General features: G+C 66.4%; 52 protein-coding genes, 1 tRNA gene and 1 pseudogene (2 of these 54 cut by a window edge). 25 read left to right on the plus strand and 29 right to left on the minus strand.

Features of this window, described 5'->3' with window-relative positions; genetic code table 11:
- Positions 1-1,609, minus strand: partial view of a hypothetical protein gene (locus ACW18A_RS15925; protein ID WP_492022682.1) — the 5' portion only. It extends 104 nt beyond the left edge of the window; the window shows 1,609 of its 1,713 coding nt (coding positions 1-1,609); its start codon is at positions 1,607-1,609; its stop codon lies off the left edge, out of view.
- A gap of 188 nt (positions 1,610-1,797) precedes the next feature.
- Here ACW18A_RS15925 and chvI point away from each other — a divergent pair, with 188 nt between their 5' ends.
- The 5 genes from chvI (at position 1,798) to ACW18A_RS15950 (ending at position 5,319) form a co-directional block, all read left to right on the plus strand.
- Positions 1,798-2,502 (plus strand): two-component response regulator ChvI, encoded by a 705-nt coding sequence (gene chvI, locus ACW18A_RS15930; protein ID WP_492022683.1) that lies wholly within the window; start codon positions 1,798-1,800, stop codon positions 2,500-2,502.
- Entirely contained in the window at positions 2,471-4,096 is a 1,626-nt protein-coding gene (gene chvG, locus ACW18A_RS15935; RefSeq protein WP_492022684.1) for a two-component sensor histidine kinase ChvG, read from the plus strand. The genes chvI and chvG overlap by 32 nt, the downstream gene beginning before the upstream one ends.
- Positions 4,093-4,515, plus strand: a complete 423-nt coding sequence (locus tag ACW18A_RS15940) for an HPr kinase/phosphorylase (protein WP_492022685.1) — start codon at positions 4,093-4,095, stop codon at positions 4,513-4,515. The genes chvG and ACW18A_RS15940 overlap by 4 nt, the downstream gene beginning before the upstream one ends.
- Positions 4,516-4,624: 109 nt before the next feature.
- The gene (locus ACW18A_RS15945; RefSeq protein WP_492022686.1) at positions 4,625-5,029 is read left to right on the plus strand and encodes a PTS sugar transporter subunit IIA; all 405 of its coding nucleotides are present in this window, start codon (positions 4,625-4,627) and stop codon (positions 5,027-5,029) included.
- A 14-nt stretch (positions 5,030-5,043) separates the two neighbouring features.
- Positions 5,044-5,319 (plus strand): HPr family phosphocarrier protein, encoded by a 276-nt coding sequence (locus ACW18A_RS15950; RefSeq protein WP_492022687.1) that lies wholly within the window; start codon positions 5,044-5,046, stop codon positions 5,317-5,319.
- A gap of 25 nt (positions 5,320-5,344) precedes the next feature.
- Here the strand turns inward: ACW18A_RS15950 and trhO are convergent, their stop codons facing one another.
- The 3 genes from trhO to ACW18A_RS15965 all read right to left on the minus strand — a co-directional run bounded on the left by trhO (position 5,345) and on the right by ACW18A_RS15965 (position 7,102).
- Positions 5,345-6,319: an oxygen-dependent tRNA uridine(34) hydroxylase TrhO gene (trhO, locus tag ACW18A_RS15955; protein ID WP_492022688.1), complete on the minus strand. Its 975-nt coding sequence runs from the start codon at positions 6,317-6,319 to the stop codon at positions 5,345-5,347.
- On the minus strand, positions 6,316-6,558 hold the full coding sequence (locus tag ACW18A_RS15960) for a GIY-YIG nuclease family protein (RefSeq protein ID WP_492022689.1): 243 nt from the start codon (positions 6,556-6,558) through the stop codon (positions 6,316-6,318). The genes trhO and ACW18A_RS15960 overlap by 4 nt, the downstream gene beginning before the upstream one ends.
- 244 nt (positions 6,559-6,802) lie before the next feature.
- Positions 6,803-7,102, minus strand: coding sequence for a hypothetical protein (locus ACW18A_RS15965; RefSeq protein ID WP_492022690.1), 300 nt, complete (start codon positions 7,100-7,102; stop codon positions 6,803-6,805).
- Between the two features lie 506 nt (positions 7,103-7,608).
- Here ACW18A_RS15965 and ACW18A_RS15970 point away from each other — a divergent pair.
- Positions 7,609-7,797 (plus strand): hypothetical protein, encoded by a 189-nt coding sequence (locus ACW18A_RS15970; RefSeq protein WP_492022691.1) that lies wholly within the window; start codon positions 7,609-7,611, stop codon positions 7,795-7,797.
- Between the two features lie 304 nt (positions 7,798-8,101).
- Here the strand turns inward: ACW18A_RS15970 and ACW18A_RS15975 are convergent, their stop codons facing one another.
- From ACW18A_RS15975 to ACW18A_RS16005, 7 genes are all read right to left on the minus strand, one after another.
- Positions 8,102-8,233, minus strand: coding sequence for a hypothetical protein (locus ACW18A_RS15975; protein WP_492022692.1), 132 nt, complete (start codon positions 8,231-8,233; stop codon positions 8,102-8,104).
- A 285-nt stretch (positions 8,234-8,518) separates the two neighbouring features.
- Complete coding sequence (locus ACW18A_RS15980; protein WP_492022693.1) at positions 8,519-10,951, minus strand: ATP-binding protein; 2,433 nt, start codon at positions 10,949-10,951, stop codon at positions 8,519-8,521.
- A gap of 556 nt (positions 10,952-11,507) precedes the next feature.
- On the minus strand, positions 11,508-12,722 hold the full coding sequence (locus ACW18A_RS15985) for an alginate export family protein (RefSeq protein WP_492022694.1): 1,215 nt from the start codon (positions 12,720-12,722) through the stop codon (positions 11,508-11,510).
- 128 nt (positions 12,723-12,850) lie between these two features.
- Entirely contained in the window at positions 12,851-14,779 is a 1,929-nt protein-coding gene (locus ACW18A_RS15990) for a methyl-accepting chemotaxis protein (protein ID WP_492022695.1), read from the minus strand.
- 494 nt (positions 14,780-15,273) lie between these two features.
- A complete protein-coding gene (locus ACW18A_RS15995) occupies positions 15,274-15,456 on the minus strand; it encodes a hypothetical protein (RefSeq protein ID WP_492022696.1) in 183 nt (60 codons plus the stop codon).
- Between the two features lie 263 nt (positions 15,457-15,719).
- The gene (locus tag ACW18A_RS16000) at positions 15,720-16,580 is read right to left on the minus strand and encodes a hypothetical protein (protein WP_492022697.1); all 861 of its coding nucleotides are present in this window, start codon (positions 16,578-16,580) and stop codon (positions 15,720-15,722) included.
- Between the two features lie 330 nt (positions 16,581-16,910).
- Entirely contained in the window at positions 16,911-17,474 is a 564-nt protein-coding gene (locus tag ACW18A_RS16005) for a recombinase family protein (protein ID WP_492022698.1), read from the minus strand.
- 219 nt (positions 17,475-17,693) lie between these two features.
- Between ACW18A_RS16005 and ACW18A_RS16010 the strand changes: the two genes are divergently transcribed.
- Positions 17,694-18,862 (plus strand): IS3 family transposase gene (locus ACW18A_RS16010; protein WP_492021831.1). Its coding sequence is split into 2 segments (ribosomal slippage): positions 17,694-17,946 and positions 17,946-18,862, totalling 1,170 coding nucleotides; the frame shifts between segments, so codons are not numbered across the junction.
- A 137-nt stretch (positions 18,863-18,999) separates the two neighbouring features.
- Here the strand turns inward: ACW18A_RS16010 and ACW18A_RS16015 are convergent.
- Positions 19,000-19,075: transfer RNA gene (locus ACW18A_RS16015), tRNA-Ala, on the minus strand.
- 154 nt (positions 19,076-19,229) lie between these two features.
- Between ACW18A_RS16015 and ACW18A_RS16020 the strand changes: the two genes are divergently transcribed.
- The 5 genes from ACW18A_RS16020 to hisS all read left to right on the plus strand — a co-directional run bounded on the left by ACW18A_RS16020 (position 19,230) and on the right by hisS (position 24,106).
- Complete coding sequence (locus ACW18A_RS16020; RefSeq protein ID WP_492022699.1) at positions 19,230-19,535, plus strand: YggT family protein; 306 nt, start codon at positions 19,230-19,232, stop codon at positions 19,533-19,535.
- A 166-nt stretch (positions 19,536-19,701) separates the two neighbouring features.
- Positions 19,702-20,583 carry a 3-hydroxybutyryl-CoA dehydrogenase gene (locus ACW18A_RS16025; RefSeq protein WP_492022700.1) on the plus strand — a complete coding sequence of 294 codons (882 nt, stop codon included), beginning with the start codon at positions 19,702-19,704 and terminating at the stop codon, positions 20,581-20,583.
- Positions 20,583-21,140, plus strand: a complete 558-nt coding sequence (locus ACW18A_RS16030) for a phthalate transporter (protein WP_492022701.1) — start codon at positions 20,583-20,585, stop codon at positions 21,138-21,140. The genes ACW18A_RS16025 and ACW18A_RS16030 overlap by 1 nt, the downstream gene beginning before the upstream one ends.
- 75 nt (positions 21,141-21,215) lie before the next feature.
- Complete coding sequence (locus ACW18A_RS16035; RefSeq protein ID WP_492022702.1) at positions 21,216-22,460, plus strand: DUF418 domain-containing protein; 1,245 nt, start codon at positions 21,216-21,218, stop codon at positions 22,458-22,460.
- 143 nt (positions 22,461-22,603) lie between these two features.
- A complete protein-coding gene (gene hisS / locus ACW18A_RS16040) occupies positions 22,604-24,106 on the plus strand; it encodes a histidine--tRNA ligase (protein ID WP_492022703.1) in 1,503 nt (500 codons plus the stop codon).
- Between the two features lie 1,101 nt (positions 24,107-25,207).
- On the opposite strand, the gene ACW18A_RS16045 is transcribed toward hisS, so the two are convergent.
- Positions 25,208-27,334, minus strand: a complete 2,127-nt coding sequence (locus tag ACW18A_RS16045; protein ID WP_492022704.1) for a M13 family metallopeptidase — start codon at positions 27,332-27,334, stop codon at positions 25,208-25,210.
- A gap of 166 nt (positions 27,335-27,500) precedes the next feature.
- On the opposite strand from ACW18A_RS16045, the gene ACW18A_RS16050 reads away from it, so the two are divergent.
- From ACW18A_RS16050 to ACW18A_RS16060, 3 genes are all read left to right on the plus strand, one after another.
- Positions 27,501-28,805, plus strand: a complete 1,305-nt coding sequence (locus tag ACW18A_RS16050) for a cation:proton antiporter domain-containing protein (protein ID WP_492022705.1) — start codon at positions 27,501-27,503, stop codon at positions 28,803-28,805.
- Complete coding sequence (locus ACW18A_RS16055; protein ID WP_492024414.1) at positions 28,694-29,329, plus strand: NAD-binding protein; 636 nt, start codon at positions 28,694-28,696, stop codon at positions 29,327-29,329. The genes ACW18A_RS16050 and ACW18A_RS16055 overlap by 112 nt, the downstream gene beginning before the upstream one ends.
- 190 nt (positions 29,330-29,519) lie before the next feature.
- On the plus strand, positions 29,520-30,170 hold the full coding sequence (locus tag ACW18A_RS16060; RefSeq protein WP_492022706.1) for a TetR/AcrR family transcriptional regulator: 651 nt from the start codon (positions 29,520-29,522) through the stop codon (positions 30,168-30,170).
- A 15-nt stretch (positions 30,171-30,185) separates the two neighbouring features.
- On the opposite strand, the gene ACW18A_RS16065 is transcribed toward ACW18A_RS16060, so the two are convergent.
- Positions 30,186-31,301 (minus strand): Rieske 2Fe-2S domain-containing protein, encoded by a 1,116-nt coding sequence (locus ACW18A_RS16065; RefSeq protein WP_492022707.1) that lies wholly within the window; start codon positions 31,299-31,301, stop codon positions 30,186-30,188.
- A gap of 143 nt (positions 31,302-31,444) precedes the next feature.
- Between ACW18A_RS16065 and ACW18A_RS16070 the strand changes: the two genes are divergently transcribed.
- The 3 genes from ACW18A_RS16070 (at position 31,445) to ACW18A_RS16080 (ending at position 35,268) form a co-directional block, all read left to right on the plus strand.
- Positions 31,445-32,398: an alpha/beta fold hydrolase gene (locus tag ACW18A_RS16070; protein WP_492022708.1), complete on the plus strand. Its 954-nt coding sequence runs from the start codon at positions 31,445-31,447 to the stop codon at positions 32,396-32,398.
- Positions 32,395-33,018, plus strand: coding sequence for a class I SAM-dependent methyltransferase (locus ACW18A_RS16075; RefSeq protein WP_492022709.1), 624 nt, complete (start codon positions 32,395-32,397; stop codon positions 33,016-33,018). Before ACW18A_RS16070 ends, ACW18A_RS16075 begins: the two co-directional genes overlap by 4 nt.
- 150 nt (positions 33,019-33,168) lie before the next feature.
- On the plus strand, positions 33,169-35,268 hold the full coding sequence (locus ACW18A_RS16080; protein WP_492022710.1) for a transglycosylase domain-containing protein: 2,100 nt from the start codon (positions 33,169-33,171) through the stop codon (positions 35,266-35,268).
- A gap of 9 nt (positions 35,269-35,277) precedes the next feature.
- Here the strand turns inward: ACW18A_RS16080 and ACW18A_RS16085 are convergent, their stop codons facing one another.
- The 3 genes from ACW18A_RS16085 to ACW18A_RS16095 all read right to left on the minus strand — a co-directional run bounded on the left by ACW18A_RS16085 (position 35,278) and on the right by ACW18A_RS16095 (position 37,970).
- The gene (locus ACW18A_RS16085) at positions 35,278-36,003 is read right to left on the minus strand and encodes a M48 family metallopeptidase (protein ID WP_492022711.1); all 726 of its coding nucleotides are present in this window, start codon (positions 36,001-36,003) and stop codon (positions 35,278-35,280) included.
- Positions 35,957-37,237, minus strand: coding sequence for a polyhydroxyalkanoate depolymerase (locus tag ACW18A_RS16090; RefSeq protein ID WP_492022712.1), 1,281 nt, complete (start codon positions 37,235-37,237; stop codon positions 35,957-35,959). Before ACW18A_RS16090 ends, ACW18A_RS16085 begins: the two co-directional genes overlap by 47 nt.
- 109 nt (positions 37,238-37,346) lie before the next feature.
- On the minus strand, positions 37,347-37,970 hold the full coding sequence (locus ACW18A_RS16095; RefSeq protein ID WP_492022713.1) for an SCO family protein: 624 nt from the start codon (positions 37,968-37,970) through the stop codon (positions 37,347-37,349).
- Between the two features lie 66 nt (positions 37,971-38,036).
- Between ACW18A_RS16095 and ACW18A_RS16100 the strand changes: the two genes are divergently transcribed.
- A complete protein-coding gene (locus ACW18A_RS16100; protein WP_492022714.1) occupies positions 38,037-39,536 on the plus strand; it encodes an ActS/PrrB/RegB family redox-sensitive histidine kinase in 1,500 nt (499 codons plus the stop codon).
- An 82-nt stretch (positions 39,537-39,618) separates the two neighbouring features.
- The gene (locus ACW18A_RS16105) at positions 39,619-40,185 is read left to right on the plus strand and encodes an ActR/PrrA/RegA family redox response regulator transcription factor (protein WP_492022715.1); all 567 of its coding nucleotides are present in this window, start codon (positions 39,619-39,621) and stop codon (positions 40,183-40,185) included.
- Here ACW18A_RS16105 and mmcB read toward each other — a convergent pair.
- The 3 genes from mmcB to thpR are packed head-to-tail and all read right to left on the minus strand — an operon-like array spanning position 40,182 to position 41,753.
- Positions 40,182-40,625 carry a DNA repair putative endonuclease MmcB gene (gene mmcB, locus ACW18A_RS16110; RefSeq protein ID WP_492022716.1) on the minus strand — a complete coding sequence of 148 codons (444 nt, stop codon included), beginning with the start codon at positions 40,623-40,625 and terminating at the stop codon, positions 40,182-40,184. The genes ACW18A_RS16105 and mmcB overlap by 4 nt on opposite strands.
- Positions 40,626-40,656: 31 nt before the next feature.
- Entirely contained in the window at positions 40,657-41,220 is a 564-nt protein-coding gene (locus ACW18A_RS16115) for a GNAT family N-acetyltransferase (protein ID WP_492022717.1), read from the minus strand.
- Positions 41,217-41,753, minus strand: a complete 537-nt coding sequence (gene thpR / locus ACW18A_RS16120) for an RNA 2',3'-cyclic phosphodiesterase (protein WP_492022718.1) — start codon at positions 41,751-41,753, stop codon at positions 41,217-41,219. The genes ACW18A_RS16115 and thpR overlap by 4 nt, the downstream gene beginning before the upstream one ends.
- 149 nt (positions 41,754-41,902) lie before the next feature.
- Here thpR and ACW18A_RS16125 point away from each other — a divergent pair, with 149 nt between their 5' ends.
- Entirely contained in the window at positions 41,903-42,652 is a 750-nt protein-coding gene (locus ACW18A_RS16125; protein ID WP_492022719.1) for a Bax inhibitor-1/YccA family protein, read from the plus strand.
- Between the two features lie 102 nt (positions 42,653-42,754).
- On the opposite strand, the gene ACW18A_RS16130 is transcribed toward ACW18A_RS16125, so the two are convergent.
- The 4 genes from ACW18A_RS16130 to ACW18A_RS16145 form a co-directional block, all read right to left on the minus strand.
- Positions 42,755-43,096 (minus strand): DUF2794 domain-containing protein, encoded by a 342-nt coding sequence (locus tag ACW18A_RS16130; RefSeq protein ID WP_492022720.1) that lies wholly within the window; start codon positions 43,094-43,096, stop codon positions 42,755-42,757.
- A gap of 398 nt (positions 43,097-43,494) precedes the next feature.
- A complete protein-coding gene (locus ACW18A_RS16135) occupies positions 43,495-44,841 on the minus strand; it encodes a trypsin-like peptidase domain-containing protein (protein ID WP_492022721.1) in 1,347 nt (448 codons plus the stop codon).
- Positions 44,842-44,868: 27 nt separating this feature from the next.
- Positions 44,869-46,314: a sensor histidine kinase gene (locus ACW18A_RS16140; RefSeq protein WP_492022722.1), complete on the minus strand. Its 1,446-nt coding sequence runs from the start codon at positions 46,312-46,314 to the stop codon at positions 44,869-44,871.
- A 4-nt stretch (positions 46,315-46,318) separates the two neighbouring features.
- Positions 46,319-47,131, minus strand: coding sequence for a response regulator transcription factor (locus ACW18A_RS16145; protein ID WP_492022723.1), 813 nt, complete (start codon positions 47,129-47,131; stop codon positions 46,319-46,321).
- Positions 47,132-47,324: 193 nt separating this feature from the next.
- On the opposite strand from ACW18A_RS16145, the gene ACW18A_RS16150 reads away from it, so the two are divergent.
- A complete protein-coding gene (locus tag ACW18A_RS16150) occupies positions 47,325-47,786 on the plus strand; it encodes a nuclear transport factor 2 family protein (protein ID WP_492022724.1) in 462 nt (153 codons plus the stop codon).
- Positions 47,787-47,976: 190 nt separating this feature from the next.
- Positions 47,977-48,990, plus strand: coding sequence for a 2OG-Fe(II) oxygenase (locus ACW18A_RS16155; RefSeq protein WP_492022725.1), 1,014 nt, complete (start codon positions 47,977-47,979; stop codon positions 48,988-48,990).
- On the opposite strand, the gene ACW18A_RS16160 is transcribed toward ACW18A_RS16155, so the two are convergent.
- Entirely contained in the window at positions 48,987-50,177 is a 1,191-nt protein-coding gene (locus ACW18A_RS16160; RefSeq protein WP_492022726.1) for an acyl-CoA dehydrogenase, read from the minus strand. The two genes, ACW18A_RS16155 and ACW18A_RS16160, sit on opposite strands and share 4 nt — an antisense overlap.
- Positions 50,178-50,305: 128 nt before the next feature.
- On the opposite strand from ACW18A_RS16160, the gene ACW18A_RS16165 reads away from it, so the two are divergent.
- Entirely contained in the window at positions 50,306-50,572 is a 267-nt protein-coding gene (locus tag ACW18A_RS16165; protein ID WP_492022727.1) for a DUF6356 family protein, read from the plus strand.
- Positions 50,573-50,623: 51 nt separating this feature from the next.
- A complete protein-coding gene (locus tag ACW18A_RS16170; protein ID WP_492022728.1) occupies positions 50,624-51,811 on the plus strand; it encodes a CaiB/BaiF CoA transferase family protein in 1,188 nt (395 codons plus the stop codon).
- Here ACW18A_RS16170 and ACW18A_RS16175 read toward each other — a convergent pair whose 3' ends face one another.
- From ACW18A_RS16175 to ACW18A_RS16190, 4 genes and pseudogenes are all read right to left on the minus strand, one after another.
- Positions 51,812-52,204 carry a VOC family protein gene (locus ACW18A_RS16175; RefSeq protein WP_492022729.1) on the minus strand — a complete coding sequence of 131 codons (393 nt, stop codon included), beginning with the start codon at positions 52,202-52,204 and terminating at the stop codon, positions 51,812-51,814.
- Positions 52,205-52,206: 2 nt separating this feature from the next.
- Entirely contained in the window at positions 52,207-53,397 is a 1,191-nt protein-coding gene (odhB, locus tag ACW18A_RS16180; RefSeq protein WP_492024415.1) for a 2-oxoglutarate dehydrogenase complex dihydrolipoyllysine-residue succinyltransferase, read from the minus strand.
- 231 nt (positions 53,398-53,628) lie between these two features.
- Positions 53,629-53,784 (minus strand): annotated as a pseudogene (locus tag ACW18A_RS16185) (biotin/lipoyl-containing protein); the annotation flags it as partial.
- 114 nt (positions 53,785-53,898) lie between these two features.
- A protein-coding gene (locus tag ACW18A_RS16190; protein ID WP_492022730.1) for a 2-oxoglutarate dehydrogenase E1 component crosses the window boundary here: on the minus strand, positions 53,899-56,543 show its 3' portion. 361 nt of this gene lie beyond the right edge of the window; 2,645 of the gene's 3,006 nt are visible here — the last part of the coding sequence; the start codon falls outside the window, past its right edge — the gene reads right to left on this strand; its stop codon occupies positions 53,899-53,901.

Here is a 56,543-nt window from a genome sequence, read left to right on the forward strand (position 1 = left end):
TCGCCTCCGCCCTGGCCCGATCGGCAGCCGGCCCAAACGGTGCGGTCTCGCCGGCCGCGAGTCGCAGCAGGGCCGAGAGTTTCTGCTGAACGGTGACCGGTGCGCGGGCGAGCTGGGCGGTGAGCCTGGCTTCGGCCTCAACGACGCCGCCGACATGGCCGATGGCGGTCAGAATGTGTTCGGTATCATTTTCCGACAGGGCGGCGGCGGCGACGGACCGGTTCAGCTGGGCCAGGATCTGAAGCTTCCTCGACGCCGTCGGGGCGCTGATGCGCATCTCGCTTTCGAAGCGCAGCGAGGTCACGCAGGCGGCCAGCCAGCGGGCGGCCGAACGCTTGTTCGCCGTTCCGGTGACGTTCTCGCACAGGCGTGTCAGCTGTTCGGCCTCGCACAGGACAGTCTCGCAGGGCACGACATAGGCGTGGACGAAATCGGCGGTGACCAGGCTCTTGGACCGCTCGGTGAAGGCGCTCTGGACCTCTTCCAGCGTCAACAGCCGCCCCGCCGTGGCGGTCAGCGACATGGCGAGCGTGCGCAGGATGTCGATCTCGCCCGGCGCATCGGCGGGCCGCAGGCGGCGCGGCCCCATCAATTCGCGCAGCACCATACGGGCCAGGGAGGCGGCGAGGATCGGATAATCGCCGGCCTCTATCCGCGCGCCCAGCCGGGCCGCCGGACCGTCGACGGACGGCATCAGCAGGGCCATGCGCGGATCGTGGCGGATCAGCATCTCGATCTCGCGTGGTGCCACCATCCGCACCACGGCCGCCAGATTGCCGCCCTGGTCCAGCGCGGGGCCGAGGATTTCCGATAGATTCGTCCGCGCGCCCAGCTGTTCGCACAGGATCTGTTCGATCGCGACCATCACCATGGCGCGCGGCGCGCCCTCGCTTGGCGCCCGGTCGGCCAGGTCCATCAGTCGTTCGAGACGCGGCCGCGCCCCCCGGACATCCGCCAGGGCGCCGGCGATGACACCGCCCATGATGAAAGATCGATCCGGCGCGCCCACCAGCTTCTGGGCCAGATCGGCCAGCGACAGGTTGGCCAGGTCGGGGAAGCTTCCCTTTCGCCCGGCGACGACGACACATTCCATCGCCTGCTCGACGAGCTTCTGATAGTGGCGAATCAGCTCGTGCGAGGCCTGACCCGTCGACTGGCTTTCGGGGATGGCGACCTTCTGGATCGCGTGCTGCAGTTCGACGCCGGAGGCTTCCAGTCGTTCGACCAGGTCCGGCCGGTGCAAAAGCTCGAAGACGGTGATCCCGTTGCGCCCCAGCCAGTCTTCCAGCACCCGCCCGATCAGCTCGCGGGCGTGGGGGGCGTACAGATCCTGGGGGCTGAGGCAGTTCGGACGATCCTCGTCCGCGTTGACCAGCTTCTTCTTCGGCGCTTCCGGCATCCCCCTGGTCAGGACGGTGAGGCTGTTGAACTCCATCGTGACCGGATCCAGAGTCTCCTTGGTGACCCGCACGGCCACGGCGCGCTTGTCCTTCAGGACCTCCTCGGCCGTATCGATGGCGTGTTTGCGCTCTTCCGTCGCCAGCATCAGCGACCACGGCGCGGGCGCGGTCTTGCGGATATAGAGCTCGTAGTGGACGGGTCCGGCCATGAGGTCGCCTTCTGCGGTCTTGGACCCGAGACTAGGCGCGAAGGCTTTAAGCTCCCGTTTCGCGAACGAAATCTGGTCAGGGCCGGACTGTGGCCGTAAAGTCACCGCGATCGCGGGCGAACGGTTACGCTTGCCGTGCGTTCAGACGTTCCCGACTTCTGTCAGGATCAGACGAGGAGACCTTCATTTTGGCCAACATCACCCTGGTGGACGACGACGAGAACATCGTCGCTTCCGTGTCGCTGGCTCTCGAGAGCCATGGTCACACAGTGGTCGCCTATCACGACGGCGCCACCGGCCTTGAAGCGCTGGAGGCCTCGCCGCCTGATCTGGCCATCCTCGACGTCAAGATGCCCCGGATGGACGGCATGGAGGTGCTGCGTCGCCTGCGCCAGACCTCCCAGATCCCGGTCATCATGCTGACCTCCAAGGATGAGGAGATCGACGAGATCCTCGGCTTCAACCTCGGCGCCGACGACTACATCCACAAGCCCTTCTCCCAGCGTCTGCTGATCGAGCGGGTCAAGGCCCTGCTGCGCCGCTCGGGCGGCGACGGCGGCGAGCCCGAGCCCTCGGCCGAGATTTCAGGCAAGGCCATCCGTCGCGGCAAGCTGGTCATGGACCCGGCCCGCCACGAGAGCACCTGGGACGGCAAGGCGGTCAAATTGACCGTCACCGAGTTCCTGCTGCTCCAGGCCCTTGCCCAGCGCCCCGGGTTCGTGAAGAGCCGCGACAACCTGATGGACGCCGCCTACGACGATCAGGTCTATGTCGACGACCGCACCATCGACAGCCACGTCAAGCGCATGCGCAAGAAGTTCCGGGTCGTCGACAACGAGTTCGACGCGATCGAGACCCTGTATGGCGTCGGTTATCGATACCGCGAGAGCTGATCCTCCGGAACCGTCCGAGGACCAGCCGCTGCGCCGCCGTCTGATTCGTTTCGGTGGTTCGCGGCTCGGCGGGCTGATCCTCGTCCTGAACCTGATCAGCCTGCTGATCCTTCTCGGCGGGGCCCTGGCGCTGAATGAATGGCGCACGGGCCTGGTCCAGGCGCGTCAGGAATCCCTGCTGGGCCAGGCCGAGCTCCTGTCCAAGGTGCTGAGCGACGAAGACTACACGCAGGGCGAGCCTGTCCCCGAGCTGAACCGTGACCAGGCGGCCAAGGTCCTGATTGATCGCTTCGTTCCGGAGGGCCAGCGCGCGCGGATCTTCGACCGCGACGGAGTGCTGCTGGTCGACAGTTTCGACGTTTCCGACACCATCGAGGGCGAACCCCTGCCGCCGGCTCGCCCGGCCGGAACTCCCGCGCCGCCGGATGCGGGGGCGGACAAGGCGGCCGCCACGATCGAGACCGCCAACATCGCCCTGGAGGACGAAATTCTCGCCGCCCTCGCCGGCGATCCCCAGACGACGGTCCGGCGTTCGGAGAGCGGCGAGCGGGTCGTCTCCGTCTCCCTGCCCATCCGCCATGTCCGACAGGTCCTCGGCGTCCTGACGCTGGAGGCCAACGACGTCGACCAGATCCTGGACGCCCAGCGGCGCGCCCTGATCCCGTTCGCCCTCGTCGCCCTTGCGGTGAACCTGCTGGCCTCGCTGCTGCTGCATCTGTTCGTCGCCCGGCCGGTCATGCGGCTTTCGGCGGCGGCGGATCAGGTCCGGCTGCAACGCGCCCGCGCCATCTCCCTGCCGGACCTGGAAGACCGCCGCGACGAGATCGGCGACCTCGCCCGGTCGCTGGAATCCATGACCGACACCCTGTCGACCCGGATGGACGCCATCGAACGGTTCGCCGCCGACGTGTCTCACGAGATCAAGAACCCCCTGACCTCGATCCGCTCGGCGCTGGAGACCCTGGACCTGGTCCAGGACCAGGACAAGCGCGACCGGTTGACTGCCGTCCTGCAACAGGACGTGCGCCGCCTGGATCGGCTGATCACCGACATCTCCAACGCCTCGCGCCTCGATGCGGAGTTGTCGCGCGACCGGCCGCGCCCCGTCGATCTGTCCGCCCTCCTGACCGATATCGTCGGGGTCTATGAGACAACCACAAAGCCGGGCGAAGCGCCGGTGACGCTGGACACCGCGCTCGACGCGCCGGCGCGGGTCATGGGCCGCGACGGGCCTCTGGGGCAGGTCTTCCGCAACCTGATCGACAATGCCCGTTCGTTCAGCCCCGCTGGCGCGACGGTCCGCGTCAACGTGATCCGGGACGACATCGACGCCCTGCCGCTGCATGTGCGGGTCGAGGACGACGGCCCCGGTATCCCGGCCGAGAACCTGGAAACGGTGTTCGAGCGCTTCTACACCTCCCGGCCCCGGGGCACGGCCTTCGGGTCCAACTCGGGCCTCGGCCTGTCGATCGTGCGCCAGATCGTCGAGGCGCATGGCGGCCGGGTCACGGCCACGAACCGGCTGGACCCTTCGGGCGCGGTCGAGGGTGCGCGGTTCGAGGTGGCATTGCCCGCCGTCGGCCGCAGGGCTTGAGCCAGCCCGTCCACGCCACGGCCGTCGCCCGGTTCGCTCGGGGCGGCTGGCGCTGCGCCCTTCTGCGCGGCCCGTCCGGATCAGGGAAGAGCGACATGGCGCTGCGCCTGATCGACGCGGGCTGGCGTCTTGTCGCCGACGACTACAGCCACGTATGGGCGTCCGGCGGCGCCCTCTATGCCTGCGCGCCGGACCGGATCGCAGGACGGATCGAGGCGCGTGGACTGGGCATCCTGGACGAGGCGACGCGGCCCGTGGCGCGGGTTTCCCTCCTCGTCGACTGCGTGCATCTGCCCCCCGAAAGGCTGCCCGAACCGGCGTTCGAGACCGTCGCGGACCTGCGCCTGCCGCGTCTGGTTCTGGACGTCCGTCCGGCGTCCGCAGCCCGGACCCTGGCCCTTGCCATCGACCGGCTTTAATCCCGGATCGGTTTGGCCTATCTAGGCCCGCTTGGACCGGGGCGGGGGCTTCCGGGCCACGGCATAGGGGATATTCGGCGTTGCAGACGCTTTCCAGGATCGGCTCGGCATGATCGGCCTCGTGATCGTCACCCACGGGGGTCTCGCGTCCGAATTCCTGTCCGCCATGGAGCATGTGGTCGGCCCGCAGCGCGGGGTCGCGGCCATCTGTATCGGGCCCGAGGACGACATGGAGCGGCGCCGTCGCGACATCGTCGACGCCGCCGCCGCCGTCGACGACGGCTCGGGCGTCATCCTGCTGACCGACATGTTCGGCGGCACCCCCTCGAACCTGGCGATCTCGGTCATGGAACAGGCCCATGCCGAGGTGATCGCGGGCCTCAACCTGCCCATGCTGATCAAACTGGCCAGTGTCCGCGGTCGCGAGTCCCTGGAGACCTGCGTCGCCCACGCCCAGGATGCGGGCCGCAAATACATCTCCGTGGCCTCCTGGGTCCTGGCGGGCGAGAAGTAGCTTTGGGCGAGACGATGCCGACCGCGAAGGCAACCGCGAACATCTGCAACACCCGTGGCCTGCACGCCCGGGCCTCTGCCAAATTCGTAAAGTTGGCGTCCAGTTTCGAGGCCGAGATCCAGGTGACCCGCGACGGCGTCACCGTCGACGCCCGCTCGATCATGGGCCTGCTGATGCTCGGCGCCGGCAACGGCTGCTCGATCGACATCTCGGCCGAGGGCCCGGACGCCCGGGAGGCCATCGACGCCCTCGGCGACCTGGTCGCCCGCAAGTTCGACGAGGACAGCTAAGCCTTGTCGGCGGTTTGAGCCGGTTCTAGCCCGGTTCTTCTGGCTTCAGGCCTTGCCTGGCCCCGATATGGGCGATCCCCAGCCGTTCGGCGATCCGGACCTGACGATCCCGTTCCCGCGCGGCCTGCCGCTGCTCCCCGGTCCGCGTGTCGTGGCACCGCTCGCAGCAGACGCCGTCGACGTAGTCGGGCGAGGTCCGGCCCTCCGGGCTGACCGGCATGCGGCAGCCCCGGCAGAGGGTGTGCGTCCCCTCGGCCAGCCCATGCCCGACCGCGACCCGCTCGTCGAAGACGAAGCATTCGCCTTTCCACAGGCTCCCGGCCTCCGGCACCGTCTCCAGATAGCGCAGGATCCCGCCCTGCAGATGGAAGACGTCCGTCACCCCCTCCGACTTCAGAAATGCGGTCGACTTCTCACAGCGGATACCGCCGGTGCAGTACATGGCCACCTTCGGCGGATTCGGCCCCATCTCCCGTTTCCTGGCGAGCAGGGCCCGCCCCTCGGTCCGGAACCACTCCGGAAAATCCCGAAACGACCGGGTGTTCGGCTGCACCGCCCCGACAAAGGCCCCGACCTCCCCTTCATAGTCGTTGCGCGTATCGATCACGATCGTGTCCGGATCGGCGATCAGGGCGTTCCAGTCCTCGGGCACCACATAGGTCCCGGCGTTCACGGCCGGTTCCAGGTCGGGCAGACCCAGGGTGACGATCTCCGGCTTCACCCGCACCTTCAGCCGATGGAACGGCATCCGTTCGGCGGAGGAATATTTGACGTCCGTGTCCGCGAAGCCCGGCAGGGCCGTCAGGCCCGCGATCACCCGGTCCACCGCGTCGGACGGCCCGGCGATGGTCCCGTTCACGCCTTCGCGCGCCACGAGCAAGGTGCCGCGCACAGCATCGCCGCAGAGCCGTTCCAGGTCCTCGCGCAGACGCGCGGGATCGGTGACGGCGGCGAACCGGTAGAGGGCCGCGACGCGGATGCCGGGATCGTTGGCGGTCACCAGAGACGCTTTCGCGCAAAGGCGTGGCCAGAGCCGACTTTCAAATGACGTTCAAACGCTTGTGCTTTCGCTGGATCGGTGAACGCGAGATAGGTGACCAGCCGCCATGGCTTGAATTTGGACGTATGCCTCGACTGACCCGCGTTGTGGGCGGCCAGGCGAGACTTCAGGTCGTCGGTCAGGCCCACATAGCGTTCATCGGGCCAATCGATGCTTTGCAGCAAATAAACATACCGCATCGGAACCAGCCCTCCTTCGCCAAGGCTTCGGAGGGCATCCTACTTCGCGCCTGAAAGAAAGGGGACCTGTCCTACGAAGCGCGAAGCGCGAAGCAGGATGGTGGAGCCGAGGGGAGGCTAATCCCCCAGAACTTCCCAGCGAATACAAGGACGCTTTGCACCGCCGCGTAGCAGGGACGCCCTGTGAGTAGCAGTTACGAGTAGCAACTGCGAGCGCCCATGACCCTAAGTCCTTTGCTTTCCGTCACCCGTCCAGATGGGCACTGGGTTGCCAGATCAACCGCGATCCACCCGCTTCCTCGACGATGTGCAGGGTTCCGATCGCGTTGGCAGGAGAGTGGGTGGTCAGCTCTTCGATCTTCCGGAAACCATCTTCAACGACGTATCGGATCCCGAGTCCTGTCAACATTGAGGTGTGGTTGCGCGTGCGCTCGGTCACCACCCCATGCACGAAGGCCTTAGCCTCGCCAGCAGACGCGGCGAGGACTGCCTCGTAGCTCAGCATTCGATCGTTGCACCACGTCGTAAGTGCGTAGGTCTGCATGTTCTTCTCCTCGACGCATGATTGCGTCAAGGAGACGTTATCAGTAGTAAGTTCAGTAGGTTGCGGCATTTACGGTGGCGCGTCCGGGAAAGTTCACTCCTCCCCGAACAGCGAGATGACGCGGGTCAGGCCGTTGGTGTTGACCACGCAGGTTCCCGCCGTCTCGAGCCCAGAGGGATCCTCGCGTTTGTCAGTCCACCTGCACCGCAACTGACCCTCGACCACCGGCGGGAAACGCTCCCGCTTCTTCGTCCCCGGAGATGGTGTTTCCCGGCCGTCTAAGGTGGGCTGGAGGAGCAAGTCTGCGGTTCTGCAACACTGGTCAGTCGGACGCCCGAATAGTGCTCCTGAGCGACTTTTTCGCGTGTGGTCACAGCCGTTGATCCGGGACACGCGAACCGATCACCGAACCTGGGGAAGGTTGGAACAAATAGCGAACATGCACTTGCCAGGCGCGGGCCTCCGGATGCATCTGACCCTCGGGTCGGCAACCTCGGAGCTTGAAAATGAACGATCGATCCCTCGCCGCCCTGCTGATCGAACTGGATGGCGAGCTGGCGAAGAAGAATGACCCCGATCAGGCGGCGGCGGACATCCTGAGCCAGGTCGAGGCGCGCGTGCCTGGAGCGATCACTCGATCGGCAGCGACCCTCCAGCTCCGCAGCCTGAGCCCCTCCGCATACCGGGGGCAGTGAAGCCATGCCGGATCCGAACAGCCCGCGTGTGGCGCGGGAGGATGTCGTGCCCAGTCACGGGCGAAGGCTCGTCGTTCGCTGCGATCGCCCCGGCTGCGATCATGCCTCGATCATCGATCCCCGGACTACGTTCGGGGCAACATCAAGCTGGCCTTCAGAGGGTCGCTCTGGTCGGTTCCGGTGTCGCTGCGGAAGCCGCGAGGCCGTGCTGACCTACACGCGCAACAGCAGTCAAAGCGACGGTCCAGTCTCTCCAGCGGCGCTCGCGCTTTGGTTCTGACGTGGGCCGTAAGAACCTTGATCGTTACAGCGTCGCAGACTGGCGGTCGGCTTGTCCGACCGTGGGCGCGATCAGACGTGCCGCCTGGACCGTGACCGCATGCTGCCCGGTCTGTGACTTGGAGATCGAGGCGGACCTGGCAGTGGTCGAGACCATGAAGGGATCCGGCTACAGCCTATGGGGGGGCGACGACCCGATGCCGACGTCGCTGGTGCCAGGGCATGATGGCCTTCTTCGTGAAACCACCGGGAGCGCAGACTGAGTTCCGGATGACGGAGGGGCCTCAGTGATCGAACCAGACCCCTAGAGGCGGTCGAGGAGGGCCGATAACGGGAGGTGGGCTGAATGGCCGCTATCGGGCCTGATGCCAACGTCGTGGTCCGACCCACTGCGGAAGTCGGACGATTTTCCAAATGCTCGTAGGCTAGCGACGAAATATGGTCATGCCGCTTGGTCCTGGGCGTCCGCCCTTCGATCTACGGCTCTCTCGATGCCCGCCAACAGTTCTGCTAGCTGGATGGGCTTGCCGATGTGGCCGTTCATACCTGCCTGACGACACGCCTCAATCTGGTCGGGTTGCACATTGGCGGATAGCGCCAGGATCGGGATCCGGGCCGTCTTGCCACCCATCGAGCGAATCCGGGTCGTTGCATCCAACCCATTCATTACCGGCATCTGCACGTCCATGAGGATCAGATCGTAATCGCCCGAAGCAGCTGCATGAACCGCTTGAGCCCCGTCCTCTACGGCATCCAGGTGAACGCCCCATGCCTCCAGGATGAGCGTCACCAACTCGCGGTTGGGAGCGGCATCGTCTGCGAGCAGGACACGCAGGCCCGGCCTCAAGCCCTCGTGATGGCTATCCTCACTGAAATGCATCTCATCGGCGACCGGCAGCGGAACTTCGAACCAGAAAGTCGAGCCATTGCCTCGATCGCTGGTGGCCCCGATTTCGCCGCCCATCTGCTCGATCAGACGCCGTGAAATCGCCAGACCCAGACCGGTCCCGCCATAGACACGGGTCGTGGACGCGTCGGCCTGGGTAAAGCGCTCGAAAAGGGCGTCAATCTTGTCCGCCGGAATACCGATCCCGCTGTCGGTGACCGCGACTCGCATTCGATCACCCGTCCAGTCGATCGCCAGTTCAATATCGCCAGAGGCGGTGAACTTCACGGCGTTCGAGAGGAAGTTCAGCACGACCTGACGCAGTCGCCCCTCATCACCCATCAAACCGCTCGGCAAGCTTTCCCCTGCCACCAGCGAGAGCACCAAGCCCTTCGCCTCGCATTGCATCTCAACGATCGAAGCGGCTGAACGGCCAAGCTCGACCGGATCAAACGGTTTCGGGTCCAGATCGACTGCGCCTGCCTCGAGCTTGGAATAGTCAAGAATGTCATTGATGACGCCCAGCAGGGCATGGCTGGCCGTTCCGATCCGGTTCGCGAAGAGCCGCTCCTGGTCCGGCAATGCCTGACTGGCCTCGAGTAGATCCGAGAAACCAATCACGCTGGTAAGCGGCGTCCGAAGCTCGTGGGACATGTTGGCCAGAAACTCGGATTTGGCTTTGGCGGCGGCCTCTGCAACGTCGCGGGCTTCGAGCAACTGCTGTTCCAGCGCCTTCCGGGCGGTGACGTCCCGAACACAATCGTGAAACTCGACCAACTGGCCCTTCGTATCGTAGACGGCGCGCGGCGTCGCCTCGAGCCAGATGACTGTGCCATCGGGCTTTAAGGCCCTGTATTCGTATCGGGGGGTTGGAGCGCCCGGGCCCGATGCGACATAGGCTTTCAGGCTGTCGCGAACAACGACGAGATCGTCCTCCGGGATGATGCCGGTGCAGTCCTTGCCCAGCATCGTCTCCGGTTCCCGGCCAAGAACGTTCCAGGCGGAGGGGGACACGTAGAGGAAGCGGCCTTTGGCGTCGAACCGTGCAACCACATCAGTAGCGGTCTCCGCCAGCAGGCGGTAGCGCGCCTCGCTCCGCGCCCGTTCCATCAACACCGCCGAGATGGGCAGGATCGTGAAGACTAGAACGGCGAGGAAGACCTGTTGGATAATCGCGCGCTGATCGAGGCCGCCATCGACCAAGGCCAACGGTCCGAGCCCTACCGCCACGGCAGCCAGGGAAGCTGAGGCCGTGATCAGAAGAGCGACCGCAGCCGCACCCGCCCCACCACGGAAGGCGATCAGAACGAGGACAGGCGGGATCAGGAAGAGCAGCGGAAACTGGGTCTGTAGAAACACCGCCGCCAAAGTGCCAACGAGGACGCCTGCCAATGCTAGGTGCTTGGTCAGAGAAGCCCCTGCGGGCCATGCTCCTCGAGTCGCCATCAGCAGCAGTGGCGGCGCGACGACCAACATACCGAGCGCGTCGGCAACGAACCATCGGACGACATTCAATCCGAAAGGCTCGTGATGCCACACCGCCAGAATCAGGCAGGCGACCGCCGCTGAGATGGCTGGTGCCACCACCCCGCCGATGGCAACGAACCGCGCGACGATCGGCAAACGCACCATGGCCTCGCGCAAGTCCACACCGCGCATTGCCCAAGCGACTATAATGATCTCGAGCGTGTTGGCGAACGACAGGCCGAGCGAGACAGGCAGAGCATCGCCCATTGCCCGGGTCACGACGATATTGCCGATTAGTGCCCCCAAGACTAACCCGCGCCGTTCCAGCAGGGGACGGAGGAGAATGAGGGCGAGCAGAACGCCATTGGCAGGCCAGATCGCAGCAACGCGCCCGGCTTCACGGGCAAAGGTTAGGCTGGCGAGCGCGAGCAGCCCGAAAACAAGGAAGCCGCAAACAAGACTTCGAGCCACGATCAAGCCGTCGGAACTTTTCAAACGGCTGGGCGCGGCGGTTGTGAACAAACGGTCCTAGCCTCTCTGAAAAGCCAATCTAAATCGAGTAACCCTTAATAAGTGTTAGTTGGAAATTACGCAGTTTTACGGGTGTCGGTGTTGCTGGCGTGAGTAGGGTCAGATGCTGTCTTGGCCACGGGCAACATGTAAATTTCGCCGATGGCCCGTCGCCACCATGGGGTATGTCTAGCTTCCCTAAAAGCCCCATCCTCGGGCGCTGGAGCGGCTTTCAACGGCTGCCCAGTGTCCGGTCCCCACCCTCAACAGCCCTTCGACGGGTCCGCTTTGGAGCAGCAACGCCAATGTCTGGTTTGAGGCCGACAGCCAACCGCTGAGTCCGACCCATAGGCGAAGTTGGAAGTGTCCGGTTGTTGGAAGCCGGCACGGACTATGACGTGCTGGTGTGGACGACCTCCGCCTAACCAGCTTTTCTGGAGCAGTCGTCGTCAGGGACGTCACGTCTAGGAGCGGCATCATGCAGACCATCGCTGTCGTCGGGCTCGATCTGGCGAAGATCTGTGTCGGGGATTCGAAACTCGTTCTGCCCATCAAGGGCCAGGCAGCGTCACAACGTCCATTCCAGCTGGAGCCAGACCTTCTGGATATCGGACGAGAATCCGTCGGCCTGATAGTTGGCATACTTGAGCGCTACGTCGAACTTACCGGACTTGAAGCCGACAAGGGCATCCCATTCAGTCCCGTAGTCCAGCCCGCCGACGTCGCTAGAAAAGTTGTGATAGGTCACGGCCGCGTTCAGTCCAGGCAGGCGCGTGACCCCTTCGAACCGCCGTCCCACACTGATATAGGTATCCTGCAATCCAGCAGCCGGCGTAGTCAGAAAGAGATCCGCCCAGCCGTTGAACTTGTGCAGGGTCGCCATTGGGGTCTGGAATGCGCGCCCGTTGTCGGAGCCCAGCAGCTCATGGCCGGCTTTCACCGCGAACCCTGAGACAGTCGTTCCCAGCTCCAGCGCGATGAAGCGGGCCGCATACTCAGCAGGGTTGGAGCCTGTATTCGTCTGGCGCGCATAGCTGGCCGCCACCGTAATCGGCGCATGGGCGGTGGGGATCGCCCCCGTCGCCCGGATGCCGAATGTGTCGCTGGAACTGGCGAACTGGATCGCCTCCTCATAGTCGAGCAGGTATCCGAACGCCTTGAGCGCTACCGGTCCGGCGGTCACTGCGGCACCGATAAATACGAAGTCTCCGTCGAAGCTTTCGCGGGGGCCGGCATCCAAGCCGAAGACAGTGCGCTGGGCACCGCTCCACGTCACGTCCAGCTTTAGTGGCCCGGCGACGCCTTCGGCCCGCACGGCATCGAAGGTCTGTTCGCTCTGGCGCCAGCCGACGCTGCCGACGAACCTCTGGTCGTCCAGGTTAATCCGCTGGCGACCAACCGTGACGGTCAGGGGTGCGGTCCTGTATTGGATTTGAAGCCGGTTAATATCCAGGTTGGCCGGGTCGGCGATGTTGGCGAACGGCTCCATGCCGTTGCCGGCATTGGTGTCATTGTAGTCGTCGCCAAAGGACAGCACGCCTTCGGCCTCGCCCAGTAAAGACCAGACGCCCTGTCTTGCCTCCAGCCCCAATCTGACGCGAGCGGTTACGGCGTCGGCGTCGGTCAGCGGCGCGTCACGCTCCACGCCTTCATAGCGCAGCCGCGCCTCGACGATCGGAATGATGCCGTCACGCGGCGGAGCCGGTATCCCCGTCTGGGCAAGTGCCGGGGTCGCCAGCACGAAGAGCAGAGCGCCGCCAACGGCAAACGAAAACGTCCTCATGGTATCCTCCATTGAAGTGAAACGATCGTCCGCCGTCGACCGGGAGCGGCGAGCCTGCTCTTCTTCATGTCCGCCTCCTGGAGGTTGACCATCTCTCACTCAAACCGAAGGATCAGGAACGGGCCCGATCAGAACTCTTCCCAGCCGTCTTCGGACACGACCGGCTGAGGCTTGCGGGCGGCGCCGCCGGAACCGACGGTGCGCATCTGGGCGACCGGACGGTTGACCGGGCGCGACTGGGGTCGAGGCGCGCTACGAGCCGCCGGGGCGTGAGCGACGGCTCCGAGCTGGAAGCGCGACACCGAGTTCGCCAGGGTCTCGGCCTCCTGCGACAGGGATTGGCTGGCGGCGGTGGATTGCTCGACCATCGCGGCATTTTGCTGGGTCACCTGATCCATCTGGTTGACGGCGGTGTTGACCTCGGCAAGGCCCGTGGCCTGTTCCTGGGCCGAGGCGGCGATCTCCGACACCAGGCCGTCGATCTCGGCGACGCGGCTGACGATGCGCTGCAGGGCCTCTCCGGTCTGGCCGACCAGGGCGACGCCCGCGCTCACCTGCGAGCTCGAGGCCGAGATCAGGGTCTTGATCTCCCTGGCCGCTTCCGCCGAGCGCTGGGCCAGGGCCCGGACCTCGGAGGCGACGACCGCGAAGCCGCGGCCGGCGTCGCCGGCGCGGGCCGCCTCGACGCCCGCGTTCAGGGCCAGAAGATTGGTCTGGAAGGCGATCTCGTCGATCACGCCGATGATCTGGCTGATCTCCTGGGCCGATTTCTCGATCGCGCCCATGGCGCTGACGGCGTCACGGACGACATTGCCCGAGGTCTCGGCGTCGCCCTTGGCGGCCTGGACGGTCTCGGAGGCCTGACGGGCCCCCAGGGCCGTACGGTTCACCGTCGCGGTGATCTGGTCCAGGGCGGCGGCGGTCTCTTCCAGCGAGGCGGCCTGCTGCTCGGTACGGCGCGACAGGTCGTCGGAGGCCTGGGCGATCTCGCCCGAGCCCGAACGGATGGCCGAGACGTTGCCCAGCACGACCGAAATCGTGTCCTTCAGCGTCTCCATTGCGGCGTTGAAGTCTGTCTTCAGACTGGCGTAGTCGCCGGGGAACTCCGCCGCGATCCGGTGGGTGAGGTTCCCGGCGGCCAGGGCGCTCAGGCCCGCCGCCGTTTCACTGACGATCTCGCCTTGCTGGCGTGCCACTTCGGCCTCGACGTCTGCCAGTCTCTGACGCTCCTTCTCGGTCGACAAGCGCGCGTCGCTCAAGGCGATGTTCGTGGCGTCCAACGCGACCGCCTGTTCCTTGAAAATCTGAACTCTGCGGCTCATCGTGCCGATTTCGTCCTCTCGATCGAGGCTCGGAACCTCAACTGAAAGCTTGCCCTCAGCGAGTTGTTTCATCGCCTCAGTCAAAGACACAATTGGCATGCAGACGGCGCGGATCAAAAGCCAGCCAAACAAACCGGCGACCATCGTTGCAATGACCAAGCCAATCCAAATGATTAAACGCGCGTGTTCCCGGGCCGTATTTAGTTTGAGGCTCGCTGCTATTCGCACTTCATCGGATCGAGCTAAAACAGCTTCTATAGCAACCCACGCTGGACGCATCGTCTGAAAAGCAACTCCGTCCGTTGCAACCATCGGGCCAGCCTCTGCCGGATCTCCTCCGGCCGCAATACGCCTTGCGACGGGGTCGACCAGCGAGAACCATGCGGTGGCAGCGTCGCTTGCGGTTTTGAGTTGGGCCTGAACCTCGGCCTGTCCTTCGAAAACAGGGGCCGCGTCGGCGAGGTTGCTTACCACCGCCTGATGATCCGCTTCAAAGGTGCTCAGGTGCCGTGGGTCGCCACTGGCAATGATCCCTCGAAAGCTGCTCAGCTGGCGTTGGATACGGAACCTGGCTTCCCTGATATGCACAGCGGCCGCATTTTGCCTTTCAACATCGACCCGAGCACTTTGGATCGAATTCAGCTCGATCTCTGCAAAAACCCCAATCGCCAGCAGAACAGATATGACGCTTGCAAAGGCAGCAATAATTTTGATGCCTATTTTCAGTCGCGACATTTAGTTCCGCCTAACGTGGATAGGGTTTGCTGCCACCTGAAAGGTGTGATCGCTCAAGCCGGTCACTGTTCTGATCTGGGTCAGGTTCACGAAAACGACGGCCCCAGCTGCAACCGTGACGAGGGTCAGAACACAAAACGTAAGAGCGAGATTCTGCCCAATATTCATGTGTTTCGAAACGCGACTCCAGATTGTTTCCCTTCGTAGAACGTCGCGCATTAAGCGCACATTAAGTACACCCGGGCGTTTCGTCGCAGGTCAGGCGAACGGCTTCTCCATCGCGCTCAGTCTGGCCTGCACCCGGTTTCGGTGGACACCCCTGCTGGCTGTTCCGAGCTGGAGCGCTGGCGTGCACCATTGAAGGAGCGGGGCGTAGGCGCGAGGCGGGCAGTGAAGGCCCGCTTCTGGCTTTGGACTGACATTGGGCTGTGTCAGCGGCCATGTCCGCATCCCACCCGTTTCAGACGTCCAAGGCATCCGCTTTTCGGTGGCTGCTATCCTAGCCAACGCGCCACGCCGAGGCAGACCAGGGCGGCGGCGAGCACCAATAGCCATTTGTCAGCCTTCGCCGCGTCAGGATGAACGGGCTTCCCGAGCTGTCGCCGACGGATGCTCCACAGGGCGAAGCTCATCCCGAGCCCGCCGATGATTATGTCGATGTCCGGCGACCAAAGCATGCGGCGACCCTGAAACAGATAGCGGACCTCGCGCGACTAAGCCGGTTGCTGGCTCGGTCTTGGCTAGGAGGCGAACTTTGTCGCAGCAGTTGTCTTCTGGGGACTGCGCGATGAGACGCCTCAGAAAAATGCGCGGGGAGGGCCTTTTTTGACCCGTAGCGGCATCGCCATCAAACAAGAAGAGTTGCCGCTCTACGGCCCCTCCACGCCCCTAGAAACAGTATCCCTGAGCACCTCCTCATATCTCGCCGCAAAAAGTTTCATCAGGCATGACTAGGCAGTTCAGCATAAAGACTCTCGCGGTCGAAAGAGTAGTCGTCGTCGCTCGGTGCCGTGTCGAGATCTCCAACATCAAATAACAGGAAGGTGACCAGACACGCTTCAAGGACACGAATAACCTCGTTTTTAAGGGTGTCTTTGCTGAAAGTTCCGAACTCGATCGCCTTCGCGATCTCGGCTCGATCCGCTGCTATCAAACCGTCAATAACGCGAACGACCGCTGCACGGGCTCGGTCACTCGGATGGTCCGCCGCTGCATCGCTCCTCGCCTTGGTATACTTATAGCAAGGGCTGATGACTGGATCGTAATCGACTACGGCGACCGTCCATTTCATCTGTCCCTCCCCGAAGACGTATTTTATCGCCTTTCGGAGCAACGCCTCGGATGGGGGCGGAACGGCCAATAGCACCCCTGCGGGAATGTCAGTGTGAGCCGCCGAGGTCGGGGCCGAGAAGGCGTTGCTCAGGTCGTTTCGAACTGTCGCCTGCACCGAAGCCAGAATGCCGGACAACGATGACAAAGGATCGCCGCTCGAAGTGTCTCCGAGGACAGGCTCACGTCCGAACCTCCGACGGAAGCGGGCGTCCGTGTAACGCGCGATACAGTCCTGAATCAGCCGGACGACGAGGAGCTTCGCCTGGTCGGGATATCTGTCGGACGCAATCCCGGCGGCATAGAGTTCGAATGACGGGTCGCCGTAAGCAGCCAGTGTGAGCGGGTCTACGCTCAGGACGGAGAACCTGAGGTTCATGTCGTTGAAGACGAGGCCGAAGGCCTTCCAGACAGCACCATCGGTGAGGCAGGGAGAGATCCCCTGGAAGGGGTCAGGAATGTGGGGGGGCAAGGCAGAGAACCCGGAGAAGGGTTAGGTATACCGTCGCCGAGTGATGACGCCGGGTGAGGCAGGCTTCGTCCCGGGGATCAGCTCTCGAGACGTTGAACATCATAGCTGTCCTCGAGCCACAATACAACTAGAGAAGTTGCCGATCCACCTCCGGAAGCGCCGTAGGCGTGACGGAAGTTGCATCGCAACTTTTCCACTATTAGTTCAAAAGAACAAAAGAAATCCTACTATCCTAAATCTCTTAAGAGTGCGGGCGGGGGCGCGCGCTGCGTGTGTGTGGGCGAGCGCGCGTGCGCTTCTTTCTTCCAAAGTGCAATGCTGCGGCGAGTTTTATTTCGCGGCTGTCATCGTGGCCGCTGACACCCGATAGATGGACGCCCTTCCGACGCCGAGCTTCTTGGCGATCGCCGTTGCACCCAGACCATCCGCCTTCAACCTTGCGATCTCGCCGGCGTCGATCGAAGCGGGTCTTCCGCGATAGCGTCCTTCTGACTTCGCCTTCTGGATGCCTTCCGCCTGACGCTCCTTTCGAAGGTCGGTCTCGAACTCAGCCACTGCCGCGAGCATGTTCAACATGAGCCGGCCGCCGGAGGTGGAGGTGTCGATCGCGCCCTGCTGGATCGCCTTGAACTCCACGCCCTTCGCCTGGAGCCGATCGATGATGTCGCGGAGGTCGGACATGGAGCGGGCGAGGCGGTCGAGGCGGGTGACCACGAACGTGTCGCCATCTCTGACGTAGTCCAGGGCGGCGGCGAGCTGGATCCGGCCATGCTGGGTGGTTCCGGTCACCTTCTCCTCGAACAGCTTCGTGCACCCGGCAGCCCGGAGCTGTTCAGCCTGAACCTCCAGAGATTGCCCAGTTGAACTGACTCTGCCGTAACCGATGGTCGCCATTCGATATTCCTGTCTCGTTTAGGTCTTAGACCATACACCGGGACTGTATCGGAAGTCGGGCCTTAACTTATACGAGACGCATTTCCCGTCTCAGAGCGAAGCCTCGCCAGGGTATAGTCAAACGAGACTAGCGTCCGTAATTAACGACCCAGGTCGTGACCTGCCCCCTTCCTGATCCCTCGGTTTGAGTGAGAGTCCGTCAACCTCAAGGAGACGGACATGAAGAAGAGCAGGTTCACCGAGGCGCAGATCATAGGGGTGCTGCGCGAACAGGAGGCGGGCGGTGCGACGGCGGAGGTCTGCCGGCGGCACGGGATCAGCGAGCAGACCTTCTATCGGTGGAAGGCGAAATACAGCGGGATGAGCGTCTCGGACACCCAGAAGCTGAAGGCGCTGGAGGACGAGAACCGGCGGCTGAAGAAGCTGCTGGCGGAGTCGATGCTGGACGTGTCGGCGTTGAAGGATCTCCTGGGAAAAAACTGACCGGGCCCGCTGTTCGCCGGGAAGCCGCGCTTCGTCTGATGGCGGAGCGCGGCTACTCGCAGCGGCGGGCCTGTGGGCTGGTCGAGGTCGATCCCAAGACGGTGCGCCGCGCGCCTGAACCTGGCGACGCGGAGGTGCGCGAACGCCTGCGGATTCTGGCCGGAGAGCGTCGTCGGTTCGGCTACCGACGGCTGGGCATCCTGCTGGAGCGCGAGGGCGTCAGCCTGAACAAGAAGAAGCTGTTCAGGCTCTATCGGGAAGAGGGCCTGGCGGTGCGACGGCGGCGGGGGCGCAAGCGGGCGACCGGGATGCGGACGCCTATGGCGGTGCCGGACGGTCCGAACCAGCGCTGGAGCCTGGACTTCGTGGCCGACGCCCTGTCGTGGGGCCGACGCTTCCGCATTCTGTGTATCGTAGACGACTTCACGCGCGAGGCCTGGGCGCTGGTGGTGGACACCTCGATCGGCGGCTGCCGCATGGCGCGTGAGCTGGATGCGCTGATCGCCCGGCGAGGCAAGCCGGCGCTGATCGTCAGCGACAACGGCACGGAGATGACGTCGAGAGCCATGCTGGAATGGGCCAACCGGACAGGGGTCGGCTGGCACTACATCGATCCCGGCAAGCCCCAGCAGAACGGCTTCGTCGAAAGCTTCAACGGCAAGTTCCGGGACGAGTGCCTGAACGAGGAGGTGTTCACGACTCTGGCGGAAGCCCGGGCCGTGATCGGCCGGTGGCGGCACGACTACAACCACGTCCGACCGCACTCCGCCCACGGCGGCCTCGCGCCGGAGACCGTGCGGCTGAACCACGCGGCCGGTCGGCTGCGCGACGTGAATAGCTGCGCCGCCCGGCCGCTCCCACCGGAGCCCAAGATCAGCTATGAAGCCTGCGGACTCCCATTATGACCGAGGGACCAGCGGGGGGCAGGTCAGTAGGAACCACCGCGTCGGAAGACGTTGGTGACTAGCGACATAAAACCTCGCGTAGCAGCTAAGAGTAGCAGCGCTACGCGGCGGTGGCCAAGTGCTTGATATTGCAAGCCTGGTGGAGCCGAGGGGAGTCGAACCCCTGACCTCGTCATTGCGAACGACGCGCTCTACCAACTGAGCTACGGCCCCGTTTTCCGGGTGACAGGCGAGGGCGGGACATAGGCGGGGGCGAGGCGCGGTGTCAATCTCTGCGGTATCGGCGCCTGCGACCACGCAAAACCTTGGCCTTCCGCGGTCCGACGGCTAGAACCGGGGTTCCCCCCTTCTTTCAGGAGTTCCCCGCATGGGAATGGCGATCGTCTGGCTCATCAACGCCATCATCAGCCTGATGACCTGGTTCATCATCGGCTCGGCGATCCTCAGCTGGCTGTTCGCCTTCGATGTGATCAACCACCGCAACCGCTTCGTGAACCAGCTTGCCGGATTCCTCGACGCGGTCACGCGGCCCCTGATGGAGCCTTTCCGGCGGATCATCCCGACGCTGGGCGGCATCGACATCTCGCCGATCGTCGTGCTGCTGCTGCTGAATTTCGCGCGGATCGCCTTCAACAATATGGCGGCCGGGCCGATCATCGGCGTCCTCGGCTAGGGTCTGATCCGGAAAAGTGCGCGCGGTTTTCCGGATTGATCAGGCTCCAGCATGACGCCGGGGTCGTGGCCTCGGCGCCGCACTGCGATATTCCAGCCTTGCGCCGCGCCCGGACGCTCTTAAGGTGCGGACGCCCGGGCGAGACGCCGCTTCTGACCACGACTTCATGACCTCCACGATCAAATCAGTCGCCGTGATCGGCGCCGGGCAGATGGGCGTCGGTATCGCCCACGCCGTGGCCCTGGGCGGATATCAGGTGCGGCTTTACGACCTGGCCGCCGACAGGCTGCCCGTGGCGATCGGCTCGATCGGCGCCTCCCTGGCCCGCCAGGTCGAGCGCGGGACCGTCACCCGGGCCCAGGCCGATGCGGCCCTCGCCAACATTTCCGGCGTCGAGACCCTGGCCGAGGCCGGCAAGGCCGATCTGGTCATCGAGGCCGCCGTCGAGGACGAGGCCACCAAGAAGGCTGTGTTCGCCGAACTGGTCCCGCATCTCGGCGCGAACACCCTTCTGGCCTCCAACACCTCCTCCATCTCGATCACCCGGCTGGCGTCCGCGACGGACCGGCCTGACCGGTTCATCGGCCTGCATTTCATGAAGCCGGCGCCGGTGATGAAGCTGGTGGAGATCATCCGCGGCATCGCCACCTCGGCCGCGACCTACGACACCGCCGTCGCCTTCGCCGAGAGCCTGGGCAAGACCACGACCAATGCCGAGGACTTCCCCGCCTTTATCGTCAACCGCATCCTGGTGCCGATGATCAACGAGGCGATCTATGTCCTCTATGAAGGTGTCGGCAACGTCGCCTCGATCGACAAGGCGCTTAAGCTGGGTGCCAACCATCCGATGGGGCCGCTGGAGCTGGCCGACTTCATGGGTCTGGACGTCGTGCTGGCCATCATGAATGTGCTCTATGACGGCCTGGCCGACTCGAAATACCGGCCCTGTCCCCTGCTGGTGAAATACGTCGAGGCCGGCTGGCTGGGGCGCAAGTCCGGGCGCGGCTTCTACGACTATTCCGGCGACGCGCCGGTCCCCACACGCTGATGGCCCGTTTCGACACGCCCGCTGATCTGCCCGGTCAGGCACCGGTCATCTGGCGGCGGACCCGCGCGGCGATCCCGCTCGCGGCCCTGGCCGGCATCATGTGGCCACCGCTGATCCTCACCCTGCTGGTCTGGCCGCCGCAGAACTGGATTCCGGGTCGGGAGATCGACTGGCGGCTGACGGTTCTGGTGATCGGCCTGTTCGCCGTGCCCGTGGGCCTGTGGTCGATCCGGCGCGAGCGCGACCGTCGCGGTCGCCCGGCCTCGCGGCTCGGCGTCGTATGGCGCTTCATGCTCTATGGGGGCTTGCTGGCCGCCGCCGCCCAGACGGTGCTGGCCCTGGCCATGATGGTCTATGGCTGGGTCGAGTCCGGCACTCTCGGCCAGGGCGTGGGCGCAACCGAAACGACCCTCCTCATCTATGGCGTCGCCGGCCTGCCGGTCGCGATCCTGGTCGGGGTCAGTTACGCCCTGTGGGCTGGCCTCTGCGCCGCCTTCATCGCCTTCATCCCCGCGCCGGAGAAGGTGAAGGATCGTCCGGGCGTGCTCGGCGGCTGACCATAGGTCCATCGGGTGGTTTACCCGATCCGGCTTTGCGCTAGAGTCTGCCTATTGTCTGCTTTGGGGAAAGCAATGGCCATGCCCGCAATCGAGGTTCAGCCTCAGACCGCTGCCGGAGGCCTGGAGCCGACCGGGGCGAAGGACCGCATCTTCCAGCTCGATGTCCTGCGCGGATGGGCGATCCTGGGGATCCTCGCCGTCAACGCCATGGCCTTCGCCTGGCCGTTCCAGCTCATGATGGCCGAGGCGCCGCCGCCCGGCGCGACCGGCCAGGCCGACCTGATCGGCCTGTGGGTCACCGACGTCTTCTTCTCGGACAAGTTCCGCACCCTCTTCACCATGCTGTTCGGCGTGTCGATCTTCCTCGTCGGCGGCGAAAAGAATGACGAACGCCGGGGCGCGCTGCTCTGGCGCCGCCTGCTTTGGCTGGGTCTGTTCGGGGTCTTGCACGGGGCTTTGCTCTGGTATGGCGACATCCTGCTCCACTACGCCTACTGCGGCCTGCTGATGATGTTGATGCGCTCGTGGAGCGCCCGGCGGCTGCTGTGGATCGGGGGCGGGGTGACACTCTTGTGGGGCGTGGTCGCCACGCTCGCCTACTGGGGTATGGCCAATCTGCCGCCCGAGATGGCCGCCCAGATGGAGGCGGGAGCCCCGTCGGCCACCCCCGAAGTCATCGCCGAGGCCGTGGCCCTCTACCGTTCCGGCTGGCCCGCCGGCTTCCTGGAGAACCTCAAGACCTGGGCGACCTTCCAGCTGATGGCAAGCCCGTTCCTGATCCCGGTGACTGTGCCGTTGATGATGCTGGGGCTCGGCCTGTTCAAGTCCGGCTACCTGCACGGCCGCGCGCCGCTGTGGACCTATGGCCTGGTCATCCTGGTCGGCGGGGCCAATCTGGCGGCCTTCGCCGTGTTGGGCTGGCAGGACGCCATGGCGGGCGACAGCGACCCGACCCGGGGTCTGGCGGGGGCCGCAGGCGGGGCGGCCTTCCTGATCACCCTCTTCTACGCCAGCGTCCTGATCCTTCTGGTTCGCTTCGGCCTCAGGCCGCTGGTCGGCTGGCTGGCGCCGGTCGGACGGATGGCCTTCACCAACTATCTGACCCAGACCCTGATCATGGTCACCCTCTACTACGCGCCGTGGGGCCCGATGTGGTTCGGCCAGCAGGGCCCGGCCCAGATGTGGATGGTGGTCGGCGCGATCTGGGCCGCCCAGATCATCTGGTCGCCGCTGTGGCTGTCGGTCTTCTCGATGGGGCCGCTGGAGTGGGTCTGGCGCTGCCTGACCTATGGCCGGATGGTGCCGCTGAGGAAGTAGGGCAGTGGCGAGTGAGGAGTGAGGAGTGACGAGTGGCGGGGTCCGCTCCGGACCATCTCCCGTCCCCGGTCACGCCGGGCGGTGGAAGAGCGCCTTGAACTCGCCACTCGCCACTCGCCACTCGCCACTCTAGAACCCCCGGCATGACCGACGCCTCCCCTCCTGCCGAAACGCCAGAACCCATCCGTCCCGAAGCCAGAGGCCCCCGGGGTTTCGCCGACCGGCGCGGGCCCGAGGTCGCGGCCGAGCGCCGGATCGTGCGCCAGGTGTCGGAGGTCTATGAGCGTTGGGGCTTCGAGCCGCTGGAGACCGGCGCCTTTGAATACGCCGACGCGCTCGGCAAATTCCTGCCTGACGCCGATCGTCCGAACGAGGGCGTCTTTGCGCTCCCGGACGACGACGAACAGTGGATGGCCCTGCGTTACGACCTGACCGCCCCGCTCGCCCGGTTCGCGGCCCAGTCGTGGGAGACCCTGCCCAAACCCTATCGCCGCTACGCCTTCGGACCGGTCTGGCGCAACGAGAAGCCCGGTCCCGGCCGCTTCCGCGAGTTCGTCCAGTGCGACGCCGATACCGTCGGTTCCGACCGCCCGGAGGCTGACGCCGAGATCATCGCCATGGCCTGCGAGGGCCTCAAGGCTGCGGGTCTGGCCGAGGGTCAGGCCGTGGTCCGCGTCTCCAACCGCAAGCTTTTCGACGGCCTGTTCGAGGCCGGCGGGGTCACCGATCCGATCCAGCGCCTGACCGCCCTTCGCGCCATCGACAAGTTCGACCGCCTCGGCTGGGAGGGCGTGGCCGCCTTGCTGGGCGAGGGTCGTCTGGACGACAGTGGCGACTACACGAAGGGTGCCAACCTGCCTCTGGGCCTCGCCGCGACCATCGAGGCCTTCCTGGGTTCGGCCTCGGAAGGCACGCGCGCCGAGACCCTCGACGCCATCGCCCGCTCCGGCGGGCTCGGCGCGGCGGGCGAGGCCGCTCTGGAGGAGCTGGCCGGCATCGACCGCGCCCTGACCGCCATGCGGGTGGATCAGGCCACCGTCCGCTTCGACCCGACCATCGTGCGCGGCCTGGAATACTATACCGGTGCCGTGTTCGAGGCGGAGCTGCTGCTCGACACCACCGACGACAGGGGCCGCCCGGTCCGCTTCGGCTCGATCGGCGGCGGCGGCCGCTACGACGATCTCGTGGCCCGGTTCACCGGCCAGAGCACCCCGGCGACCGGCTTCTCCTTCGGCGTCTCTCGACTGGCCTCGGCGCTCCGCGCGGCCGGACGGGCCGGCGAGGTCGCGCGCGGCCCCGTGGTCGTGATCGTCTTCTCCCAGGACGACATGCAGTCCTATCTCGACGCCGTCTCCGAACTGCGTGCGGCCGGCATCGCCGCCGAACTCTACCTCGGTCGTGCCGGGATGAAGGCCCAGATGAAATACGCCGACCGCCGCAACGCCCCGGCCGTCGTCATGCTGGGCGGCGATGAGATCGCGGCCGGTCAGGTGACGATCAAGGACCTCGACGCCGGCCGCGCCGCTGCGGCGGGCCTGGCCGACAATGACGCCTGGAAGGCCGAGCGCCCCGGCCAGCAGACGGTCCCGCGCACAGATCTCGTGCGAGCTATTCGCGTTATTATCGAAGCTTCTTCGAGAATGTAAGTCGTCTGCGGATGTGTTATCGATGTTCAGTCATGAAACTGTCCGTTTTCGCCTGTGGTTTGATTGACTTGAGCCGGCCCGGAGCGCCATCTGCACTCACTCGAACGGCGCGGCGCTGACAAGGCGCAGCCGCTGATCGGAGGCGTTTCGGGGAGGAAACGTCCGCTCCTCAGAGAGCGTGAAAGCCCGCTGCGATGTATCCCCCGCAGCGGGCTTTTTCGCGTCTGTGACCCCTCCCTCTCCCGGCGGGAGAGGGCTTGAGGCTCGCAGAGCGTAGCGATGCGCCAGCCGATCCGAAGGGCGGCGCGTAGCAGCCAAAGGGTGAGGGGCACCCCCTCACCGGCGAGCGCCACCCCCTCACGCTTTCGCGTTTCCAATCGCTGCGCTCCTGGACGCTCAAGCCCTCTCCCGCCGGGAGAGGGAAGCCATACCCATCAACACATCCCCCCAGGACCCCAACGATTTCAACGCCCGGGATTATTTAGAGCCTTTATGTGCGCCCCCTCCCAAACCGCGCCGACACTTCTCGCCGTCCCGTCGCAGGGGGAAGGCGTCCTGGGCCCAGGACCCGGACGTGCGGCGGGGCGCGATCGAGCGGGAAACTGTATCGCTGCGCGCGGCCGAGGCCCCTGATCCGGCGAGGAGCTGGATCTGTGGAGGCACGAACCGGCGCTGATGCAGGACTGTCCATGGGGTGACAAACCATGGAGCCCGGAGGGACCTGACACCCTCCGCCCGTCGCGGGCTGAGGCCGGACTGGGTTTAAGCGGCGCAAAGCGTGGGGGTCGAAAACGACGAAAACCTCACAGGCTGCACGAAGCCCGTCACCGGCCGCTCGCGTGAACCGGTCGCGACGGAGCCCCGGCGCGAGCCGAAAATTCTCATCCGGTCCCCGTAACGCGAAAGCAGGGGGCCATCCCGGTTCCGGGCGACCGCCCGGGCTCCGTCCACTTCCCCACAACTTCCGCCCGATGGGCAGGGAGCGATGAAACACGCCTGCTTGTCATCCCTGCATCCCCGCGGAGGCGGGGATGCAGGGAGTCGATGAGCGCCAACACGTCGGCGTCGCCAGGCGGCGAACGGGGAGGAGACGAGGCGTTGCTACCAGATGCGAACCCGCTCTTCCGGCGCCAGGTAGAACCGCGCGCCCGGCTGGACACCGAAGGCCTCGTACCAGGCGTCGACGTTGCGCAGCGGGCCGATGACCCGGAACTCCGCTGGGGAGTGGGGACCCACGGCGACCTGCCGTATCAGCGCCGCTTCGCGGGACTTGGTCTGCCAGACCTGGGCCCAGCCGAAGAAGAACCGCTGCTCGCCGGTCCAGCCGTCGATGACCGGCGCGGGCCGCCCGGCCAGGGACAGGTGATAGGCCTCCAGCCCCACCGCCACGCCGTTGGCGTCGCCGATGTTCTCGCCCATCGACAGGCCGCCCTGGACGTTGTGGCCCGGCGCGACCTCATAGGTGTCGTACTGGGCTCCCAGGCGGGTCGTCAGTGCGGTGAAGTTCGCCGCATCCCCGGCGGTCCACCAGTCGCGCAGCACGCCGTTGCCGTCAGACTTGCGGCCCTGGTCGTCGAAGCCGTGGCCGATCTCGTGGCCAATGACGCCGCCGATGGCCCCGTAGTTGACCGCCGGATCGGCGTCGGGATCGAAGAACGGCGGCTGCAGGATGGCTGCCGGAAAGACGATCTCGTTATTGGTCGAGTTATAATAGGCGTTCACCGTCTGGGGCGTCATGCCCCACTCGGCCTTGTCGACCGGCTGGTTCAGGCGATTGCGCTGGTAGTTCCACTGGAACATGGCCTCGCGCTCGCCATTGCCGAACAGGTCGTCGGGCCGGATTTCAAGCGCCGAATAGTCACGCCAACGCTCGGGATAGCCGATCTTGACGGTGAATTTCGCCAGCTTGTCGAGGGCCTCGACCTTCGTCTCGGGACTCATCCAGGTCAGGTTCTCGATGCGGATCCGCTGGGCCCGGACCAGGTTGGCGACCAGCTCCTCCATCTTGGCCTTGGATTCGGCGGGGAAATAGTCGGCCACATACTGGCGGCCGAGGGCCTCGCCGAGGGCACCCTGAACAAAACCGACGCCACGCTTGTCGCGCGGCCGCTGCTCGGGCTGGCCGCCGAGATCGCGGTTGTAAAAGCCCCAGCGCGCCGTCTCGAACCGGCTGGACAGCCAGCTGGCCGCGCCATCCGTCGTGTGGAAGGCTTGCCAGGCGCGCAGGGTCTCGATCGGCGTGGCGGCATAGATGGCGGCGATCTTCGGCATGGCCGTGTTCTGGCGAACGACCAGACGCGGCACGTCGCCAAGCTGGCCGGCATTGAAGTATCCGACCCAGTCGAAGCCGGGGGCCTCGCTGACCAGCTGCTGGATGCTGGATTCGTTGTATGTCCGGTCGCGGTTGCGGCTCTCGATCGGCGTCCAGTGGGCCTCGGCGATGGCGGTCTCGACCGCCACGATCGCAGCGGCGTTGCCTGCCGGATCGTCCCAGCCGATCATCTCCAGCATCTGGGCCACATAGGCCTCGTACTTGACCTTTTTGTCCGCGTGGACGGGCAGAAGGTAATAGTCGCGGTTCGGCATGCCGAGCCCGGCCTGACCGGCCGAGACGACGTAGCGATCCGGGAATTTCTGGTCGATCGTGATGCCGGTTCCGAAGAAGGAGCCACCGATCCGGCCGCGGAGACCCATGTGGGCGGCCATGGCCTCATGGGTATCGATCGCACGGATGGCCGCGAGGTAGGGAGCCAGCGGCTGTGCATCCAGCTGCTCGACCCGCGCCACGTCCATATAGCTCCGATAGGCATCGGCGATCTTCTGTTCGTCCGAGCCCGACGCCAGGTCGGTGCGGGCAGCCAGACTGTCGATCATGGCCTTCAGCCGGTTTTCGGACAGGTCAGAAAGGACGTTGAAGGAGCCATAGCTGGTCCGGTCGGCCGGGATGGTCATCCGGTCCAGGGCCGCCCCGTTGGCGTAGCGCATGAAACTGTCGCCCGGCAGGACAGAGGCGTCCATCCCGGCCGGGTCAAAACCCCAGGTCCCATATTTCGGCGCATTGATGCCCTGCCAGCCGGTGAAGCCGGGAACGGCGGGGGTTTCCTGGAACAGTGAGTAGATCGTGCAGTCTTCGTCGAGGCAGCCGTGGTCGTGTTGCGCACTCTGGGCCATAGCCGTGGAAGGCAGCAGCAGTGCGCCGACAGCGGCGCCGATCATAAATCTGTTCATGGGGTTTCCTGGGGTTTTCCGTCAACGGGTTCGCGCCGTGGACGGCGACTGGCCCGGACCCTACGCCGGGTCTGCGGGGCGTCGCCTTAAAAAAAGTTCATGAATCCCGGCTCGGCGCTCGCCACGCGGCGCCTTTAGGGTGACGATCATCCGGCAAGGAGATCGAATGGCGGGCGGGCACGGCGGCGGCGACTACAAGGACCTGGTGGTTTTCCTGGCGGCTGCGGGGGTGGTCGTGCCCCTGTTCAATCGCTGGAAGATCAGCCCCGTTCTGGGCTTCCTGGCGGCCGGCGTGCTGCTGGGCCCGGACGGGCTCGGTCGCTTCGCCCCTGTCGTCCCCTGGCTCGGCTGGTTCACCATCGATGACGCCGATCAACTGGCCCAGCTCTCGGAACTGGGCGTCGCCTTCCTCCTGTTCATGATCGGGCTGGAACTGTCATGGGAGCGGCTGAAGGCGATGCGCAGGCTCGTCTTCGGCTTCGGCATGCTGCAGGTTGTCCTCTGTTCCGCCGTCCTGGCGGGCGCCTTCATGCTGCTGGGCCAGCCGCTGGCCGGCGCCGCGGTGCTCGGCATGGGACTGGCCTTGTCGTCGACGGCGGTGGTCCTGCCGGTCATGGCCGAACGGGGAAGGATGCGCGGCGCGGTCGGTCGCGCCACCTTTGCAGGATTGCTGGCCCAGGATCTGGCCGTCGCGCCGATCCTGATCACCGTCACCGTGCTGACGACCCTGTCGGCGGCCGGAGGCGACCTCTCGCCCTCCGTCCTCGGCCCCGCCCTGCTGACGCTCGCGCCCGCGGCCATCGGCCTGGCCCTGATCGTCCTCGTGGGCCGACTGGGTCTGCGTCCCCTGTTCCGGTCCGTGGCCAGGAGCCGCAGCAAGTCCGGCGGCGGCAGTCAGGAGCTGTTCGTCGCCCTGTGCCTGCTGGTCGTCGTCGGCGCCGGCGTGGCCGCCCAGGCGTCCGGCCTGTCGATGAGCCTCGGGGCTCTGATCGCAGGCATTCTTCTGGCCGAGACCGAGTATCGCCGCGAGATCGAGATCAATATCGAACCCTTCAAGGGCCTGCTGCTGGGGGTCTTCTTTGTCGGCGTCGGCATCGGTCTGGACCTCGACGTCGTCGCAGCCGAGCCGGTTCTGGTGTTCGGCCTTGCCGTCGGAGTCATCGCCATCAAGGCGGTTCTGATCTTCGGCCTGGCCCGGCCTGGGGCCTGTCCGCCCGCGCCGCCGTCGAGACGGCCCTGGTGCTCGGTCCGGCGGGAGAGTTCGCCTTCGTCATCATCAACACCAGTCTGGTGGAGGGCGTGGCGACGCCGGCCTTCACCCAGGCCGTCCTCGTCGCCGCGACCATCAGCATGTTCGCCGTGCCCCTGGCCGCCATGCTGGGCCAGCGGCTGGCCCGTTCCACCGCCGCGCCGCCTGTCGCGGACCTGCCGCCGGACACAGGACCGGGCTCAAAAGACGCCGCAGTTCTGATCGTCGGCTTCGGCCGGGTGGGCCGTCTGGTCGCCGAGATGCTGGCCGAGCATGGCCAGAGCTTTATCGCCGTCGACACTGATCCGGCCACCGTCGCCGCCGGTCGACGCGACGGCCATGACGTCTCCTACGGCGATGCGGCCCGACCGGAAATGCTGTCCCTGTGCGGCGTCGAGACCATCCGCGCCCTTGTCGTCACCATGGACGCCCCGACCAAGGTGGACGAGGTCGTCATGACAGCCCGCGCCCTGCGTGACGACCTGATCGTCATCGCCCGCGCCCGCGACGACCGCCATGCGGCCCGCCTTTACGGGCTGGGCGTCACAGACGCCGTGCCGGAAACGACCGAGGCCAGCCTGCAACTGGCCGAGAATACCCTGGTCGATCTCGGCGTGCCGATGGGGCTGGTCCTCGCCTCGATCCACGAGCGCCGTGACAAATACCGGGCGGTCTTCCAGGCCGCCATCCCCGAGAACCGGCGCAACCGCAAGACCCGCGCTCTCAGAGCCAGCCCGAAGCCTTAACCAGAACCACGACCCATTTTGGTCATCCTTCCGTGATGAAAGCGCAACTTCCCCCCGGGGCCCGGCGTTCTACGGGTCGCTTGCTCGCGTCCGCACCGTCGGCGTGACCGACCCAGTCACAGCCCCTTCTGTCCATCTGCTTCGCGGACCCCTCCCGCCGTGAAGCGTCAGCTACAGAGTATCCGTGTTCATGCGTGAGTCCGCGCCGACCGCCACCCCGTCCTCCAATGAAGCGCAGCCCCGGCTGAACCGCCGTCAGGCCGCCAAGGTGCGCACGCGCCAGAAGGTGCTGGACGCCGCCCGCAATCTGTTCGCCGAACGGGGCTACGAGCCCGCCACGATCCGCGACATCGCCAAGGGCGCGGGCATGTCGACCGGTGCGGTGTTCGCCAATTTCCAGGACAAGGCCGAACTGTTTGAGGCGGTCCTGACCGAAGATATGGCCGGTCTTGCCGAGGTCATGTTGAACGGTGCCGGTGACGGCTCGACGCGTGATCGCCTCGTCAACGCCCTGACCGCCGGCTATCACGGCTCGATCGACCAACTGCCGCTGTTCCAGGCCATCGTCGCCCGCTCCTGGTTCCAGCCGGTCGCGGCCGCGACCCGCCAGCGCGCCGCGACCCAGGTTCTGACCGACGTCATCTCCGACCTCCTGCGCGCCGGCATCGGTGCCGGCGAGATCAGGCAGGATGCCGATATCGCCCTCCTGACGGAACTGACCTGGGACGCCTATCTGTCCAACTATCGCCGCGCCGCCTACGACGGCTGGAGCGTCGACCAGCTGGCCGACCACATCGGCCGCCAGGTCGATACCCTGCTGGCCGGCGTCAGCACGAAATAGTCCCGGGAAGAGCCTTCAGCTCTTCCACTTCAAAACGGCCGGCTTGACCGGGTTGGAGAAGCCGCGCTGCCCAGCGCGGCTTTTCTGCCATTCGCGCTTGAGCTGCTGGTACCATTTCGCCTGTCTGTCGGCGTCGTCGATCCAGATCAGGGCCGGATCGTAGCGCAGCCCCTCGTTCTGCAGGTTCACCATCCCGCCGTCCTGTCTCAGGAAGGCGACCACGCCCATCCGCAGGAAGGGTTTGGCGATGCCGAACACCCAGTGATCGGACCAGAAGATCTGGGTGATCCGCGTCTTCGTCTCGGTGATCGGCGTCAGACAGGTCAGGGCCAGAACCTGTTTCTCTCCCACCTTGATATGCTCCCAGCGATATCCGGGCAGGCGGAAACTGATCTCCGTTGCGGGTGCCCCGCCGAGGATCTTGTAGGCGCGTGAGTTCGACGACGGCGCGTGCCGCACCATGGCGAAGCCCAGCTCGCGCGGCTCGAAGGCCTTGGACTTCTCGTGCATCGACTGTTCGGAGCGCCACCACCATTGCTGATGCACATAGGGCCCATGGGCGGGGTCCATCAGGCCGACGACCGCGTGGTCGATATGGCTGTCGAAATCCATCCACTCGACCAGTTTCGCGTCGCCGCCGACGACGCCGGGGAAGGTCGGCGGCGGATGATCAGGCTCGGCGTCCGAGCGGGGATCGGAGCGGATGAAGACGAACACCATCCCCTGGCTCTCGACCACCGGATAGGACCGCACCCGGACCCGTTCGACCTCGAATGGCTGTTCGTCCACCAGCGACGGGATGGCGGCGCAGACCCCGTCAGTGCGGAAGCGCCAGCCGTGGTAGCAGCACTCGACCGTCTCCGGCTCGCCCGGCTTCTGCACCAGCCGCCCGGCCGACAGGGGCGCGGCGCGGTGCGGACAGATGTCGCGCATCGCATAGACCTGGCCGTCGCGACGGCGCCCGATCAGAACCGGTTCGCCCAGCAGTTCGTAGCGTTTCAGCGAGGCTTCGGCGACGTCGCGCGACAGGGCGGCGAAATACCAGGTGTCCAGCACAAACCCCTTGCCGAAGGCGGCGGGCGGGGCCTTGGCCTCGGGCGAGGCGTTCATCGGGCTGTCGGCTGGCGTCATGGTCGGATGATAGAGGCTGGTTTCGCTTTCGTCATTGTCCGAGGAAATTCGTCACGGCAGGTTGCGGCCTGCATCCGTTCGCACGACCTGTGACGACAAGGGACCAGAACGCCGGGCGTGCCGGCTCAGGGAAAACAGATTTCATGAACAGCCAGATCCTCACCGGCCTTGTCGCCGCCCTCGGCCTGATGGCCAATTTCGCGCTCGTCGGCCCGGCGAGCGCCCAGGGCGGTCACGCCGCTCATGCCGCCGACCACGGCCACCATCACGCCGATTTCGAATCGACCCGGATGCACGTCCGCGTCGACGGCGAGGCCGGTCCGGGCGTGCGCGACATCATCCTGATCCCGGGGCTCAGCTCTTCGCCGGACGTGTGGCAGGGCACGGTGGATCATCTGGGCAGAGGCTGGCGCGTCCACCGCATCCACATCCAGGGCTTTGCGGGCGCGCCGGTCGAGGGCAATGCCGAAGGTCCGGTCGCCGCCCCGGTGGCCGAAGAGATCGCCCGCTACATCGCCGAGAACGATCTCGATAAGCCCGTCGTCGTCGGTCACTCGATGGGCGGCACCATCGGCATGATGCTGGCGGCCCGCCATCCCGACGCGGTCGGCAAGCTGATGGTTGTCGACATGGTGCCCTTCATGGGGGCCATGTTCGGCGCGCCGGGCGCCACGGCCGAGAGCGTCGCTCCCGTCGCCGAGCAGGTCTATCAGGGCATGGCGACCGCCGCCCCGGCTGAGTATCAGGCTCGCGCCGCCGCCTCTGTCACCGGCATGATCAATACGGAATCGAAGCGCGCCGGCCCGCTGGAGGACACGGCGACGAGCGACCAGGGCGTCTCTTCGCGTTCTTTCCGCGAACTGATCCTGACCGACCTGCGCCCTGAACTGCCGCGTATCACGGCCCCGACCGAGGTCCTGTATGTGAAGTTCAACGACGCGCGGATGACCAACGAGATCACCGACATGATCTACCAGGCTTCTTTCGCGACCCTGCCGGGCGTGGAGCTGAAGCGGATCGACGACAGCGCCCACTTCATCTTTCTGGACCAGCCTGAGGCCTTCCATGCCCGGCTGGACGCCTTCCTGACCGAATGAGCGATCCGGTCGTCCCCTCCGTTCAGGAAGCGGCCGCCGATATCGTCGACCTCTACGATCGGCGGTCCAGCGACTGGATCGCCGATCGTGGCTCGGCTCTGACCGAGGCCGACCGGACCTGGCTCGACCGGTTCACGACTCGCCTGTCGCCCGGCGATCCGGTGCTGGACGTCGGCTGCGGCTCGGGGCGACCCATGGCGGCTGCGCTTCTGGAGCGAGGCTTCCGCGTCACCGGCGTCGATTCCTCGGCCCGACTGGTCGCTCATGCAGCGTCTAACCTGCCGGCGGGCCGGTTCGTCCAGGCGGACATGCGCACGCTCGACCTCGGTGAAACCTTCGCCGGTGTCCTGGCGTGGCACAGCCTGTTCCATCTCTCGCCCGGGGATCAGCGCATCGCCCTGCCATGCCTTCTGGCCCATGCGGCCCCGCGCGCGACGATCCTGTTCTCGTCCGGTTCAAGCGAGGGCCATGCGGTCGGCGTCTGGCGGGGGGAGCCGTTGTATCATGGCAGCCTCGGCCCGGAGGCGTACGAGACCAGACTCGCCGCGGAGGGGTTTCAGGTTGAATCCGGCGTCTGGGCCATGGACGGCTCGGTCTGGCTGGCGCATCGCGATGGATGATCGTTAAGCCCCGCGCCATCGTTTCGGCCGAATGGCCCATCACGCTGACGTGAAGTCTTCACGCGACGTTCACCACAAATGCGTTTTGGTGGGAGGCGTTTTGGTGCACGCGACGAACGGCCATGACGGCCGGGGCTTCTGAGGATGTCGATGGCCGGTCCGGGTTTCGGAAACAGAGGTGGCGGCGGTGCGGCGAAGCCCGCGCGCACGCGACTGCAACAGGTCCTCTACTGGGGCTCGGTTCTGGCCGTCTGGGGTGCCATCTTCCTGGTGGTTTTCTTCGCCGTCTTCGCGCGCGGCCTGCCGGATACCTCGGCCCTCTACGACATCGATCGCCAGCCCTCGATCACCTATCTGGACCGCAACGGGGCCCTGATCGCCACGCGCGGCTCGCAACAGGCCCCGCCGGCTGATCTCGAGGCCCTGCCCGACTATGTCCCGGCCGCCTTCATCGCCATCGAGGACCAGCGCTTCTACTGGCATCCAGGGTTTGATCCGATCGGCATGACCCGGGCCATGGCCGCCAACATGCGCGCCGGCCGGATCGTCCAGGGCGGTTCGACCCTGACCCAGCAGCTGGCCAAGAACCTGTTCCTGACGCCGGACCAGAACATGCGCCGCAAGGTGCAGGAGCTGATGCTGGCCGTCTGGCTGGAAATGAAATTCTCCAAGCAGGAAATTCTCGCCCTCTATCTGAACCGGGTCTATTTCGGCGCGGGTGCCTATGGGATCGAGGCTGCGTCGCAACGTTATTTCGACAAGTCGGCCAAGGATCTGACCGTGGGCGAGGCCGCCTTGCTGGCCGGCTTGCTGAAGGCCCCGTCGCGCTATTCGCCTGTGTCCGAGCACAAGCGCGCAGGGGTGCGGGCTACTGTCGTTCTGGACGAGATGGCGCAGTCCGGTGTGATCACGCCCGAAGAGCGCGCCGCCGCCGTGCTGGAGCCGGTCCGCGTCTCGCGCACCCTGGCGACCCAGCACGCCCAGTATTTCATCGACTGGCTCGACAAGGAGATCCGCGGTCTGGTCGGCGATCCGACCGAGGACATGATCGTCGAGACCACCCTCGACCTGACCTTGCAAACGGCAGCGGAGCGGAACGTGCGCCGCATCCTCGACCGCGACGCCTCTCGGGGCGTGGAACAGGCGGCCCTGGTGGCGCTGGACGGCGACGGCCGGGTGCGCGCCATGATCGGCGGCGCCTCCTATGCCGACAGCCAGTTCAACCGCGCCGTCGACGCCCGTCGCCAGGCCGGTTCGGCCTTCAAGCCCTTCGTCTATCTGGCCGCCATGGAGGCCGGCTACACGCCCGAGACCCCGGTAGTCGACGAGCCGGTCCGCATCGGCAACTGGAGCCCGCGCAACTACTCCGGCACCTTCGCCGGGAACATGACCCTGGCCAATGCCGTAGCCCAGTCGACCAATACGGTCGCCGCCTATGTCGCCGACCAGATCGGTCGCGACAGCGTGGCCCGGGCGGCGCGCCGGCTCGGCATCTCGTCGCGCATCGGGCTGGAGCCTGCGATGGCGCTGGGCGCGGTCGAGGTCTCACCGATCGACATGGCCACCGCCTATGACGCCTTCGCCAACGGCGGCCGTCGGGTCGAGGCCTATGGCATCAGCCGGATTCGGACGCCTCAGGGCCGGGTGATCTACCAGCGCGGTGCCCGCGACGCAGCGTCGGGTCAGGCGATCAACAACCCGTCGCTCTATTATATGAACCAGATGCTGCGCGGCGTGGTCACGGGCGGCACCGCGCGCAGCGCGGCCATCGCCGGTCGCGACATCGCCGGCAAGACCGGCACGACCTCGGATTACAAGGACGCCTGGTTCGTCGGCTACACGGGCGGTTTCGTCACCGCCGTCTGGGTCGGCAAGGACGACAACACCGCCATGCGCGGCGTCACCGGAGGCGCGGCCCCGGCGGCGATCTGGAAGGGTTTCATGGAGGCGGCCCTGCCGCGCCTGAACGTCCAGCCGATTCCCAACGGCCCGCCCATGCCCGACGGCTGGGTCGCACCTGACCCGATCGGCGACCTGATCGGCGATGCGGAGGACCCTTACGGCGATTCCACCGTCCTGCCGGGCGGTGTCGATCCGAACCAGGGCGAGCCCTACGATCCAGATGTGCCCGCCGACCAGTCCCGTCGCGATGCCATACCCACGGAACGCCCGCGCCGCGACGACCCGCCCGACCAGAACCCCGAACCGGCCGCCCAGCCGGAGAAGGAAAACGCCCCGCTGTTCTTCTAGCGCGGCCGCCTAGCGACCGACGGCGTGAAGCGCCGCTCCGTGGTCCCGCAGCCAGGCGCGGAACGGCCGGTGGTCACCGACGAGCCGCTTGACCACCGACCAGTAGGCCGGGCTGTGGTCCGCATGGACCAGGTGCGCCACCTCGTGGGCGGCCAGGTAGTCGAGCACTTCGGGCGGAGCCATGATCACGCGCCAGGAATAGCGGATCGAGCGCGACATCGGGCTGCACGAGCCCCAGCGCGACCCGGGGTCATTGATCGTCAGGGTCACCGGCCGCTGACCGAGGGCGCGAAGATGGACATCAGTTCGGGCCTGGAGCGTTTCTCTCGCCGCTCTCCTGAGCAGGTTAACCACCCGCCGGGCGAAGGCCTCGCCCTCGCCGCCCGAGACGATACGAAGACCGTCGGGCCCCTCAATCAGCCGCGCCGCGCCTGCGCCGCCGGTCGCCTCCAGCCTGACCGTGCCGCCGCGGTAGGGAATGACTGCGCCGGGTTCGATCGCCGTACCGCCGGGCCGTGCGGCCAGCCGCTCTGCGATCCAGGCGGACTTGGTTCGCGCGAAGGCGACCGCATCGGCCAGCCGTCGCTCCGACGGAGCGATGACCACGGCCTCACCCTTGCGCGTATCGATGCGGATCGAGATGCGCCGCGCGCGAGGATTGACGCTCAGACGAAGGGCGTGACCGCCCTCAAGCGGCAGCCGCTGACCGGTCTGGTACGGCGCAGAGCTTTTCATTGGCGGCGATAAAGTCCCGGGTGCGGGGGTAGATGTCCTCGCGGAACCGCCGCCCGTTGAAGACGCCGTAGTGGCCGACGTCCGGCTGGACGTAAAGCACCCGTCGGTCGTCGGGGATGTTGGTGCAGATCGTGTGCGCCGCCTGGGTCTGGCCGACGCCGGAAATGTCGTCCTTCTCGCCCTCGACGGTCATCAGGCCGATATCGGTGATCTTCGTCAGGTCGACGAGCTCGCCATTGTGCTCCAGCAGACCGCGCGGAAGCAGGTGCGACTGGAAGACGATGTCGATCGTCTGCAGATAGAATTCCTCGGTCAGGTCGAGGACCGACAGATACTCGTTGTAGAATTCCTCGTGCTTCTCGACTCCGTCCCCGTCCCCGGCGACCAGGTCGCGGAAATACTCCCGGTGGGCGTCAGTGTGGCGTTGCTCGTTCATCGACATGAAGCTGTAGAGCTGGACGAAGCCCGGATAGACCTCGCGGCCGAAGCCCGGATAGGGCCAGGGCACGGTGTGGATCATGTTCGACTGGAACCAGGCGAAAGGCCTGGCTTCTGCCAGCTGGTTCGTCACCGTCGGCGACAGGCGCGCGTCGATGGGCGAGCCCATGAAGGTCATGGAGGCCGGGCGGTTCGGATCGTTCTCGGCGGCCATAACGGCGGCGGCGGCGAGTACCGGCGGGCCGGGCTGACAGACACCGACGACATGGGCGCGGGGGCCGATCTGGGCCAGCATGGTGCGGACGTGGTCAATGTAATCGTGGAAGTCGAACCGGCCTTCCAGCATCGGCACCTGACGGGCGTTGGCCCAGTCGGTGACATAGACGTCGTGGTCCTGAAGGAAGGTTTCGACCGTGCCGCGCAGCAGGGTGGCGTAGTGGCCGGACAGGGGGGCGACGATCAGAACGCTGGGCGCCGCGACCGGCTTTTTGGCCCGCTTCAGGTCGCCGACGTTGCGGGCGAACCGCACCAGTCGAACCCAGGGGCTCTGCCAGACAACCTGTTCGGTGGTGCGCACCGGATGGTTGTTGATGGTCACGACCTCAAGGCCCCAGGCGGGCTTGCCGTACCGGCGCGTGACGCTCTCGAACAGTTCGGCCGAGGCGTAGGCCGTGCGGGCCACGGCCGTCTGTGATGCCGGGTTAAAGGGCGACGTCCAGAATTTCCGGGCAAATTGCGCCCCGATCCGGAAAGGCTGCGCCGATTGATAGGCGAGCTCGTGAAGTGCGTAGAGCATGGAATCCTGTGATCGGCCCCGCCGAAGCGGTGAGGCCACCATAGAACGCGTTGCACTGCAAAAGGATTTAAATTCCTCCCCAAAGCGAAGCGCAGGGGGAGGAGGACGATCAGCCCCGCGCCATCACCCGCCTGATCAGTTGCGCCGACCGCTCCGGGCCCAGATCATGGCCTAGCGCCGAGCGGAACCGGCCGTCCGGTCCCATCAGATAGACGGTCAGGGAGTGGTTCATCGTGTAGTCCTCGCCGTCCCCGACCTTCTGGAAATAGGCGCGATAGACCTTGGCGGCGTCGGCGACCTGTTGCGGCGTGCCGGTCAGACCGATCACGCCGGGCGGGAAGCCGTCGGACGACAGATAATCCTTCAGCGCCCGTGGCGTGTCCCGTTCCGGATCGATCGAGACGAAGACGATCTGAAGATTGTCGGCGTCCGACCCCAGCAGGGTCCGCGTCGCCTCCAGCGAGGTCAGGGTCGTCGGACAGAAGTCCGGGCAGTAGGTGAAGCCGAAGAAGACAAGGCTCCACCTCCCGTCCATCATCGTCTGATCGACGGCCTGGCCCTCCTGGTTGACCAGCTGGAACGGGCCGCCGACGGACGGCTGACCGGTCGCAGTCCCCTCGGCGACGGCGTCGGCGCGCTCGCGACCCGAGACGACCACGACCGTCACGGTGGCCAGGGCCGCGGCGATAGCGATACAGGCTCCCGCGAACAGCAGGACGGAACGGCGTGGCATCATGTCTCTCCGGGCCGACAGCGGAGCCTGATCGTAGATCAGGCTCGACCGGTCTATAGACGCCGTGTGAGCCAGAACGAAGTCCGACCCGCCCCGCACGACGCCTCCGATGACGTCATGTCGCAGTTCCCGCCCTCGGCGCCGAGCTGGGCCAGTCTGCCGCGTCGCAGCCGGGGGCTGTCGCTGCGCACTCTGATCATCCTGCGCTGGCTGGCCATCGTCGGCCAGACCGCGACCCTGATCGTGCTTGACACGGTGTTCCACTTCCCCCTGCCGAGGTGGCAGTGCCTGCTGGTCATCCTGGCCAGTGTGATCGTCAACCTCCTGGCCATGGGCCGCCTGCAGCGGGTCGATAGCCGCCTGCCGGACGGGCGTCAGACCGGCATTCATCTGGGCTTCGACATCCTTCAGCTGTCGGCCCTGCTGGCCTTCACCGGCGGACTGGAGAATCCGTTCTGCCTCCTGCTCGTCGCCCCGGTGACGGTGGCGGCGGCGTCCCTTCCGGGGCGTCAGGCCCTGATTCTCGGCCTGATGGTGCTGGCCTCGACCACAGCCCTGTTCTTCTGGTCAATGCCCCTGCCGTGGCAAAACGGAGCGGATATCGACCTGCCGGTTCTCTACAAGTTCGGCATTGGCCTGGCCCTGACGACAGGGGTGGTGTTCACCGCCGCCTATGCCTGGCGGGTCGCCGCTGACGCCGAAAAGCTGGAGCTGGCCCTGGCGACGACACAGGACGTGCTGCAGCGCGAACAGAGACTGGCGGCCCTCGGTGGACTGGCGGCGGCGGCGGCGCACGAACTGGGCACGCCGCTGGCGACCATCCAGGTGGTGGCCAAGGAGCTTCTTCGCGCCTCGCCCGCCGACGGACCCATCGCCGAGGACGCGCGCCTGATGCTGCAGCAGGCCGAACGCTGTCGCGAGATCCTGAAACGCCTGTCCCAGCGTCCCGAGGACGGCGATCCGCTCTATACAGAGATCGGGTTGAACGCCCTGCTGAACGAGGTGGTCGATCCGCACCTCGGCTTCGATCTCGACATCGCCGTCGCGGTGCGCACCCCGACGGGGATGGAGGAACCGCGCGTGAAACGGTTGGCCGAGGTGGTCCACGGCCTCTCCGCCCTCGTCGAAAACGCGGCCGACTTCGCCGCTTCGAGGGTAAGGGTCCAGGCGACGGCAGACGCAAATTGGATCACGATCGAGGTTCTGGACGACGGCCCGGGCTTCGCGCCCGACATCCTGCCCCGTCTGGGGGAGCCCTATGTGACCAGCCGCCCGCACGGCAAATCGCGCCAGGCCCTGGCGTCGCAGCTGGCCGCCGCCGCCGCCGCCGCGGCCGCCGCGGCGCGACCGGCCCGGCGTGGCAAGACCCCCCCGCCGCCTCCGCCCGAGCCCGATATCATTCCGAGCCAGGGCGGGATGGGGCTGGGGTTCTTCATCGCCCGGACCTTGCTTGAACGGACCGGCGGCAAGGTGATGGTCGGCCAGGGTGAGGGCGGACCGGGCGCGAATCGGGGGGCCCGCGTCACTGTGCGTTGGGACCGTCGCGCGCTGGACCTGGCACCATGAGCGCGGGCCGACCTGCGATCCATCGCCGCACCGCTTGACCGGGCCGTCGGGCAGGCCGACTTGACGACGAGGAGATAAAGCCATGCCGACCACAGCCGCCACGCTCGAAGCTCGTATCGCCGGGCTTCCGGACCGTTCCCTTCTTCTGCTGGACGACGACCAGGCCTTGCGGACCCGACTGGGCCGGGCGCTGGAATCGCGCGGCTTCCAGGTGACGACTGCCGGATCCGTGGCCGAGGCGACCGAGGCCCTGCGCACCCATCTGCCTGCCTTCGCCGTGCTCGACATGCGTCTGGACGACGGCAACGGCCTGAAGGTGGTCGAGGCCATCCGGGAGCGCCGTGAAGACGCCCGCATCGTCATGCTGACGGGATACGGGGCCATCGCCACAGCCGTTGCGGCCGTGAAGGCCGGTGCCGTCGACTACCTGTCCAAACCGGCCGACGCCGACGACGTGGTCAAGGCCCTGCTCGCCACCGGCGACGCGCCCGAGCCCCCCGAGAACCCGATGAGCGCCGACCGGGTCCGCTGGGAACATATCCAGCGCGTCTATGAGCTGTGCGACCACAATGTCTCCGAGACCGCCCGTCGTCTGGGCATGCACCGCCGGACCTTGCAACGCATCCTGGCGAAACGGGCTCCGCGCTAGTCCCGCAAGGTCCGCATCGCCGCCAGACGTCCGAAGGCGATCGTCAGCGCCTTCCGCCTCGCCGGTGCCAGGCTCAGAACCGGTGCATCCCGCACCACGGCCCCGCCGAACTGATCCGCAACGATCAGGCCCGGCTCCTCCGGCATCACCCCTTCCGGAAAGTCCGGTGCCACCGCGAAGAAAAAGGCGTCGCAGAACGGCGCGTATTCGGGCCATTTTCGATCGACACGAAAGTCCTCGATCCCTGACTTGACCTCGACGATGACGATGTCGCCCCTGCGGCCCAGGGCCATGACGTCGGCGCGGCGTCCGTTCGGCAGGCAGACCTCGAGCAGGGGCGCATAGCCCATGTCGGCCAGCAGCCGTGCCGCCCCGCGCGTCACGCCGAGCGTGGTCTCCGGGCGGCTGAAGACGAGTTCGAGATGAACGGCGGCGGGCATTCCGCCTTTATGTTCCGGTTGCGTTCCGCCTTCAAGCGAAGCGTTTGCGGTTCTCCGCCCACTCCGCCTTCGTCTGTCCCCACAGATCGACCCGGGCCGTCTCGAACGGCGCAGGCAGCCTGCCGGGTCCGCGATTGACCGAGCCGAGGCGGGTGGCCAGTTGCTGCGAGCCGGTATTGTCGGGGTCGATGGAGTGGATGACGTCGTCCCAGCCCAGAACATCGAAGGCGTAGTCCATGCTCGCCACGGCCGCCTCCAGCGCATAGCCCTTGCCCATTGCGTCCCTGTGCAGACTCCAGCCCACTTCCGGCCCGGGCCAGCCGTGCGGATTCCATGGGCCGATCCGGCCGATCCACTGACCGGTGGATTTCTCGATCAGCGAAAAGAAGCTCTCGCCGGTCAGGGCCCAGGCACCGGCCACGGACATCAGGGTGCGCCAGACTTCGGCCGGAGACTTCGCACCGCCGATGAAGCGGGTCGTCTCCGCGTCGCCCTGGAAATCGCACCAGCGTTCGAAATCCTCCATCGCCGTCGGTCGCAGGATCAGGCGTTCGGTCTCGATCGTCGGTCCCGGGGACGAGGCGTGGGCAATCATAGCGGATACTCCCGTTCCAGTTCGTAGTGGCTGCCGTCGTCGCTCAGGGTGCTGGAGTAGAGGCCGAAGCGATCGATCCGGAGCGGCGGCGAATGCAGCAGGTTGTGGTTGGTGATCCAGGCCCCGATCCGGTCGGGGTTGGTCTGGGTCTTCAGGTAGGCCAGGGTCACGTGCGGGCGATACAGCCGAGGCTCCATCGTCACCCCGGCCCGCTCGGCGGCCGACTTGCAACGTCCGGCAAGCACGTTCAGCCGCTCCGATGGCTCCAGCCCGGCCCACAGGGTGTGGCTGCGATGCGCATCCCCGAACGCGCCCACGCCTTTCAGTTCGATCTCGAAGGCCCCGCCCGGAATCCGGCCCAGTTCGGCCGCGAGGTCATCGGCGCGCCGCTCGTCGACGTCGCCATAGAAGGCCAGGGTGACGTGCAGGGCCTCGGCGGGCCGCCACCGCGCGCCGGGCAGGCCGGTCTGGCGTCGCCCGAGCGTCTCGGCGACCTCGAAGGGGATCGGAACGGCGGTGAACAGGCGCAGCATACGACCGTTCGTAGCGGCTCGCGTGAAGCCCGGAAAGCGTCGGGAACCCCTGCGGCGATCAATCCCTTGCGCAAGGGGTCGCAGAGCCCGATATTTCCGGCTTCGGCGCAGGGTGGTTCCTGCCGCCTCAATGGGAGAAGACACTCGCGATGAGCGACTTCAGAAACGGTTACTCGACGCCGGCTCCGGCCAAGGCCGACATGGCCGTGGACGCGGGCCTGCGCAGCTTCATGCTGGGCGTCTACAACAAGCTGGCGATCGGCCTCGTCGTCGCCGGCGCCCTGGCCTACGCCACCGGCAATGTGCCGGCGGTGCAGCAGCTGCTGTTCTTCCAGACCGCCGAAGGCCGCTACGGAATGACCATTCTGGGCATGATCGTCCAGTTCCTGCCTCTGGTCCTGCTGTTCGGCTCCATGTTCTTCATGAAGAACCCCACGGCCGGCGGCGTGAACATGCTGTACTGGGCCGTCGTCGCCTCGATCGGCGCCGGGATGGGCATCCTGTTCCTGCGCTACACCGGCGAGAGCCTGGCCTCGACCTTCTTCGTGACGGCCGCCGCCTTCGGCGCGCTGAGCCTGATCGGCTACACGACCAAGAAGGACCTGACCGCCATGGGATCGTTCCTGATCATGGGCGTGATCGGCCTGATCATCGCCTCGGTCGTGAACATGTTCATGCAGTCCGGGACGATGGCCCTGATCATCTCGGGTCTGGGCGTCCTGATCTTCTCGGGTCTGATCGCCTATGACACCCAGCGTCTGAAGATGACCTACTACCAGCTGGGCGGCGATCACGCGGCGATGGGCGTGGCGACCGGCTTCGGCGCCCTGAGCCTGTTCATCAACTTCGTGAACCTGTTCCAGTTCCTGCTGGCCTTCATGGGCGGCAACCGGAACTAGCCTCAAGTCGCGAGCCTCCGCGAGGCGAGCCCAGGCCAACAAGACTCGAGGGCCCCGGCGGAAACGTCGGGGCCCTTTTTCGTCCCTGGCTACCCGTCGCCCCTATTCCACCACCTGGAATTTGCGACTGTCGAAGACCCGCAGGACCTGGGGCAGCTCACGCCCCCGTTTGAGCACCACGCCGCCCTCGCCGATGACCGACCACTGGCCCTGCCGCGTCTGCAGGGCCGGGCGTTTCTCTATGCGATAGGCGGGGGCGTCGCCGGAGCGGCGGAAGACGGCGAACTCGGCCGCCTCCCTGCCACCGACCATGGCGTAGTCGCGCCACTCGGCCTGGGCCACCATCCGCCCGTAGACCCGCAGGATCAGGTCCAGCTCCCGCCGCTCGAAGAAGACTGAGCTTGGCTGGGGGCCGCTGTCGCTGGAGCCGGGATCGAAGGTCATCCCGTTCAATCTAGGCGCAGTTCCGACAAACGCCAGCGGTGCCCGGATCGATGCATGACCACGAAATTATCCACGACACGAAATGGCCCCGTTTCGGTCCTTCGTCGGCCCGGTTGGAAAGCGACACAGTGGTTGTCGGCCTGACGGAGTTCGGTAGCGTCCCGGATCCTGAACAGCCCCCCCAGCCCCCCTGGATGTTGCCGCAGTGGCTTCGCCAGGCCGACGCTTCCTCCAAAGCGAGACCCCCGCCCTGCCTCCCCCCCCGGCACGGCGGGGGTTTTGCTATGTGGCTCGCAGAGCCACATAGCTTTGTTGTCAGGGCGCTATCGCTAGACGCGCGGCGTCTTGCTGCTTGAGCGCGGGTTTCTTGCCTTGGCGGCTATGGAGCCTGCCCCGGGTCAGTCCGCCGCGGCGAGGATGATTTCGACGCTCTCATCGCCGCGCTGGACCGTCAGGGTCGCGCCGGCCGTGGCTGACAGGGCTCGCGCCAGTTCCGCGAAGCCCGAGACTGATATGCCGTTGGCGACGGTGACCAGGTCCCCCGCACGCAGATCCTGCTGGGCCGCCGGAGAGCCGCCCTCGACCGCCACGACCAGAGCCCCCGATGCGCTGATCCCGTCCGAGGGTTTCCCGTCGCGGAAGTTGGCGCCGTAGGCCTGCAGCGAGGTCACCCCGACCTGGACCGGATCGGTCGACAGGACCTCGACGTTCAATGACGTGGTCGCCTCGCGCCCGTCGCGCATATAGACGAGGCTGATCCGCGTTCCCGGAGGGGCGATGCCGACCGTGGCCTGGACCGAGCCGGCATTGGCCACCGGGCGGTTCTGGATGCGGGTGATGATGTCGCCGCGCTGCAGGCCCGCGCGCTCTGCCGGGGAGCCCGGCAGGACGTCCTCGACGATGGCACCGCGCACGAAGCCGAGGCCCGCCTCGACCGCACGCTCGGCGGTCAGGGAGCCCAGGGTCGCGCCGATGCGTCCCCTCGTGACCTCGCCGTTGGCCCGAAGCTGTTCGACCACGAACAGCAGGATCCGGGTCGGGACGGCGAAGGCGATGCCGTCGTTGCCGCCGTCGATGCCGCCCGACAGGATCGAGGTGTTGATGCCGATCAGCCGGCCCCGGCTGTCCAGCAGCGGCCCGCCCGAATTGCCCGAGTTCACGGCCGCGTCGGTCTGGATATAGTCCTCGACCGCGTCGCCCATACCGGAGCGGCCGAGGCCAGAGATCACCCCCATGGTCAGGGTCTGGTCGAGGCCCAGAGGGTAGCCGACCGCAAAGGCCAGATCGCCCGTCCGCAGGGTGTCGGAATCGACCGTCTCCACCTGGGACAGGCCGGAGGCGTTGATCTGCAGGACCGCGATGTCGGTCGCCTTGTCGGAGCCGATAAGGATGGCGTCGACCAGCCGTCCGTCGGTCATGTCGACGCGGAATTTCTGGCCGTCCTCGATCACGTGGTGGTTGGTGACGATGATGCCGTTGGCCGCGTCGATGATGACGCCCGAGCCGCTGGAGACCGGGGTCGGCTCCGTCTCGCCCGTGGTCGGTCCTGCCGACATGCCGAGCGTCGTGACCTGGACCACGGCCGGCAAGGACCGCTCCAGCCCGGTAGCGAAGCTGAACACGCCCCGGCGGGCGTCATAGGGAAGGGGGAAGTCCGGTGCGGTCTGGGCCTGTGCGCCGCCGGCGACGGCGCCCAGCAGGGTGAGGGCGAGGGCCGAACCGGTCAGGAGGCGAAGGCGCGTCATGGTGTATCCCCAGAATGTGAGTGAAGCCTAGCGCGAGAACCTCGCCGTGACGATGGCCCCGGGCTTCGCGTCATCAATCGTCATCTGGCCCCCGTGGCGACGCAGGATCGCGCGCACGAAGGCCAGTCCCATCCCGTGGCTGTCCGGGCCGCGCGGGGCCGTCGAGGGCGCGCCCGACAGACCCGGCCCCTGGTCGGCGACCGAAAGGCAGGGCCCTCCCTCTCCGCCCCAGGCGCGGATGGTGACCCGGCCGCCCTCAGGCGAGAACTTCACGGCATTGTCGACGAGGTTGGCCACCGCCCGCTGCAGCAGGGAGCGCACGCCCAGCACCGAGATCGGTTCACCCTCGGCGACGATCTGGATGTCGCGGGCGTCGGCGATAGGCTGGTAGAGTTCGACAGCCGCCTCGGCCAGAAGGTCCAGCCGCACGCTTTCAAACAGCCAGGCCTCGCCGTCGCGCATTGCCATGGCCTCGTTCATGGCTCGCGTGATCTCGGCGATGTCGCGTCCCGCCGCCTCGCCCAGCCGCATCCGCTCGACCGGATCTTCTGTCTCCATCAGCCTGTCGAGACGGGCTGAGGCGCGGGCCAGCGGTGTGCGGAAGTCGTGCGCCAGCTGGTCGGCGGAATCGCGCAGCCAGCTCAGCAACTCCTCCAGCCGGTCGAGCGTCCGGTTGACCTGGTTGGACAGCTGGGTCAGCTCGGGGGCCACAGCCACATCGGGCGCACGACGCGAGAAGTCACCGAGCGCGGCGCGATCGAGCACCAGACTGACCTCGGCGATGGCGCTGGTCAGGCGCTGGCGGGCGAACAGGGCGGCGGTCAGGCCGGAAACGAGGATCAGGCCGCCGGTCAGGGCCACGGCCAGGACGGCCCAGCGCCAGGCCACCCCGGCCGGATCGACCACCCGTCCGACGATGATCGACAACGACCCGATCGAGCGCTTGACCACGACCACGTCGACCCCGCGAGAGAGGCACAGCTGGCCTGCCTCGAGCCGGATCAGATAGACGCCCTCGCCCAGCCTCGGAACACGCTGGGCCCGCGCGGTCTCCAGGGCCAGCAGGCCAGCGGGTTTGCCGACCGGCGCGCGGATGAAACGAACCCCGGCGCCGCCCTGTCCGGTGCGGCAGGTTTCTTCCAGGGTGGTGATGTTGCGCGTCGGCCCGTCCTGGAAGGCGCTGAGGAAGGCCGACATATAGGCTGCGTCGGCCTCGGTCATGGCCGAGGCGTCCATCGAGGTGTCGGCCGGGAGCTTGGAGGCCATGGCGACGAAATCCGCCAGCGCCGACAGGGCCGCCTGCTGGCGCTGGTCCAGCCGGGCCGCCTGACCGGTCACGATCAGCGATCCGGTCAGGGCGACGGCCGCCAGGATGGCCAGACCCGAGGCGAGCTGGGTCAGGGTCCGGCGCGCCATCCAGGTCATCAGACCCTCGGGGCGGACCTTGCGCCAGATCGCCGCGATCCGCCTCAAACGACTACGCCGCGTCGAGGTCGCGGAAGATCAGGCTCTGGCTGCGGGCCGAGACGATCAGGGGGTGCAGGTCTTCGCCCAGCTCGGGCGCCTGTTCCTTCAGCCGGCGCCGCAGGGCCGAGATGCGGGCGTCGATGATGTTGACGAAATTGTCCGGCAGGAAGGTCCATTCGACCCAGCACCGGTCCCACAGCATGGTCTTGGTCACCGGCTGGCCGCGCGCGGTCATCAGTTCCGAGACGATGGCGAACTCCAGCGGCGACAGGTCGATCAGCCGCTCGGTCCCCTCGACCGTCAGCTTCAGGGTGCGGGCGCCGGGCGACAGGCGGAACGGGCCGTTGACCAGGTCGGCGTTGGCGGGCCGGGCGCGGCGGGCCACGCGACGCAGCTGGGCCGCGATCCGGGCCAGCAGCTCCTCGTCGCCGATCGGCTTGGACAGATAGTCGTCGGCCCCGCCCAGCAGGCCCTCGACCCGCTGGCGCTCGCCGGTCAGGGCAGTCAGCATCAGGGCGGGCGCGTCGGAGGACGGGCCTGACGACGTGCGCAGACGCTTCAGGGTCTCCAGACCGTCCAGTCCCTTGGTCAGCCGGTCCAGGATCAGGATGTCATAGGCGCGGGCCGCGGCCGCGCTCAGCGCCGCCTCGCCCGCATCGACACAATCCACGGCCTCAAACCCGGCGCGCAACAGGCGGTCGGACACATGTTCGGCCAGGGCCGGATCATCCTCCAGCACCAGGGCGCGACGGCCGGCGAAGACCTCCGCCAGGGCCGCGAAGGGATCGGTGTCCGCCGCCTGTTCGATGTCCGTGCTGCTCATGCGTTCGTCCCCGGCCGTGATCCGGTCCGGTATAGTCCGGGCCGGCGCCAGGACAAAACACCCGGCGATCCGATCCTGGGGCGTTCAGCCTGCCCGCGCCGCTGATCCTTCCTGACGAGGCCCGACTTGTCGGCCGTAGGTGGCATGATAGCGTCGCGGCCGGCGCGACCCGGTGCCGGACGGGAAGACCGCCATGACCCTGCTCGCCCTCGCCGCCGTCCTCGCGATCCAGACGACCGTGCCCGCCGATCCCGCCTCGGCCGAGGCGGTCGCCGTCATGGTGCCGGTCAACGCCACCTTTGCGGCCATTGCGGCGCGCGACGGCGCATTGCTGGCACCCCATTTCGATCCCGAGGCGACCATGATCGTCACGGTCGAGCGTCCCGATGGAAGCCGCGTCATCCGCCGGCTGACGGCCGAGGAATTCGCCGGCGGCGTGCGTCCCGGGCCCGAGCGGTTCGAGGAGGTCATGCCCGACCCGATCATCGCCATCGACGGCGACGTGGCCTCGGTCTTCGGCCGCTATCTGTTCAAGGTCGACGGCGCGGTTGTCCACTGCGGCGCCAACCATTTCGACATGGTCCGCAAGGACGGCGTCTGGACCATCGCCGGCATCACCTGGAGCCAGCGCACGACGGGGTGCGAGGCCCACTAGAAGCGCTGGCCCGAGGGGGGCGGGACTTTTCGCTGGACCAGACGGCGGGTCAGACCGGTATAACGCCGGACGTTCGCCGAAGGAGAAGACAGTGCCATTGCGCCCGGGCTCGCCAGCGCCGAACTTCAAGGGGCGGACGCACAGCCGGCCCGACTACACGTTCAATCGTGTTGGTGGCCTTTTCGTGCTGATGGCCTTTCTCCCGGCCGATCCTGACGCCTCCGCGAGGGCACTGGCGACGGTCCAGAACCATCGACGTTTGTTCGACGACCGCACGCGTCTGTTTTTCGGCGTGACCGGGGATCAGGCCTGTTTCGACGCCCAGACGCAGCAGTTGCCCGGATTGCGCTATTTTCTCGATGGCGACGGAGCGATCGCGCGGGGCTTCGGCCTCACGCCCGCAGAGCAGGGCTCCGAGGGTCAGTGGGTGGTGCTGGATCCCAGCCTGCGCGTCCTGATCTCGGTGCCGCTGTCCCAGGCCGACTGGGTCTTCGGCTTTCTGGCCGGATGCCAGAGTCAGGACGACCATGCCGGGGTTCCCCTGCATGCGCCGGTGCTCATCGTGCCGCGCATCCTCGAGCCCGCGCTCTGCCGCGAGTTGATCGCGGTCTACAAGACCCACGGCGGCTCGGCGTCCGGCGTCATGCGCAAGGTCGACGGCGAGGTCCGGCTGGTGGTGGACGACTTCAAGAAGCGGTCCGACGCCCCGATCGACGATGAAGAGCTCCGCAAGCGCCTGAGAGCACGGATCACGGCCTGCCTGCTGCCGGAAATCGAGAAGGCCTTCATGTTCAAGGCCACGCGAATCGAGCGCTACATCGTCGCCAGTTATGACGAGAGCGACGGGGGCTATTTTCGCCCGCACCGCGACAACACCACGCCGGGCACGGCGCACCGGCAGTTCGCCTGTTCCATCAATCTGAACGCCGAAGAATTCGAGGGCGGCGATCTCCGGTTTCCGGAGTTCGGCCGCCGCACCTATCGACCGCCGACCGGCGGAGCGGTGATCTTCTCCTGTTCCTTGGTGCACGAGGCGACGTCGGTCACACGAGGCACGCGCTACGCCTTCCTGCCCTTCTTCTACAACGAGGACGGCGCACGCATCCGTCAGGCGAATCTCAAGGCTGCGGCCGAGGTCGCAGCATCGGATCCGGCGGCTTCCGAACCGTCTTCCTCGCAGACGACCCCGGTCTCGCCGCCCTAGAACGCGCTCTCGCCCGTGATCGCCCGCCCGAGGATCAGCGCGTGCACGTCGTGCGCCCCCTCATAGGTGTTGACCGTCTCCAGGTTCATCGCGTGCCGCATCACATGCAGCTCGCCGGTGATGCCCGCGCCGCCGTGCATGTCGCGGGCCTCGCGGGCGATGGCCAGGGCCTTGCCGCAGTTGTTGCGCTTCATCAGGCTGATGGCCTCCGGCACCCAGGCCCCGGTGTCGAGCAGACGGCCCAGGGCATAGGCGCCTTCCAGACCGAGGAAGATCTCGGTCTGCATATCGGCCAGTTTCTTCTGCACCAGCTGGCGTGAGGACAGCGGCCGGCCGAACAGCATCCGCTCGCCGACATAGTCGCGCGTCGCATGCAGGCAGAACTCGGCCGCGCCCATCGCCCCCCAGCTGATGCCGTAGCGCGCCTTGTTCAAACAGGAGAAGGGCCCGCGCAGACCCTTCACGCCCGGCAGCAGATTGGCCTCGGGCACGAACACGTCGTTCAGGCCGATGTCGCCGGTGATGGACGCGCGCAGGGACAGTTTGTCGCCGATCTTGCCGGTGGTGAAACCCTCCATGCCGCGCTCGACGATGAAGCCGCGAATGACGTCATCCAGCTTGGCCCAGACGATGGCGAGGTCGGCGATCGGCGAGTTGGTGATCCAGTATTTGCCGCCGTTCAGCCGATAGCCGCCGTCCACGGCCACGGCGTTTGTCTTCATCGAGGCCGGGTCCGACCCGCCGTCCGCCTCGGTCAGACCGAAACAGCCGACCAGTTCACCCGCCGCCATCCGGGGCAGGAAGCGCATCTTCTGCTCTTCCGAGCCGAAAGCGTAGATCGGATACATGGCCAGCGAGGACTGTACGCTCATGGCCGAGCGGTAGCCAGAATCCACCGCCTCGATCTCGCGCGCGATCAGCCCATAGGCGACGTGGCTGACGCCCGAACCGCCGTACTGTTCAGGCAGCATGGCCCCGAGGAAGCCCATCTCGCCCATCTCGGTCATGATGGCGCGGTCGAAGACCTCATCGCGGAAGGCGGCGACGACGCGGGGCAACAGGCGTTCGCGGGCATAGGTCCGGGCCGCGTCGCGGATGGCGCGTTCGTCCTCCGTCAGCCGGGATTCCATGTCGAACGGATCGTCCCATTTGAAGGTCTGGGTCACGGATGCGGCGCCGTCGGCCATGGGATCGTCCTCAGAGTTGTCGGGCTTCTCGCGCGAGAGTGACGCGCCGGCCCTGTTTCGAGCGCCGGTTTAGGCCAGAATGCGCGCGACGGGTAGAGACGAGGCTCGTCTCAAGCTAGGCTGTCCGGATGATCCGCGCCTTCAAACATCTGTTCGTCGACCACCCGCGCGAGGTGGACGAGAGCTACCTCCACCATATGGCCGCCTCGTCGCAGTTCGGATTCAGGCTGCTGAAGCTGTCGGCGCTCGCCTTCCTGCACGCCCTGGTGCCGGGTGTTCACAAGTCCACAGTGTCCAGGGCCGTCTGTCGGATGGCCGATGAGATGGATGGCCGGGCCCGGGAAGCCCGCGAATGCCGCATGCGCGACGCCGGCGTCTGGGATCCCGGTCTTTAGGCTTCCAACGCCTCGCCTTTACCCCCTCGGACAGACGCGCCAGGAACAGCCATGACCCAGCCCCAGGCCCTCGCGGGCGTCCGTGTCCTAGACCTGTCGCGCGTTCTGGCGGGCCCATGGGCGACCCAAACCCTGGCCGACCTGGGTGCCGAGGTGATCAAGATCGAACGCCCCGGCATCGGCGACGACACCCGCGCTTGGGGGCCGCCCTTCACGACGAAGACCGACGGCACACGCGGCGACAGCGCCTATTTCCTCTGCGCCAACCGGGGCAAGAAATCCGTCGAACTCGATATCGCCTCACCCGAGGGCGCAGAAACAATCCGAAAGTTGGCCGCGACCTGCGACGTCGTGGTCGAGAATTTCAAGGTCGGCGGGCTGAAGAAATACGGCCTCGACTACGCCTCGCTCTCGGCGACCCATCCGAAGCTCGTCTATTGCTCGATCACCGGCTTCGGCCAGACCGGCCCGCGCGCGGGTCAGGCCGGCTACGACTATATGATCCAGGCCATGGGCGGTCTGATGAGCGTGACCGGCCAGCCGGACGGGGCGCCAGGCGCCGAGCCGATGAAGGTCGGGGTCGCCGTCGTCGACCTGGCCACCGGCCTCTATGCTTCGAACGCCATCCTCGCGGCCCTGCTGCATGTGCGCGCGACGGGCCAGGGCCAGCATATCGACATCGCCCTGTTCGACGTCCAGGCGGCCATGCTGGCCAACCAGGCGACCAACTGGTTCGTCTCGGGCGTGGCCCCGACCCGGATGGGCAACGCCCACCCCAATCTGGTGCCCTATCAGCCCTTCCCCTGCACCGACGGCATGGTGGTGATCGCCGTCGGCAACGACGGTCAGTTCCGCACCCTGTGCGGGGTGCTGGGCGCGGAAGGACTGGCGACCGATCCCCGCTACGCCGGCAATGCCGGGCGGATCGAGCACCGCGCCGAGCTGGTCGCGGCCATCTCGGCCATTACCTCGGGCTGGACCATGGCCGAGCTGATGGGGCGCCTGGAGCCGGCGGGCGTCCCCTGCGGCCCGGTCAACACCATCGACCAGGTCTTCGACGAGCCCCAGGCGAGGCATCGCGGGCTGGAGGTGCACCAGGTCCGGGACGATCTATCCGGCGCGGTCCGGACCGTCGCCAGCCCGCTCCGGATGTCGGCGACGCCTGTGGTTTACGACCTTCCACCCCCGGCCCTCGGTGGGGACACCGTGTCCGTACTGAAGACCCTCGACGGCCTTTGACTATCTCGGGAGCTGGAGAACGCTCCCGGGGTCGCGGTAGGCCTTGACCTCGATGAGGTAGCCGTCGGGGTCGGCCACCATCAACTTCGCCTGACCGTGTTCCTCGTCGACGCGGGGTGGTAGGCGAAAAGGCGCATCGTCGATCGTCAGTCTGGCCGCCAGGGCCTGCCATGCCGCCCAGTCGAGGGTCGCACCAAAATGCATGGCGTCACGATGAGGCAGAGGAACGACAGCCCCCGGACGCCGATAGGCCGTGACCTGTGCGCCGAACAGCCAGATGTCGATCCAGCCAGAGCTGCGACGGCCGACCCGGGCATCGAACATGTCCGCATAGAACCGCTCCGTGACGTCCAGATCGGAGACAGACAGCGACAGATGGAATGCGGGCGACAAGCCTACAGGTCCAGCAGCGCCCGTGCCGGGTCTTCCAGCAGCTGCTTCACGCGGACCAGGAAGGTCACGGCTTCCTTGCCGTCGACGATGCGGTGGTCGTAGCTGAGCGCGAGATACATCATCGGCCGGATTACGACCTGGCCGTCGACCGCCATCGGGCGCTGGACGATGTTGTGCATGCCCAGGATGCCCGACTGCGGCGCGTTGAGGATCGGCGTCGACATCAGCGACCCGTAGGTGCCGCCGTTGGTGATGGTGAAGGTGCCGCCCTGGAGCTGGTCCAGGGTCAGATTGCCGTCGCGCGCGTCCTTGCCGAGCGCCCCGATGCCCTTCTCGATGCCCGCCAGAGACAGCAGGTCGGCGTCGCGGAGAACCGGAACCACCAGGCCCTTTTCGGTGCCGACGGCGACGCCGATGTCATAGTGGTTCTTGTAGATGATGTCGGTGCCGTCGATCTCGGCGTTGACCGCCGGGATCTCCTTCAGGGCCGCGACGACCGCCTTGGTGAAGAAGGACATGAAGCCCAGCTTCACGCCGTGGGCCTTCTCGAAGGCCTCCTTGTACTGGTTCCGCAGGGCCATGACGTTGGTCATGTCCACCTCGTTGAAGGTGGTCAGCTGGGCGGCGGTGTTCTGCGATTCCTTCAGGCGGCGCGCGATGGTCTGGCGCAGACGGGTCATCTTGACCCGCTCCTCGCGAGGCTGGTCGGCGCGCGGGGGCGTCGGCGCGGCGGCTGCGGGCGGCGGTGCCGTTAACGCCTCGGCCGCGGCGGCCGGGGCAGCGGGCGCTGCCCCGATCGCAGCCAGGGCGTCGCCCTTGGTGATGTTGCCCTTCGGACCGGTCGGGGCGATCGCCTTCGGGTCGAGGTTATTCTCGGCCACCACGCGCTGGACGGCGGGGGACAGCTTGTCCGACCCGATCTGGGCCGAGCCGGCGTTGGCCGAGGCGGCCTTCGGCGCTTCAGCGGCGGGAGCCGCAGGGGTGCCCGAGCCCGAGATGGAGCCGATGGCCTGACCCGGGGTCACGGTCGCGCCTTCGTCGACGCTGATCGCCAGCACGCCGTCGGCGGGGGCGGAGATTTCGACGGCGACCTTGTCGGTCTCGATCTCGACCAGGAGTTCGTCCTTCCGGACCGCGTCTCCGGCCTTCTTCGCCCATTTGCCGAGGGTGCCCTCGGCGACGCTCTCGCCCATGGCCGGGACGGTGATGATCAGGGTCGAAGCGGCGGCGGGCGCGGAAGCGGCAGAAGCCGGAGCAGCAGCGGCAGGAGCCGGGTCGGTAGCGGCGGCAGGCGCGGCCTCATTCTTGGCCGGAGGTGCAGCGGCGGCTGGCTTCGCGGTGGCAGCGCCTTCGGTCACGGAACCCAGGATCGCGCCCGGGGTCACGGTGTCGCCTTCGCCGAACTGGATGTCGCCGAGCGTTCCGTCGGTCGGGGAGACGACTTCCAGTGAGACCTTGTCAGTCTCCAGCTCGACCAGGACCTCGTCCTTCCGGACCGGGTCTCCGACCTTTTTGCTCCACTTGGCGATCGTCGCCTCGGAGACGGATTCGCCGAGGGCGGGGGTCAGGATGTCGGCCATGTGTCGTTTCCGGTCGGTGTCGTGCGTGGCGGTATATAGGCGAAGCTCGCCCCGTAGGGGAGCCCGCAGTTCATTGTCATCCCGGACGTCGCACCGCGACGGTCCGGGACGGGATCAGGCGAGGGCCTCGGAGGTGAACTTTTCGAGTTCCTGGAGGTGCCGGCTCATCAGACCGGCGGCAGTCGAGGCGGATGCCGGACGACCGACATAGCGGGCGCGCTTCGCCTTGATGTCCATCTTGTCCAGCGTTAGCTCCAGCCACGGATCGACGAAGGTCCAGCCGCCCATGTTCTTCGGTTCTTCCTGGCACCAGACCAGTTCAGCGTTGGGGAAGCGGGACAGTTCGGTCGTCAGCGACTTGATCGGCCACGGATAGAACTGCTCCAGTCGCATCAGATAGACGTCGTTGACGCCCTTCTTCTCGCGCGCATCCAGCAGGTCGTAATAGACCTTGCCCGAGCACAGGACGACACGGCGGATGTCCTTGTCGCCCTTGATCGTGATGCCGACGACCTCGGGGCGGGTCTGGGCGTCGTCGTGCAGGACACGGTGGAAGGACGAACCCTCGGCCATGTCCTTCAGGGTCGAGACCGCCTTCTTGTGTCGCAGCAGCGACTTGGGCGTCATGATCACCAGGGGCTTGCGGAACGGCCGGTGCATCTGGCGGCGCAGAATGTGGAAATACTGGGCCGGCGTGGTGCAGTTGGCGACCTGCATATTGTCCTCGGCGCACTGTTGCAGGAACCGCTCGAGGCGGGCCGACGAGTGTTCGGGGCCCTGACCCTCGTAGCCGTGGGGCAGGAGCATGGTCAGGCCGCACATGCGCAGCCATTTGCGTTCGCCGGAGCTGATGAACTGGTCGATGACGACCTGGGCTCCGTTCACGAAATCGCCGAATTGGGCTTCCCACATCACGAGAGTGTTGGGGTCCGACAGGGCGTAGCCGTATTCGAAGCCAAGCACCGCTTCTTCGGACAGAGCCGAGTCGATGACTTCGAATTGTTGCTGGTCGCCGCCCAGGTTGTTCAGCGGGACGTAGCGGTCCTCGGTGGTCTGATCGATGATGCCGGAGTGGCGCTGGCTGAAGGTGCCGCGCACTGAATCCTGACCCGACAGACGCACCGGGAAGCCCTCGGTTAGCAGCGAGCCGAAGGCGAGGCTTTCTGCCGTGGCCCAGTCGATGTTCTGGCCGGTGTCGATCGTCTCGCGGCGAGCCTCGATGACCCGCTTCAGCGTCTTGTGGATGTCGACCTCGTTCGGAACGGTGGTCAGCCGGTGGCCGAGATCCCTGAGCCTGGCCTCGGGCACCGCCGTGTCGCCGCGACGGTCCTCGCCCTCGGGCAGGCCCACGCCCTTCCATTGACCGTCGAGCCAGTCAGCCTTGTCGGCCTTGAAGGTCTTGCCGGCCTCGAACTGTTCGTCCAGCCAGGCCTCGAAGCGGGTCACCTCGGCATCGACCTGTTCCTGGGTCAGGACACCTTCCTCGACCAGTCGCCTGGCGTAAATCTCGCGCGTCGACGGCAGGGCGCGGATCTTCGAATACATGATGGGCTGGGTGAAGGTCGGGTCGTCGCCTTCGTTGTGACCGAAGCGGCGGTAGCAGAACATGTCCACCACCACGTCCTTCTTGAATTTCTGACGGAACTCTGTGGCCACCTTGGCGGCGAAGACGACCGCTTCCGGATCGTCGCCGTTGACGTGGAAGATCGGGGCCTGGACCATCAGGGCGACGTCCGAACAATAGGGCGTCGAGCGCGAATTGCGCGGCGAGGTCGTGAAGCCGATCTGGTTGTTGATGACGAAATGCATCGTCCCGCCGGTGCGGTAGCCCTTCAGACCCATCAGGGCGAAGCATTCGGCCACGACGCCCTGGCCGGCGAAGGCGGCGTCGCCGTGGATCAGCAGCGGCATGACCTTGGAGCGATCCAGCGCCCACTGGCTTTCCGGCAGCCCCTTGTTGGCCTCGCGGATGTCGAACGCCTGTTTGGCGCGCGCCTTTCCGAGCACGACCGGATTGACGATCTCCAGGTGCGACGGGTTGGCGGTCAGGCTCAGGTGCACGTGGTTGCCGTCGAACTCGCGGTCCGACGAGGCACCCATATGGTATTTGACGTCGCCAGATCCCTCAATGTCCGAAGGCACGGACGAGCCGCCCTGGAACTCGTGGAAGATGGTCTTGTAGGGCTTGCCCATCACGGCCGCGAGCGTGTTCAGACGGCCCCGGTGGGCCATGCCGATGACGATCTCGTCGACGCCGAGGGCGCCGCCGCGCTTGATCATCTGCTCCAGCGCGGGGACCATGGCCTCGCCGCCGTCCAGACCGAACCGCTTGGTCCCGGGGAAGCGCTTGTGCAGGAAGCGTTCGAAGCCCTCGGCCTCGATCAGCTTGTTGAGGATGGCGATCTTGCCTTCCCTGGTGAAGCCGTTCTTCTCGAAGGCGTCCGGCCCCTCGAACCGCTGCTGGAGCCAGGACTTCTCCTCCGGCTCGGCGATATGCATGAACTGGATGCCGATATTGCCGCAGTAGGTGCGCTTCAGGACCGCCATCACCTCGCGGATGGTGCCGGTGTCCATGCCCAGCACGCCGTCCAGATAGATCGGCCGGTCCATGTCGGCCTCGACGAAGCCGTAGAATTCCGGCGTCAGCTCGGAATTGTTGGTCGGCGCCTCGATTCCGAGCGGGTCCAGCGTCGCCTGCAGGTGGCCGCGCACCCGGTAGCTGCGGATCAGCATCAGGGCGCGGATGGAATCGTGGGCGG

The organism is Brevundimonas sp. AVps5 (assembly GCF_058681515.1).

Coding starts and splice junctions, on each gene's coding strand:
- chvG (WP_492022684.1), top strand. CDS start 2,471: ATGGCGTCGGTTATCGATACCGCGAGAGCTGATCCTCCGGAACCGTCC.
- ACW18A_RS15945 (WP_492022686.1), top strand. CDS start 4,625: ATGATCGGCCTCGTGATCGTCACCCACGGGGGTCTCGCGTCCGAATTC.
- ACW18A_RS15950 (WP_492022687.1), top strand. CDS start 5,044: ATGCCGACCGCGAAGGCAACCGCGAACATCTGCAACACCCGTGGCCTG.
- ACW18A_RS15960 (WP_492022689.1), bottom strand. CDS start 6,558: ATGCGGTATGTTTATTTGCTGCAAAGCATCGATTGGCCCGATGAACGC.
- ACW18A_RS15965 (WP_492022690.1), bottom strand. CDS start 7,102: ATGCAGACCTACGCACTTACGACGTGGTGCAACGATCGAATGCTGAGC.
- ACW18A_RS15970 (WP_492022691.1), top strand. CDS start 7,609: ATGAACGATCGATCCCTCGCCGCCCTGCTGATCGAACTGGATGGCGAG.
- ACW18A_RS15975 (WP_492022692.1), bottom strand. CDS start 8,233: ATGGTCTCGACCACTGCCAGGTCCGCCTCGATCTCCAAGTCACAGACC.
- ACW18A_RS15985 (WP_492022694.1), bottom strand. CDS start 12,722: ATGAGGACGTTTTCGTTTGCCGTTGGCGGCGCTCTGCTCTTCGTGCTG.
- ACW18A_RS15990 (WP_492022695.1), bottom strand. CDS start 14,779: ATGTCGCGACTGAAAATAGGCATCAAAATTATTGCTGCCTTTGCAAGC.
- ACW18A_RS15995 (WP_492022696.1), bottom strand. CDS start 15,456: ATGCTTTGGTCGCCGGACATCGACATAATCATCGGCGGGCTCGGGATG.
- ACW18A_RS16005 (WP_492022698.1), bottom strand. CDS start 17,474: ATGGCGACCATCGGTTACGGCAGAGTCAGTTCAACTGGGCAATCTCTG.
- ACW18A_RS16020 (WP_492022699.1), top strand. CDS start 19,230: ATGGGAATGGCGATCGTCTGGCTCATCAACGCCATCATCAGCCTGATG.
- ACW18A_RS16025 (WP_492022700.1), top strand. CDS start 19,702: ATGACCTCCACGATCAAATCAGTCGCCGTGATCGGCGCCGGGCAGATG.
- ACW18A_RS16030 (WP_492022701.1), top strand. CDS start 20,583: ATGGCCCGTTTCGACACGCCCGCTGATCTGCCCGGTCAGGCACCGGTC.
- ACW18A_RS16035 (WP_492022702.1), top strand. CDS start 21,216: ATGGCCATGCCCGCAATCGAGGTTCAGCCTCAGACCGCTGCCGGAGGC.
- hisS (WP_492022703.1), top strand. CDS start 22,604: ATGACCGACGCCTCCCCTCCTGCCGAAACGCCAGAACCCATCCGTCCC.
- ACW18A_RS16045 (WP_492022704.1), bottom strand. CDS start 27,334: ATGAACAGATTTATGATCGGCGCCGCTGTCGGCGCACTGCTGCTGCCT.
- ACW18A_RS16050 (WP_492022705.1), top strand. CDS start 27,501: ATGGCGGGCGGGCACGGCGGCGGCGACTACAAGGACCTGGTGGTTTTC.
- ACW18A_RS16060 (WP_492022706.1), top strand. CDS start 29,520: ATGCGTGAGTCCGCGCCGACCGCCACCCCGTCCTCCAATGAAGCGCAG.
- ACW18A_RS16065 (WP_492022707.1), bottom strand. CDS start 31,301: ATGACGCCAGCCGACAGCCCGATGAACGCCTCGCCCGAGGCCAAGGCC.
- ACW18A_RS16070 (WP_492022708.1), top strand. CDS start 31,445: ATGAACAGCCAGATCCTCACCGGCCTTGTCGCCGCCCTCGGCCTGATG.
- ACW18A_RS16075 (WP_492022709.1), top strand. CDS start 32,395: ATGAGCGATCCGGTCGTCCCCTCCGTTCAGGAAGCGGCCGCCGATATC.
- ACW18A_RS16080 (WP_492022710.1), top strand. CDS start 33,169: ATGGCCGGTCCGGGTTTCGGAAACAGAGGTGGCGGCGGTGCGGCGAAG.
- ACW18A_RS16085 (WP_492022711.1), bottom strand. CDS start 36,003: ATGAAAAGCTCTGCGCCGTACCAGACCGGTCAGCGGCTGCCGCTTGAG.
- ACW18A_RS16090 (WP_492022712.1), bottom strand. CDS start 37,237: ATGCTCTACGCACTTCACGAGCTCGCCTATCAATCGGCGCAGCCTTTC.
- ACW18A_RS16095 (WP_492022713.1), bottom strand. CDS start 37,970: ATGCCACGCCGTTCCGTCCTGCTGTTCGCGGGAGCCTGTATCGCTATC.
- ACW18A_RS16105 (WP_492022715.1), top strand. CDS start 39,619: ATGCCGACCACAGCCGCCACGCTCGAAGCTCGTATCGCCGGGCTTCCG.
- mmcB (WP_492022716.1), bottom strand. CDS start 40,625: ATGCCCGCCGCCGTTCATCTCGAACTCGTCTTCAGCCGCCCGGAGACC.
- ACW18A_RS16115 (WP_492022717.1), bottom strand. CDS start 41,220: ATGATTGCCCACGCCTCGTCCCCGGGACCGACGATCGAGACCGAACGC.
- thpR (WP_492022718.1), bottom strand. CDS start 41,753: ATGCTGCGCCTGTTCACCGCCGTTCCGATCCCCTTCGAGGTCGCCGAG.
- ACW18A_RS16125 (WP_492022719.1), top strand. CDS start 41,903: ATGAGCGACTTCAGAAACGGTTACTCGACGCCGGCTCCGGCCAAGGCC.
- ACW18A_RS16130 (WP_492022720.1), bottom strand. CDS start 43,096: ATGACCTTCGATCCCGGCTCCAGCGACAGCGGCCCCCAGCCAAGCTCA.
- ACW18A_RS16135 (WP_492022721.1), bottom strand. CDS start 44,841: ATGACGCGCCTTCGCCTCCTGACCGGTTCGGCCCTCGCCCTCACCCTG.
- ACW18A_RS16145 (WP_492022723.1), bottom strand. CDS start 47,131: ATGAGCAGCACGGACATCGAACAGGCGGCGGACACCGATCCCTTCGCG.
- ACW18A_RS16150 (WP_492022724.1), top strand. CDS start 47,325: ATGACCCTGCTCGCCCTCGCCGCCGTCCTCGCGATCCAGACGACCGTG.
- ACW18A_RS16155 (WP_492022725.1), top strand. CDS start 47,977: ATGGCCTTTCTCCCGGCCGATCCTGACGCCTCCGCGAGGGCACTGGCG.
- ACW18A_RS16160 (WP_492022726.1), bottom strand. CDS start 50,177: ATGGCCGACGGCGCCGCATCCGTGACCCAGACCTTCAAATGGGACGAT.
- ACW18A_RS16165 (WP_492022727.1), top strand. CDS start 50,306: ATGATCCGCGCCTTCAAACATCTGTTCGTCGACCACCCGCGCGAGGTG.
- ACW18A_RS16170 (WP_492022728.1), top strand. CDS start 50,624: ATGACCCAGCCCCAGGCCCTCGCGGGCGTCCGTGTCCTAGACCTGTCG.
- odhB (WP_492024415.1), bottom strand. CDS start 53,397: ATGGGCGAGAGCGTCGCCGAGGGCACCCTCGGCAAATGGGCGAAGAAG.